The sequence below is a fragment of the Serratia sp. AR11 genome, assembly GCF_056376275.1.
Genome location: NZ_CM150739.1, coordinates 4,138,999 through 4,196,160, shown reverse-complemented (window position 1 = coordinate 4,196,160; position 57,162 = coordinate 4,138,999). Strand labels below are relative to the sequence as shown.

At 54.5% G+C, this 57,162-nt stretch carries 56 protein-coding genes and 1 pseudogene (2 of these 57 cut by a window edge); 48 read left to right on the top strand and 9 right to left on the bottom strand.

Annotated features, from left to right (window positions below):
* Positions 1-372, top strand: partial view of a hypothetical protein gene (locus ACSOSI_RS19730; RefSeq protein WP_476705997.1) — the 3' portion only. The gene continues 300 nt to the left of window position 1, outside the view; only the last 372 of its 672 coding nucleotides appear in the window; the start codon falls outside the window, past its left edge; the stop codon is at positions 370-372.
* A 248-nt stretch (positions 373-620) separates the two neighbouring features.
* On the opposite strand, the gene ACSOSI_RS19725 is transcribed toward ACSOSI_RS19730, so the two are convergent.
* A complete protein-coding gene (locus ACSOSI_RS19725) occupies positions 621-1,421 on the bottom strand; it encodes a DUF3800 domain-containing protein (protein ID WP_476705996.1) in 801 nt (266 codons plus the stop codon).
* 296 nt (positions 1,422-1,717) lie between these two features.
* Between ACSOSI_RS19725 and ACSOSI_RS19720 the strand changes: the two genes are divergently transcribed.
* The 5 genes from ACSOSI_RS19720 (at position 1,718) to ACSOSI_RS19700 (ending at position 4,268) form a co-directional block, all read left to right on the top strand.
* Positions 1,718-2,746, top strand: coding sequence for a DNA-methyltransferase (locus tag ACSOSI_RS19720; protein ID WP_476705995.1), 1,029 nt, complete (start codon positions 1,718-1,720; stop codon positions 2,744-2,746).
* Between the two features lie 80 nt (positions 2,747-2,826).
* Entirely contained in the window at positions 2,827-3,048 is a 222-nt protein-coding gene (locus ACSOSI_RS19715; protein WP_249921499.1) for an HP1 family phage holin, read from the top strand.
* Between the two features lie 4 nt (positions 3,049-3,052).
* Positions 3,053-3,532 carry a lysozyme gene (locus tag ACSOSI_RS19710; RefSeq protein WP_476705994.1) on the top strand — a complete coding sequence of 160 codons (480 nt, stop codon included), beginning with the start codon at positions 3,053-3,055 and terminating at the stop codon, positions 3,530-3,532.
* Positions 3,529-4,059, top strand: coding sequence for a hypothetical protein (locus ACSOSI_RS19705; protein ID WP_476705993.1), 531 nt, complete (start codon positions 3,529-3,531; stop codon positions 4,057-4,059). Before ACSOSI_RS19710 ends, ACSOSI_RS19705 begins: the two co-directional genes overlap by 4 nt.
* Positions 4,056-4,268 (top strand): hypothetical protein, encoded by a 213-nt coding sequence (locus ACSOSI_RS19700; protein WP_476705992.1) that lies wholly within the window; start codon positions 4,056-4,058, stop codon positions 4,266-4,268. The genes ACSOSI_RS19705 and ACSOSI_RS19700 overlap by 4 nt, the downstream gene beginning before the upstream one ends.
* 301 nt (positions 4,269-4,569) lie before the next feature.
* On the opposite strand, the gene ACSOSI_RS19695 is transcribed toward ACSOSI_RS19700, so the two are convergent.
* Complete coding sequence (locus ACSOSI_RS19695) at positions 4,570-5,115, bottom strand: YfbU family protein (RefSeq protein WP_476705991.1); 546 nt, start codon at positions 5,113-5,115, stop codon at positions 4,570-4,572.
* A gap of 226 nt (positions 5,116-5,341) precedes the next feature.
* Between ACSOSI_RS19695 and ACSOSI_RS19690 the strand changes: the two genes are divergently transcribed.
* From ACSOSI_RS19690 to ACSOSI_RS19570, 25 genes and pseudogenes are all read left to right on the top strand, one after another.
* Positions 5,342-5,566 (top strand): hypothetical protein, encoded by a 225-nt coding sequence (locus tag ACSOSI_RS19690; RefSeq protein ID WP_135345029.1) that lies wholly within the window; start codon positions 5,342-5,344, stop codon positions 5,564-5,566.
* The gene (locus ACSOSI_RS19685; protein WP_476705990.1) at positions 5,563-5,901 is read left to right on the top strand and encodes an HNH endonuclease signature motif containing protein; all 339 of its coding nucleotides are present in this window, start codon (positions 5,563-5,565) and stop codon (positions 5,899-5,901) included. Before ACSOSI_RS19690 ends, ACSOSI_RS19685 begins: the two co-directional genes overlap by 4 nt.
* Positions 5,901-6,101, top strand: a complete 201-nt coding sequence (locus ACSOSI_RS19680) for a hypothetical protein (protein WP_476705989.1) — start codon at positions 5,901-5,903, stop codon at positions 6,099-6,101. The genes ACSOSI_RS19685 and ACSOSI_RS19680 overlap by 1 nt, the downstream gene beginning before the upstream one ends.
* Before the next feature lie 218 nt (positions 6,102-6,319).
* On the top strand, positions 6,320-6,784 hold the full coding sequence (locus tag ACSOSI_RS19675) for a phage terminase small subunit P27 family (RefSeq protein WP_476705988.1): 465 nt from the start codon (positions 6,320-6,322) through the stop codon (positions 6,782-6,784).
* Positions 6,738-8,474 (top strand): terminase large subunit, encoded by a 1,737-nt coding sequence (locus ACSOSI_RS19670; RefSeq protein WP_262243964.1) that lies wholly within the window; start codon positions 6,738-6,740, stop codon positions 8,472-8,474. The genes ACSOSI_RS19675 and ACSOSI_RS19670 overlap by 47 nt, the downstream gene beginning before the upstream one ends.
* On the top strand, positions 8,474-9,742 hold the full coding sequence (locus ACSOSI_RS19665; protein ID WP_262243965.1) for a phage portal protein: 1,269 nt from the start codon (positions 8,474-8,476) through the stop codon (positions 9,740-9,742). The genes ACSOSI_RS19670 and ACSOSI_RS19665 overlap by 1 nt, the downstream gene beginning before the upstream one ends.
* A gap of 17 nt (positions 9,743-9,759) precedes the next feature.
* Positions 9,760-10,440: an HK97 family phage prohead protease gene (locus tag ACSOSI_RS19660; RefSeq protein WP_476705987.1), complete on the top strand. Its 681-nt coding sequence runs from the start codon at positions 9,760-9,762 to the stop codon at positions 10,438-10,440.
* 1 nt (position 10,441) lies between these two features.
* Positions 10,442-11,605, top strand: a complete 1,164-nt coding sequence (locus ACSOSI_RS19655; RefSeq protein WP_261139710.1) for a phage major capsid protein — start codon at positions 10,442-10,444, stop codon at positions 11,603-11,605.
* 42 nt (positions 11,606-11,647) lie between these two features.
* A complete protein-coding gene (locus tag ACSOSI_RS19650; protein ID WP_262243967.1) occupies positions 11,648-11,974 on the top strand; it encodes a head-tail connector protein in 327 nt (108 codons plus the stop codon).
* Entirely contained in the window at positions 11,974-12,300 is a 327-nt protein-coding gene (locus ACSOSI_RS19645) for a phage head closure protein (protein WP_262243968.1), read from the top strand. The genes ACSOSI_RS19650 and ACSOSI_RS19645 overlap by 1 nt, the downstream gene beginning before the upstream one ends.
* Complete coding sequence (locus ACSOSI_RS19640) at positions 12,297-12,713, top strand: HK97-gp10 family putative phage morphogenesis protein (protein WP_261162345.1); 417 nt, start codon at positions 12,297-12,299, stop codon at positions 12,711-12,713. Before ACSOSI_RS19645 ends, ACSOSI_RS19640 begins: the two co-directional genes overlap by 4 nt.
* Complete coding sequence (gene gp17 / locus ACSOSI_RS19635; protein WP_262243969.1) at positions 12,710-13,057, top strand: tail completion protein gp17; 348 nt, start codon at positions 12,710-12,712, stop codon at positions 13,055-13,057. The genes ACSOSI_RS19640 and gp17 overlap by 4 nt, the downstream gene beginning before the upstream one ends.
* A 57-nt stretch (positions 13,058-13,114) precedes the next feature.
* Positions 13,115-13,561, top strand: a pseudogene (locus ACSOSI_RS19630) (phage tail tube protein); the annotation flags it as partial.
* Entirely contained in the window at positions 13,562-13,834 is a 273-nt protein-coding gene (locus ACSOSI_RS19625) for an Ig-like domain-containing protein (RefSeq protein WP_262244625.1), read from the top strand. It abuts the pseudogene before it with no gap.
* 17 nt (positions 13,835-13,851) lie between these two features.
* The gene (locus ACSOSI_RS19620; RefSeq protein ID WP_262243970.1) at positions 13,852-14,274 is read left to right on the top strand and encodes a phage tail assembly chaperone; all 423 of its coding nucleotides are present in this window, start codon (positions 13,852-13,854) and stop codon (positions 14,272-14,274) included.
* Entirely contained in the window at positions 14,271-14,561 is a 291-nt protein-coding gene (locus ACSOSI_RS19615; RefSeq protein ID WP_262243971.1) for a DUF4035 domain-containing protein, read from the top strand. The genes ACSOSI_RS19620 and ACSOSI_RS19615 overlap by 4 nt, the downstream gene beginning before the upstream one ends.
* 32 nt (positions 14,562-14,593) lie before the next feature.
* A complete protein-coding gene (locus ACSOSI_RS19610; protein ID WP_262243972.1) occupies positions 14,594-17,956 on the top strand; it encodes a tape measure protein in 3,363 nt (1,120 codons plus the stop codon).
* Entirely contained in the window at positions 17,953-18,306 is a 354-nt protein-coding gene (locus tag ACSOSI_RS19605; protein WP_261162349.1) for a phage tail protein, read from the top strand. Before ACSOSI_RS19610 ends, ACSOSI_RS19605 begins: the two co-directional genes overlap by 4 nt.
* Positions 18,307-18,314: 8 nt before the next feature.
* Positions 18,315-19,064: a phage minor tail protein L gene (locus tag ACSOSI_RS19600; RefSeq protein ID WP_262243973.1), complete on the top strand. Its 750-nt coding sequence runs from the start codon at positions 18,315-18,317 to the stop codon at positions 19,062-19,064.
* 2 nt (positions 19,065-19,066) lie between these two features.
* Positions 19,067-19,768: a C40 family peptidase gene (locus ACSOSI_RS19595; protein WP_476705986.1), complete on the top strand. Its 702-nt coding sequence runs from the start codon at positions 19,067-19,069 to the stop codon at positions 19,766-19,768.
* 43 nt (positions 19,769-19,811) lie between these two features.
* Entirely contained in the window at positions 19,812-20,231 is a 420-nt protein-coding gene (locus ACSOSI_RS19590) for a hypothetical protein (RefSeq protein ID WP_476705985.1), read from the top strand.
* Positions 20,232-20,272: 41 nt separating this feature from the next.
* A complete protein-coding gene (locus ACSOSI_RS19585) occupies positions 20,273-20,881 on the top strand; it encodes a tail assembly protein (RefSeq protein WP_115184520.1) in 609 nt (202 codons plus the stop codon).
* A gap of 60 nt (positions 20,882-20,941) precedes the next feature.
* Positions 20,942-24,331: a TipJ family phage tail tip protein gene (locus ACSOSI_RS19580; protein ID WP_476705984.1), complete on the top strand. Its 3,390-nt coding sequence runs from the start codon at positions 20,942-20,944 to the stop codon at positions 24,329-24,331.
* 44 nt (positions 24,332-24,375) lie between these two features.
* Positions 24,376-26,655 (top strand): prophage tail fiber N-terminal domain-containing protein, encoded by a 2,280-nt coding sequence (locus ACSOSI_RS19575; RefSeq protein ID WP_262243976.1) that lies wholly within the window; start codon positions 24,376-24,378, stop codon positions 26,653-26,655.
* Complete coding sequence (locus ACSOSI_RS19570) at positions 26,648-27,418, top strand: hypothetical protein (RefSeq protein ID WP_476705983.1); 771 nt, start codon at positions 26,648-26,650, stop codon at positions 27,416-27,418. Before ACSOSI_RS19575 ends, ACSOSI_RS19570 begins: the two co-directional genes overlap by 8 nt.
* Positions 27,419-27,445: 27 nt before the next feature.
* Here ACSOSI_RS19570 and ACSOSI_RS19565 read toward each other — a convergent pair whose 3' ends face one another.
* From ACSOSI_RS19565 to ACSOSI_RS19550, 4 genes are all read right to left on the bottom strand, one after another.
* A complete protein-coding gene (locus ACSOSI_RS19565; RefSeq protein ID WP_476705982.1) occupies positions 27,446-27,688 on the bottom strand; it encodes a hypothetical protein in 243 nt (80 codons plus the stop codon).
* Positions 27,688-27,930, bottom strand: a complete 243-nt coding sequence (locus ACSOSI_RS19560) for a DinI family protein (protein ID WP_041417111.1) — start codon at positions 27,928-27,930, stop codon at positions 27,688-27,690. Before ACSOSI_RS19560 ends, ACSOSI_RS19565 begins: the two co-directional genes overlap by 1 nt.
* A 353-nt stretch (positions 27,931-28,283) precedes the next feature.
* On the bottom strand, positions 28,284-29,822 hold the full coding sequence (locus ACSOSI_RS19555; RefSeq protein ID WP_476705981.1) for a phosphoethanolamine transferase family protein: 1,539 nt from the start codon (positions 29,820-29,822) through the stop codon (positions 28,284-28,286).
* A 135-nt stretch (positions 29,823-29,957) separates the two neighbouring features.
* A complete protein-coding gene (locus ACSOSI_RS19550) occupies positions 29,958-30,806 on the bottom strand; it encodes a MurR/RpiR family transcriptional regulator (RefSeq protein WP_476705980.1) in 849 nt (282 codons plus the stop codon).
* A gap of 174 nt (positions 30,807-30,980) precedes the next feature.
* On the opposite strand from ACSOSI_RS19550, the gene murQ reads away from it, so the two are divergent.
* Genes murQ through yfhb form a run of 3 tightly spaced genes read left to right on the top strand, consistent with a single transcriptional unit; the run spans position 30,981 to position 33,921 of the window.
* Complete coding sequence (murQ, locus tag ACSOSI_RS19545; protein ID WP_115184002.1) at positions 30,981-31,874, top strand: N-acetylmuramic acid 6-phosphate etherase; 894 nt, start codon at positions 30,981-30,983, stop codon at positions 31,872-31,874.
* Positions 31,875-31,893: 19 nt separating this feature from the next.
* Positions 31,894-33,261, top strand: a complete 1,368-nt coding sequence (locus tag ACSOSI_RS19540) for a PTS transporter subunit EIIC (RefSeq protein WP_135345062.1) — start codon at positions 31,894-31,896, stop codon at positions 33,259-33,261.
* A gap of 3 nt (positions 33,262-33,264) precedes the next feature.
* Positions 33,265-33,921 (top strand): phosphatidylglycerophosphatase C, encoded by a 657-nt coding sequence (gene yfhb, locus ACSOSI_RS19535; protein WP_115184004.1) that lies wholly within the window; start codon positions 33,265-33,267, stop codon positions 33,919-33,921.
* 187 nt (positions 33,922-34,108) lie between these two features.
* On the opposite strand, the gene yiaY is transcribed toward yfhb, so the two are convergent.
* Complete coding sequence (gene yiaY, locus ACSOSI_RS19530; RefSeq protein WP_476705979.1) at positions 34,109-35,260, bottom strand: L-threonine dehydrogenase; 1,152 nt, start codon at positions 35,258-35,260, stop codon at positions 34,109-34,111.
* 147 nt (positions 35,261-35,407) lie between these two features.
* Entirely contained in the window at positions 35,408-36,460 is a 1,053-nt protein-coding gene (locus tag ACSOSI_RS19525) for a DUF2157 domain-containing protein (protein WP_476705978.1), read from the bottom strand.
* 76 nt (positions 36,461-36,536) lie between these two features.
* Here ACSOSI_RS19525 and tadA point away from each other — a divergent pair, with 76 nt between their 5' ends.
* Complete coding sequence (gene tadA, locus ACSOSI_RS19520) at positions 36,537-37,082, top strand: tRNA adenosine(34) deaminase TadA (RefSeq protein WP_375189166.1); 546 nt, start codon at positions 36,537-36,539, stop codon at positions 37,080-37,082.
* Here tadA and mltF read toward each other — a convergent pair whose 3' ends face one another.
* Complete coding sequence (mltF, locus tag ACSOSI_RS19515) at positions 37,083-38,543, bottom strand: membrane-bound lytic murein transglycosylase MltF (RefSeq protein WP_026142494.1); 1,461 nt, start codon at positions 38,541-38,543, stop codon at positions 37,083-37,085.
* Between the two features lie 279 nt (positions 38,544-38,822).
* Between mltF and purL the strand changes: the two genes are divergently transcribed.
* From purL to patD, 13 genes are all read left to right on the top strand, one after another.
* Positions 38,823-42,713 carry a phosphoribosylformylglycinamidine synthase gene (gene purL / locus ACSOSI_RS19510; RefSeq protein ID WP_476705977.1) on the top strand — a complete coding sequence of 1,297 codons (3,891 nt, stop codon included), beginning with the start codon at positions 38,823-38,825 and terminating at the stop codon, positions 42,711-42,713.
* 799 nt (positions 42,714-43,512) lie between these two features.
* Complete coding sequence (locus ACSOSI_RS19505) at positions 43,513-44,949, top strand: sensor histidine kinase (RefSeq protein WP_012146359.1); 1,437 nt, start codon at positions 43,513-43,515, stop codon at positions 44,947-44,949.
* A 2-nt stretch (positions 44,950-44,951) separates the two neighbouring features.
* The gene (qseG, locus tag ACSOSI_RS19500) at positions 44,952-45,824 is read left to right on the top strand and encodes a two-component system QseEF-associated lipoprotein QseG (protein WP_115184008.1); all 873 of its coding nucleotides are present in this window, start codon (positions 44,952-44,954) and stop codon (positions 45,822-45,824) included.
* A complete protein-coding gene (gene glrR, locus ACSOSI_RS19495; protein ID WP_012146357.1) occupies positions 45,821-47,158 on the top strand; it encodes a two-component system response regulator GlrR in 1,338 nt (445 codons plus the stop codon). Before qseG ends, glrR begins: the two co-directional genes overlap by 4 nt.
* A 129-nt stretch (positions 47,159-47,287) precedes the next feature.
* Entirely contained in the window at positions 47,288-48,910 is a 1,623-nt protein-coding gene (locus ACSOSI_RS19490) for an NAD+ synthase (RefSeq protein WP_012146356.1), read from the top strand.
* A gap of 10 nt (positions 48,911-48,920) precedes the next feature.
* The gene (gene glnB, locus ACSOSI_RS19485) at positions 48,921-49,259 is read left to right on the top strand and encodes a nitrogen regulatory protein P-II (protein ID WP_004847623.1); all 339 of its coding nucleotides are present in this window, start codon (positions 48,921-48,923) and stop codon (positions 49,257-49,259) included.
* Positions 49,260-49,480: 221 nt separating this feature from the next.
* Complete coding sequence (locus ACSOSI_RS19480) at positions 49,481-50,404, top strand: LysR substrate-binding domain-containing protein (RefSeq protein ID WP_012146355.1); 924 nt, start codon at positions 49,481-49,483, stop codon at positions 50,402-50,404.
* Between the two features lie 115 nt (positions 50,405-50,519).
* On the top strand, positions 50,520-51,983 hold the full coding sequence (locus ACSOSI_RS19475; protein ID WP_012146354.1) for a gamma-aminobutyraldehyde dehydrogenase: 1,464 nt from the start codon (positions 50,520-50,522) through the stop codon (positions 51,981-51,983).
* Between the two features lie 199 nt (positions 51,984-52,182).
* Positions 52,183-53,337 (top strand): putative ABC transporter substrate-binding protein YdcS, encoded by a 1,155-nt coding sequence (gene ydcS / locus ACSOSI_RS19470; RefSeq protein ID WP_012146353.1) that lies wholly within the window; start codon positions 52,183-52,185, stop codon positions 53,335-53,337.
* A gap of 54 nt (positions 53,338-53,391) precedes the next feature.
* Positions 53,392-54,420, top strand: coding sequence for an ABC transporter ATP-binding protein (locus ACSOSI_RS19465; RefSeq protein WP_012146352.1), 1,029 nt, complete (start codon positions 53,392-53,394; stop codon positions 54,418-54,420).
* A 7-nt stretch (positions 54,421-54,427) separates the two neighbouring features.
* A complete protein-coding gene (locus ACSOSI_RS19460) occupies positions 54,428-55,366 on the top strand; it encodes an ABC transporter permease (RefSeq protein ID WP_369804750.1) in 939 nt (312 codons plus the stop codon).
* On the top strand, positions 55,356-56,162 hold the full coding sequence (locus ACSOSI_RS19455) for an ABC transporter permease (RefSeq protein WP_012146350.1): 807 nt from the start codon (positions 55,356-55,358) through the stop codon (positions 56,160-56,162). Before ACSOSI_RS19460 ends, ACSOSI_RS19455 begins: the two co-directional genes overlap by 11 nt.
* Before the next feature lie 51 nt (positions 56,163-56,213).
* Positions 56,214-57,162, top strand: the 5' portion of a protein-coding gene (gene patD / locus ACSOSI_RS19450) for an aminobutyraldehyde dehydrogenase (protein ID WP_012146349.1). Its footprint extends 476 nt past the window's final position; only the first 949 of its 1,425 coding nucleotides appear in the window; its start codon is at positions 56,214-56,216; its stop codon lies beyond the right edge, outside the window.

The following is a 57,162-nucleotide window of genomic DNA, read 5'->3' as shown; positions in this document are numbered from 1 at the left end:
GAACAGTTGAAGAAGGCAACCACCATCCTCTGGCCTCAACGCTCTCTGGAATCAATGCTGGTGGCTGCTGATGCAGGGGAGGAATGCGACTTCATGGAAAAAGCGGTGCTGGCCTCGATGAAGCATGACAACCCGGTCTATGTGATAGGCAAACTGTTCTACACGGGCCGCAACAACACCGTGTCGGTACTTGGGCGCTATATGCAAAATCATTACGCCCCATGGCTGACACGCGACCAGGTGGATGACAGGGTGCGCTGGTGCATTGAAATATTCAATTCTTCGGTGTTCTTCGCCGTTCGTGCGGCTATATGCATCGAAAATGAAGAATATTGCAAAAACAACTTGAAAATAGCCAAAGGAAATGCATAATACAGGTATGCTTTCGCGAAGCTGTACCATCAAGCGATGCAACAGAATGACCCGCCATTGAGCGGGTTGTTTGGTAGGTGGTAGGGAAGGCTTTTAGAACCAATGAATTGCAATGCGGTGCTTATTTGGATATCGTGAATACATTAGGTTTTGGGAATGAAGAGGCGGCTCCCAAAAGTAAACCGCCAAGTTGGTAACTTCGTCGCATCGACTGGGACTCCAACCACGTCGGCTGAGAGGTCGACTCCTTACTTCCCAGGTAGGGGGTACAGTAGGGAAATAGGTTGTGTTTCAATATCACGTGGCCCTTTTGTCTTATCGTAGAAGAACCAAATATTAAATTTGCGCTCTTTAGGCCAAGTATCGTGTTTAAGAGAATCCCACCCCAAATGCTTCGCCACAGTGCTAGCTAATGTCTTTTTGACCTCAGATTCTATTTTCCCCTGGTAAGCACTCATAACAGCCCCTAAGAAGAAGTCCGATATCTGGATATGTTCTGAGGATTTAGAATCTTTGGTGACAACTGAAGAAATAATATTTTTGATGCCAAATGATTTGCATATCACATTATTAGCAATGACATGGAAAGCTTCATCAGCTTTCTTGTAGCGGGACGGAAGGGGGTCTACCTCAATTCGGAAAGCGCAATCCCGCTCCGGGTGGGCACGGATAACATTACCTATTTTGGCTGTGATAAGTTTGGTGAAGTGCTTACGCATTGCGAGATCATAATCCCCGCCATGAAAGCTTTTATTGACGATGGATTTCTCGACAATGATGCAATGGAAAGCAAGCCATTGGTGCTTGAAGAAAGTTTCTATCAAATCTAAATGGAAGTTTGCAAACTTTTTGGAGTTTGTTTTAGTCCACTTAATTTCTTCGAAATAACCATGTTTTTCCCTTAGCTCTCGGATTATACGGGCAAAGTCACCTCGTCTTTGGTATTTCATCCAAAGACTACCGAAGCCATAGAATCGTTGTCCATCTATGCCTGATTCGTCACAAGCTACGTGCCAGATTAATTTCCCAGGGTTATCGTTACCAGGCATGCACCAACTCTTAAAAAAGTGAAAGTATGGTATTTAACCACATTATTAAAACTCTGAGAATGATCGTTTTACAATCAAATGAACGCTAAAGCGAAGTGCCATCCAAAATTAACCCGGTACCCCAGCTGAGGGGTTGTGTCGGTATCTGGTGGATGGTGCTTCGCCTTAATGTTTGTGAAGTGGGCGGCGGAAGGGTGAGGTAACACCCTGTCCACCAGTTGCTCATGTCAATGGTCACAAGCGAACCTTTGCCCGTGCTGCGAACAGCAGGACGAGCCTATCAAACAAGGGCGCTTATGATATCCAGCACAAGTCTTGTCAACGCTGACACACTCGAATACATCAAAACCCTGCCTGATGACTGCATCGACCTGATCGCTACTGACCCGCCTTATTTCCGGGTGAAGTCCTGCGACTGGGATAACCAATGGAAAACCGAGGCTGAATATTTAGCCTGGCTGGATTCATTGCTGGTGGAGTTCTGGCGGGTGCTTAAGCCTAACGGCAGTCTTTACATGTTTTGTGGTAGCCGTTTGGCCTCAGATACTGAGCTGTTGGTTCGCCAGCGTTTCGACGTACTGAGCCACATCGTATGGGCTAAACCTTCGGGCGCATGGAAACGACAGCATAAAGAAGGGCTACGCGCATTCTTCCCTGCTACCGAGCGGATCATTTTCGCCGGTCACTATGCTGGGCCCCTACAGCCCAAGATTGACGGCTACGCGGTGAAATGCACCGAGCTTAAGCAAAACGTATTCAAGCCGCTGATCGACTACTTCAAATCTGCCAGGCAGTCTCTTGGTGTCACTACGAAGGACATCAACGCGGCGACCGGTAAGCAGATGGCCAGCCATTGGTTTAGTGAGAGCCAGTGGCAGCTACCGAGTGAAGAGCAGTATCACAAGCTTCAGGCTCTATTTGACCGCATAGCCAATGAGAAGCATCAGGCTGGTGGATTGAATCGCCCCCATCATGAGCTGGTAAGGAAATACAAAACCCTCAACCGCGAATATCTGGAGCTGTGCCAGGAATATAAATCATTGCGGCGTACTTTCACGGTATCTGCTGCGGTGCCTTACACCGACGTTTGGACCTATTCGCCGGTAGCCTTCTATGCCGGTAAGCATCCATGCGAAAAGCCTGCTGAAATGATGGAGCACATCATCAGTGCCAGCAGTCGCCCAGGTGATGTCGTTGCTGACTTCTTCATGGGTTCCGGTTCAACGATTAAGGCGGCTATCAAGCTGGGCCGCATTGGGCTGGGGGTTGAGTTGGAATCAGACCGATTCGAACAAACACAGCGGGAAATATTCCCGAGTAACTAAGTCGCCCTGGCATTTGCCGGGGCTTTTTGTTTCCACCACCCGACGATCGGGCACAGCCCCGGCAGGGGGAGGTTATGAGGATGGATAAATACAGTTCACAGCTTTCGTATTGGGTTGCGTCACTACTGGCAGCGACGGGAGCAATGACCCTGCAGGATTGGGCCGTGCTGGTGGGGATACTGGTTGCTGTGTTTACTGCCGGTGTGAATTGGTACTACAAGCGCAAGCTGGTTAATAAACTGACCGCCGTCGGGTATGACAAAGAGCGTGCAAAAGCTGCATATAAAGCGATGAGTGAGTGAAACCATGAATCCACAGCTAAGAAAGAAAATCATTGGTGCTGTCGGTGGTGGAGCGTTGGCTATTGCTGCGGTGCTTATTCCTTCACTGGAAGGAGTCGAATACAGACCTTACCGCGATGTAGTTGGCGTGCTGACTGTCTGCTATGGCCATACTGGTGTCGATATTATCCCCGGCAAAACTTACACCGAAACTGAATGCAAAGCGCTACTGAATAAAGACCTTGTGCCTTTCGTCCGTTCTGTAGCCCGGTCTGTGAAGGTGCCAGCCAGTGAATATCAGAAAGCGGCACTTATCAGCTTCAGCTACAACGTCGGCGTCAAAGCCTTTGAATCATCCACACTGCTGAAAAAACTCAATGCCGGTGACAGTTCGGGCGCTTGTGATGAAATGCGCCGCTGGAATAAAGCTGGGGGCAAGGTCTGGAAGGGCCTGATTAACCGGCGAGAGGTGGAGCGTGAGATCTGCAACTGGAGCCAGAAATGAACCGGTTAATGGCAGTCCTGGGGGCTGCTTTAGTGATCATCTTCATTGCGCTGGCATGGTTGGTGTTTCACTTCCACGGTAACGCTGTAAAGGCTGGTGGGAAGGTTGAGCAGCTTCAAAGCGATAACAACCTGCAGACAGCTACCATTGCCGCCCAGGCGTTTCTGTTTCAACGCGCCAACGCTATCAGTAACGCAGCGAGCCAGTACGGCATTAATACCGACGTGGCCACTCAGGGGAAAGAAATTGAATACCGGACAATCCTCAAAAATCAGCCTACGTGCGATTTGGCTGTGCCTGCCGCTATTGCTGGTGGGTTGCTCGACTACACGAACCGTCTACGTTCCGGCGCAATGCCAGGCAATACCGCTAACGCTAACACAGCCAGTGCTGGCACCACTGCCGCCAGCACGCTGACCTATTGCCAGGCGGTATTGTGGATTGACCCGTTGCTTGCTGCCATCGATAAGGCGAACAACCAACTGCTGGCTATTCGACAGCTTGATGATGAAAGGAAGAAACCATGAGCAGATATTTCTATGAGCAACGCCGTCGCCGTCAGGAAGAAGAACGCCGTCGTAGGGAGCAGCAGAGTGCTGCTGGAACTGGCAGCGACCTACTGAACCCTCTCAACCCATTAAACCCGGTATTCGTTGGTGCTGATTACAGTAATGATTACAGCACCGGCAGTTCGGACAGTGGCGGCAGCGATTCAGGCTCCTGTAGCTCCGATTAACGTTTTTGGAAGGTTAGCAAATGTTCAAATATGAATTAGGGCAGACAGCCATAACGACCACTGGCGAGACGTGCACTATTCTGGGGCGAGCCGAGTACACCACCGAGCCGAACATGTACCTGATGAGCTGGCCTTCGGATAACGGTTCAACGGCGGAAATTTGGTTCAAAGAGGATGAGCTAACACCTGTTGCCTCAATGCCTGAACCTTCAGTTTAAGCAGCATTTCAGGCTGTAATTACTGAAAACCGTTGGAAGTGATGCCCCTATAGAGGGGCATATTAGAAGTATTACCTTGATATTTAATCGTAAAAATTAGGGCAAAGGGACAAGACTTCATCTAAATGAGGCTTTTCCAGTTTATTAACGTTATGACCAGCATCCTTCAGGACTGTAAGTGCTGAAATTAATTCATCGTAACTATTAACATTCTCTTCATGTGAGTTTTTGTCAATTTCTAGCTGTTCTGTATATAGACCTAACTTACCAAGCATGAAAGCAACACTCATGTAATCTGATTCATTGTTGCCGTCATAGCCTGGAAATTGAATGTGTTTATCGTGTATTTTTAATTTGTGTTTGTCTTTAAGCTCATTGGACTCATCAGGGATAAGTGTTCGAAGTGAATTACTCAAATTACGGTATGCGGTGAGAGCCGAATCAACTTTTTTCTGTACTTCTTTAGGTACTTCTTCAGTAGACAGAAATTGGTATTTACGTTCTATTGCCCAAGTATTACCGCTATCAACTGCTTCGCGAACTATCGAAGAATCAATCTCTCCATCTACACCTAAGTGGTCGAATAGATCGCACATCATTAGCAAGGTTAGTTTTTCAGTAGAGGTCATATCATGTCCTTTTGAGTAAATTACATATATCTAGCTAATTGAATATGAGGTCACCAATAAATAAATCAAGAGTGCTATCAGAAGTATTGGGACTGCATCACAGAGCCGCTGCTTAAGGCTGCTGTGTAATGCAAGATAATCAGCCATCATCCTACTATCTTGCGTTTAGCGCATCGGCAGGCTGGTGGCTTTTTTATTACCACTATTACCACCAAGAGAAACCACTATGTACACACTGAAAATTGTCACTGCTAACCGAAACGAAATCATCTATGCCGTTGATTCCATCGAATGGAAGCGGGTAGAGAAAACAATCTATGGTGATACCAGCACCGGCGAGCCTTTGAAACTTACCCTTCTGCCTGGTGATACAGCCTACCTGGCTAACAGCCATAACCGAACGGTTGCGACGTACACCAACCCGGTAGCGCAAAGCGAGGCTACAGCGTGAAAGAGCCGAGGATATACGGCAGCAAGTGGGACAAGGCACGCCGTGCATTCCTCCAACAAAACCCGCTGTGTGTCATGTGCGCACAGCAGGGACGAACGGTAGTCGCTGTTGTTGTTGACCATATCGAGCCGCACAAGCTGAAGGATGCGATTAAGTCCGGCAACTCTACAGCGCTATCGAAGGCGCAGAAGCTGTTCTGGGACAAAAAGAACTGGCAGGGCCTATGCACCCCTCACCACAGCGGCACAAAACAGCGGATGGAGAAGAGCGGCACAGTCATCGGATGTGATGCCGACGGTATGCCGCTCGATCCTAACTCGCACTGGAGTAAGTGATGACTGATGACCAACAAACGCTACTGATGTTCAAGGGCTTGATTGCTTCGCTATCAGAAGAAAGTCAGGCGAAGGTGAAGGAAGCCGAGGAAAGGTTGCGTGACGTGCTGCGCAGTTACCCTGACGGTGAGGCTATGGTGGCCTTCGGTTCCATCGGTGCCGGGCTTCAAACGGGTGGTATGGAAAGGATTGAAAAGTGAAATGATTGCAAGTGCAATGATAATGATTCGCATCAATAGTCGGGGGAGGGGAAAACTTCAAACCCTTTGCTCCGAATGACCTATCACCGTCCTTTCTGTGCACAACCGCGAAATGAAAAGTTTTTTTCTGGATGATTTTTCAATCATTTTGAAATGGTTTTATATGCAATCATTTGCCGTGCAATCAATAAATTGTCGCCGTCTGATGGGAGGTTTCTATGGCCGGTCGTCGCCCGAAACCGACCAAATTAAAATTGGTGACTGGTAATCCGGGCAAAAGAAAACTTAATGATAATGAGCCGCAGCCCACCCGCGAAATTCCCAGCCCTCCATCTCACCTTACTGATTGGGGGAAGACTGCCTGGGGGCGGATGACCGTTCTTCTCGATGGCATGGGCGTTTTGACTGTTGCAGATACTTTTGCACTTGAGCGCCTGTGCGATATCTATGCTGACATCCTCCAGCTCAGAAACACGATCACCGATGAGGGCCGCACTTATACGGTTCAGACCGAGGGCGGTTTTCTGATTAAGGCTAACCCGGCCGTATCCATGCTGGCAGACGCCGATCGGCGATTTAAAAGTTATTTGGTGGAGTTTGGTCTGACGCCGGCCGCCAGGTCAAAGGTGCAAGTCAATGGTGGAGAAAAAGAAGAAGACCCGCTCAACCAGTTCTTCGGTTGATCCCGCAACGCAATACGCAATGGACGTCACTTCGGGTAAAGAGCTGGCTGGGCCAGATATTCGTAATGCTTGCGCCAGGCACCTGCGTGATCTGGAACATGGCCCGGCACGAGGGCTGGCATGGGATGCAGATTCCGCTCAGCGGGCAATAGATTTCTTTTCGAAAGTGCTCAAGCTGAACGGTGGTGAGCATGAAGGCCAACCCTTTATTCCGTTAGCCTGGCAGTGCTTCGTCATTGGTTCCATTTTTGGATGGAAGAACAGCGACGGATATCGGCGCTTTCGAATGGTTTACGTTGAGTCAGGCAAAGGATCGGGTAAATCCCCGCTTGCGGGTGGTGTCGGGTTGTACTGCCTGGTTGCTGACAAAGAACCACGCGCTGAGGTCTACGCAGCGGCCACCAAGAAAGACCAGGCGATGATCCTTTTCCGTGATGCTGTCGCAATGGTTGACCAATCGCCGGCGCTATCACAACGGATAGATAAGTCAGGCGGTACCGGTAAAGAGTGGAACCTGGCATTTGTTCAGACAGGTTCGTTTTTCCGTCCAATAAGTTCCGACGATGGCCAGTCTGGCCCGCGCCCACACTGTGCACTGATCGATGAGGTTCACGAGCACAAAAGTAACCAGGTTGTTGAAATGATGCGTGCGGGGACGAAAGGCCGCCGGCAAGCGCTCATTTTCATGATAACCAACAGCGGCCACGATAAAACGAGCGTCTGCTACGACTATCACGAATATGGTCGGAAGATTGCGGCTGGCATGGAAGAGGATGACAGCTTCTTCAGTTTCATTTGCTCCCTTGATGAAGGCGATGATCCTTTCAAGGATGAGTCGTGCTGGAAGAAGGCCAACCCGTCATTGGGCCACACCTTCAACGAGCGATATCTGCGTGAACAGGTTACCCAGGCACGCGGCATGCCAGGCAAAGAAAGCATTGTCCGCCGGCTTAACTTTTGCCAGTGGGTTGATGCGGCTAACCCGTGGATGGGTAGCGATGTCTGGATGGGGTGTGAGTCTGATTTTGACCCGGACGAGATGATCGGGGAGGAGTGTTACGGCGGGCTGGACCTGTCAGGAACGCGAGATTTAACCTCGCTGGCGCTTTATTTTCCAAAACGTAAGCGGTTGATTGTCGAATTCTGGACGCCGAAAGAAACGCTGCTTCACCGTGCTAAAACTGACCGTGTTCCGTATGACATGTGGGAAAAGAAAGGTTTTATTTTCTCAACGCCGGGTAATGCGGTGAAGTACGGATTCGTTGCCGAGCGGATCGCCGACTTGGCCCTCCGATTTCACATCAAGGCGATCGCCTTCGACCAATACCGAATCAAATACCTGGAGCCAGAACTGGAAGAGGCCGATGTGAGCGTGCCACTTATTCAGCATGGGCAGGGTTTCTACAAGGCGGCCGATTCTGGGTTGTGGATGCCGCACTCTATCGAGCTGTTTGAAGGGCTACTGGATGACAAGGAGGTTGAGATTTTGACGAACCCTTGTCTGCGCTGGAATGCAGCCTCGGCGGTTATAGAAACGGATCAGAAGAACAACAGAATATTTGCGAAGAAAAAAAGCACCGGTCGAATAGATGGTGTGGTTGCGTCAGCAATGGCCATTGGGGCAGCTGATGGGGAGGTTGAGGACGATTTCAACCTGGATGATTTCCTTTCCAGACCGTTGAGTATGTGATGGCAGAAAATAATTACAGTATTGACCTGCGCACCAATAACGGCTGGTGGGCGCGTGCGGCGTCGTGGTTCGTGGGCGGACGCCTAGTCACCCCTAATCAGGGATCGCAAACTGGTCCGGTGTCCGCTGGCGGCTCTCTCGGTGATTCCATTGTTACCGATGAACGGATATTGCAAATATCCACCGTGTGGCGTTGTGTCAGCCTGATATCGACGCTGACCGCCTGCTTGCCGCTGGACGTGTTCGAAACCAGCAAGGCAGATGACCGAACCAAAGTGGGGCTGGATAACTCGCTGGCACGCCTGCTGCGGTATTCACCTAATCAATATATGACCTCGCAGGAGTTTCGCGAGGCAATGACCATGCAGCTCTGTTTCTACGGTAACGCCTATGCGCTGATCGAGCGTAATGGATTGGGTGACGTAATTAGCCTGATCCCGTTGCAGTCGGCAAATATGGATGTGCTGCTGGAAGGTAAGCAAATTGTCTACAAGTACCAGCGTGATCATGAATTTGCCCGTTTTAAACAGCGTGACATATTTCACCTGAAAGGGTTTGGCTTCAACGGTTTGGTGGGATTGTCTCCTATCGCCCATGCGGCCAAATCTGGCGGTGTTGCTGTCGCGATGGAAGACCAGCAGCGGGATTTTTACGCCAATGGCGCCAAGTCTCCGAAAATCCTCTCGGTCGGTGACCGGGTGATGACGAAAGAACAGCGCGATCAGGTCGAAGAGAACTTTAAGGAAATTGCCGGTGGGCCGGTGAAAAAACGTTTGTGGATATTGGAGGCAAACTTTACGGCTCATGATATCGGCGTCAGTCCGCAAGACGCTGAAACAATGGCCTCCCGAAAGTTCCAGGTCAGTGAGTTAGCTCGCTTCTTTGGCGTTCCACCTCATCTGGTCGGCGATGTTGAAAAATCGACGTCATTCGGAACCGGCCTTGAGCAGCAGAATCTCGGCTTTCTTCAGTACACCCTGCAGCCTTACATCACACGCTGGGAGCAATGCATTCAACGCTGGATTGTGAAGCCGGCAGATTTGGGGCGTTACCACGCTGAGCACAATCTTGATGGGCTGTTGCGTGGCGATTCTGCGTCGCGTGCAACCTTCATGAAAGCAATGGGGGATGCTGGCTTGCGAACCATTAACGAAATGCGGCGCCTGGATAATTATCCTCCGTTACCGGGTGGCGACGTCGCAATGCGGCAATCGCAAAACGTACCACTCACCGATTTAGGCAAAGAACCTCGCGAAAGCGGGGTTTAGTTTTTTAGGGGGCTTTGATGCCAGACATTAAAAAAACGCTGTCCTTTGAAGAGACGGAAATCAAATTTCTTGGGGACGGTACGCAAGGCATTTTCGAAGGCTATGCATCCGTGTTCGGCAATGTCGATTCAGATGGTGACATTATCCTCGCCGGCGCATTCAAAAACACCCTGCAAACCCAAACCCGCAAAGTGGCGATGTTCTTCAATCACCGCGCCTGGGAGCTGCCTGTCGGTAAGTGGGACACGTTGCAGGAAGACACAAAGGGGTTATTTGTCCGTGGGCAACTTACCCCAGGGCATAGCGGCGCCAGTGACCTGAAAGCGGCCATGCAGCATGGCACCGTTGAGGGGATGTCCGTCGGTTTCTCCGTGACCAAAGACGATTACTCGCTGGCAGCAAATGGCGGACGCATTTTCAAAAACATTACGGCGCTGAGAGAGATCAGCGTATGCACCTTCCCGGCAAACGAACAGGCCGGGATATCGGCGATGAAGAGCATCGATGGTATCGAAACTATTCGTGATGTTGAGAACTGGCTGAGGGACTCAGTGGGTTTAAGCAAATCACAGGTAGTGGGGCTTATTGCCCGGTTTAAGTCGGCTGTTCGGAGTGAGTCCGAAATTGACGAAAACAAAACAGATATCTCTGCGCTGATCGAGCGCATTAGTTCATTCCCTCAATCATTAGGAAAATAACATGTCCGAATTAGCCCAAATTCAAAAGGCGATCGAAGATTCGCAGAAAAACATGACCCAGCTTTTCGATGCTCAGAAAAAAGAGATTGAAGAGACGGGCCGTGTGTCCAAACAACTGCAGGACGATCTGGTCAAGGTTCAAGAGGAACTGACCAAATCCGGCACCCGCCTGTTCGACCTTGAGCAAAAAGGCGGCGCAGGCGCTGAAGACCCAGACGCCAAGAAAGACTTTTCCGAACGTGCCGCAGAAGGTCTGATTAAGACCTGGAACGGCAGCACAGGTTCCTTTGAAGCGAAGACCTTCAACAAATCGCTGGGCAGTGATGCCACCTCTGCCGGCTCGCTGATCCAGCCGATGCAGGTACCGGGTATTGTTGCGCCGGGCCTTCGCCGTTTGGTTATCCGTGACCTGCTGGCGCAGGGACGTATTTCCAGTAACTCACTGGAATATGTGCGTGAAAAGCTGTTTACCAACAGCGCCAAGCCGGTGAAAGAGAAGGCGCAGAAGCCAGAGTCTGATCTGACCTTCGAAAAGCAAACGGCGAACGTGAAAACCATTGCCCACTGGGTGCAGGCATCCCGTCAGGTGATGGACGATGCCCCCATGCTGCAATCCTACGTCAATAACCGTTTGATGTACGGTTTGGCGCTGGTGGAAGAAGACCAGTTGCTTAACGGCGACGGTTCCGGGGATAACCTGACCGGCATCAATGCGGTAGCCACCGCGTATGACACTGCGCTGAATGTGGCCGGCGACACCAAAGCGGACATGATCGCCCATGCGATCTTCCAGGTCACCGAGTCAGAATTTAGCGCCTCGGGTATCATCCTGAACCCGCGTGACTGGCATAACATTGCCCTGCTGAAAGACGGTGAAGGCCGCTATATCTTCGGCGGGCCGCAAGCGTTCACCAGTAACATCATGTGGGGCCTGCCGGTTGTTCCTACCCGCGCTCAAACGGCGGGTACCTTCACCGTGGGTGGTTTCGACCTGGCCTCTCAGGTCTGGGATCGCATGGATGCCACCGTTGAAGTGAGCCGCGAAGACCGCGATAACTTCGTGAAAAACATGCTGACCATTCTGTGTGAAGAGCGCCTGGCGCTGGCGCACTACCGCCCATCTGCGCTGATCAAAGGTAGCTTCACCCCACCGGCTGGCGGCTAATAACCCTTGTGGAGAGGGCGGCGTTTGCCGCCCTGATTAATTATGGCGATTGTTGTCACTGATGTAGTCCCGATCGAGGAGCTGCGCCAGCATATCGAATTTGATGGCGACGACCGCGACGCGCTGATCAAGCGTTATGCGCAAGCCGCGTTGAATTATTGTTTGCGTTGGTGCGATGACCCACGATGGAAGGTTGCAGCAGATATTCCGGAGCCAGTTGTATCAGCGATGCTGTTGGTGTTCGGTGATCTGTTTGAGCACCGTACCAGTCAGAGTGAAATTCAGCTTTATGCCAATGCGTCCGCAGAAAATTTGATGTGGTCATGCCGAAATTGGCGCGGGGTAGAGCCGGTTGAAGGGGAACCATAATGGAGCCAGGGCGTTTCAGGCATCGCATCATGATCCAGAACTTCGAAACCGTTGAGTTGCCCTCCGGGCAAGAAAAAGAAGTTTGGGTTGATGTGGCTATCAACAAAATCCCCGCCGAAGTGAAAGCCATCAGCGGGCGTGAATTGATGGCATCCAGCGCGGAGAAGTCAGAGGCAACCGTACGCATCTGGATGCGCTACCGAGACGATGTGTCCAGCGTGTCCCGTGTGGTTTTTCGTGGGTTGGCTTATGAGATTGAGTCTGCCCTGCCGGATGTTCGCCTGACGCGTCTTGAGCTGCTTTGCAAAACGGGAGTGAAGATATGATCGGCGGAAAACTGGATTTCTCCGGCCTGCTGGACTTATCAAAAGAGCTTGAGGTGCTCAGCAAGGCGGAAAGCAACAATGTTTTACGGCAGGCCACCCGTGCTTCTGCGGCTGTTTTCAGGGATGAGGCTCGACGCCTGGCCCCGAAGCGTACCGGCAAGTTAGCTCGGAATATCGTTGTTGTGAGCCAGCGCGGTCATCAGGGTGAGGCTGTAGCCGGCGTGCATGTGCGGAGCAAGGGCAAGGCCAGTAATCGCAATAACGCGTTTTACTGGCGGTTTGTCGAGTTGGGTACATCAGACATGGTGGCGATCCCGTTTATTCGTCCCGCCTATGACGGAAAACAGGAAGAGGCTGCGCGGGCCGCTTTCGACAAAGCCAACGCCGCAATCGACAAGGTGCTATCCAAATGACTGAAGCCGATATCAAGCCATTGCTCAAGCCTCTGGTTGGCGGACAGGCGTACCCTTACGTCGTCAAACTGACAGCCGAGGGGAAGCCGGCAGTGAGTCCCCCGTGGATCGTGTATTCGCTACCCAACGAGAATTCGGCGGACGTGTTTTGCGGCTCGGCGGAAACGGCGTTCATGATTCAGATCGATGTCTATGCCGCAACCGTGGATGAGGCAACGGACATCCGTGCGTTAGCGCAGGAGGCGGTTAAACCGCTGGCACCGGCAGAAATGCGCGCCTTCAAAGACTACGAACCCGCGACAACCCTTTACCGCGCTTCATTCGAATTCAGGGTGTGGCAATAAACTAAATCCCCTCTACCAGCCGCCTCCGGGCGGTTTTTTTATGTCTGGAGAAAACACATGACCAGTAAGTTTGAAAAAACGCAGGGAACGAAAATTTCCATCTCGGCAGCAGAAGCCCTTTCGGTAGATGACCCGAGCATCACCTGGCTTGAAGGCCAATGTGCCACCAAGGAAATCACCTACACCGCCGGGCAGAAAGCGGATATTGATGTAACCACGCTGTGCTCGGAAGAGCAGGAAAACACCAACGGCTTGCCGTCTCCGGGTGAGATGACCATTAACCGTAACTGGGTAGGTGACGAAGAGGCGCAGGAGTCGTTGCAAGTTGCTTACGAAACTGACGAAAAACGCGCAATCAAAGTTATTTTCCCTTCCGGTAATGGTTATCTCTACCTGGCCGAAGTGCGTCAAAACAGTTGGTCTGCAGCGACCTCCGGTGTGGTTTCGGCCTCGTACACGCTGCGCCTCAAGGGTAAACCGAAGCGCATCAAGGCATCTGATAACGTGCCGGTTACCGGGGTAACGCTCACTCCGACCAGCGGCAATCTTGCGGTGGGTGGTACCACGACATTTGCCGTAAACATTGCGCCGGCCAATGCCACGAATAAGGGCTTTACCCTGATCTCATCCGTTCCGGCACGCGCCACCGCAGCAGCCAACGGCCTGACTGTGACAGTCACGGCGCCAGGCTCATCAACTGCCGGCGCAGCAAACATCACTGTTAAAACCAGCGACGGCGACTTTACCGCAACGTTTGCGGCGACCGTAACCGCATAACCGGAGACCAGTAAATCATGGCCGTTAAAAAGAAATTTGACCTCAAGGCGCTGGTCTCAGCGCCGCAGTCTGGGTTCCGCACCAAAATCGTTCCGGTTAAGGAATGGGAAGGGGCAAAAGTTGTATTGCGCGAGCCTTCTCCTGAAGGTTGGGGCCGGTGGCGGGAAGTCATGACCCCACCTGAACCGAAAGAGGGTGAACAGCCCGTTAAGCTGTCCATCTCGGAGGAAACGCAGCGAAATATCCGTGCCGACGCGGTGATGTTCATTGACGTGCTGCTGGATGAAGAGCGGCAACCTGTCTTCACCTTGAGCGAACTGGAAGACGTGATCGCGTTTTATGGGCCGGTGCATGCCCGACTGCTTAAGCAGGCTATGGATCTGACCACCTCGCCAGAGGAAGCCGAAAAAAAGTCCGAGAGCCAGACACCCAATTCATGATGAAACTCGCGCTTCGCCTGGGGAAGACCCTGGGTGAGCTCAAGCAATCCATCAGCATGAGCGAACTGCGCCTGTGGGCCGCCTATGACCGGATCAGCCCGATCGGCGATGTACGCGGTGATTTTCATGCGGCGCAGATAACTGCGGCTGTTTATAACGCACAGCGCGACCCGAAAAGTCAGCCTGTTGACTTCAATGACATTGTGATTCAGTGGGGTGCCAGCGGTGAGGGGCCGGGGGAGAGTTTGACCGGTTTGGAGTCCTGGCTCGATGAAATGGCTGGATAACCCGCTTAGGCGGGTTTTTTTATGGGTGAAATATGGCTTCTTTGCGCGAACTAATTATCAAAATTTCGGCGAATTCCAGCTCGTTTCAGACTGAAATTTCCCGCGCGTCACGCATGGGAGCCGACTATTACAAAACGATGGATCAGGGGAACCGTAAGGCCGAATACGCTACCCGCCAGAGCCAGCGTGCGCTGGCCGATCTCAACGGGCAACTGGCCACCGTTCGGCAAACTGCTATGGGCATGGCGGGCGTATTCGCCGGTGCTTTTGCTACTGGCCATCTGATCAACCTGGCCGACCAATGGAACCAGGTTAACGCCCGCCTGAAACAGGCTTCACAGTCGTCTGATGACTTTTCCAAAAGCCAGCAGACCCTGATGGCAATTAGTCAGCGCACGGGCACCGCCTTTGGGGACAATGCCAGCCTGTTCGCTCGTTCTGCGGCTTCAATGCGTGAATTTGGTTACGCGTCGGACGATGTGCTGAAAGTGACCGAGGCTATTTCTACGGGGCTGAAGCTATCGGGAGCAGGAACCCAAGAGGCCAGCTCCGTCATTACGCAATTCAGCCAAGCGTTGGCGCAGGGGGTATTGCGCGGCGAGGAATTTAACTCGGTCAATGAAAACGGCGACCGCGTGATCCGTGCATTGGCGGCGGGTATGGGCGTCGCCCGCAAAGATTTGAAGGCGATGGCCGATCAGGGGCTGTTGTCCATTGATAAAGTGGTTCCTGCATTGCTCAGCCAACTTGGCACCCTGCAAGGTGAATTCGCGGCTATGCCAAGTACTGTCAGCGGATCTATCACTAAAGTGGAAAATGCCTTCCAGCAATGGGTTGGGGGTATCAATGAAACCAGCGGTGTTACAGCCGCACTTTCAAGCACCCTTGATGGGCTGGCTGGCAATATTGATGATGTGGCAACCGCTCTGGGCGTTCTGGTTTCAATTGGGGCCATGCGTTACTTCGGCGGGTTAGTCACCAGTATGGGGACGGCAACAGCCGGCATGATGTCCGCCTACCGTGCCGAGGTTGCCGTAGCTGCAGCACAGGTAGAAGGGACAAAAACGGCAACAGCCGCCGCCCGTGCAACGTTATACCGTGCGCAGCAGGCGAAAGTCGCTGCGGTAGGGCTTGAACAGCAAATCGTTGCAGAGCGCCAATTAGCCGTTGCGCAGAACCAACTTGCAGCCAGTGTGGGTGCCCGCAGCGCGGCCCAGACCCGGCTTAACTCGGTAACGTCGCTGGGTGCTCGCCTTGGCGGCAGTCTGTTAAGTGTTGTGGGTGGGATACCCGGTATCGTGCTCGGTGTTGGCGCAGCATGGATGTACGTCAACGAGAAGAACGAGCAGGCCCGCAAAGTGGCGCTGGCTTATGGCGATACCGTTGAGCAGGTGAAAAAGCAAATCTCAGGCATGTCGATTGCCGGCCTGCAATCTACCGCTGTCGATGCGAACAATTCAATTACAGCTCAGCGCTCGGAAATAGCAAAAACTGAGCAAGAAATTAGAAAGCTGAACAGTAGCCTGAAAAACATGCAGGACATTGAGGCTTCAGCGAAGAAGAACCCACGGCTCACCGAGCTAAATACCTTTTATTCGTTAGCTGAGGCACAACAGAAAATAGTTGAGATTCAAGGGGCGTTGTCGCAAAAAACTTATGCCCTTGAGCAGCAAACTGAAAATCTGCGTGCTACGGAGGCTTTGCGCACTCAGGCGCTGAACGAGTCAATTAATAAAACGGTGGCGCTATCCGGGGCTGTGGGATCGCTTGCCGGTATGTATGCGCAACTAAATCGGGTTACAGGGCTGGCCACATCAGCCGCTTTGCCAGCGTTCCCTGGCATGCAGTTACCGAAGTTGGACACCAAGCAACAGGACGCCATGACTCGCGCAATGCGCGATCAGCAACTTGCTGGGCTGAAAGGGCTCGATAAAGTTCGCCTGTCGGCCACTTTTGAAGCTGATGATCTGAAACTCCCTCCTGGCCGCTATGAGCAGTATGTCGCGGCCAAGGTCGGTGCTGAGCAGAAAACCGAGGCGCTCACTGCCGCAACAAAAGCCCAGCAAAAAGCCGAGCAAGACGCCGCAAGCGCGTCGAAAAAATCCGCCTCCGTTACCGGCGAATATCAGCAGAAGATCGCCAACCTGAACAAAGAAATTCAGGTTGAGCGGGTGAGGATGAAGGAGGGCGATACCGCCGCGTCTTTATTCTCTGCGTCACTGGAGACTGGCAGTAAATGGACGGGTGCTCAACGGGCCGAGCTGGAGCGACTCAATAAAACGTTAACGGAGGCAAAGCAGCGCTGGGATGACCACAACGCGGCGATCGCCTCTGACCCTTACCGGCAGGCATCGCAAACCCGAAAAGAGTCAGAGGATCAGCTACAGCGCCAGATTGCTGGGAATGAAATTAAGAGCGCTGAAGAGCTGGCGCGACGCAAGCAGGAAATCAATACCACCTACCTCAATGCGATAGCAGAGGCAAAGCAACGCAATGCGGTGACAGGCAATCAGGAGCTGGCCGGTAACGTTGACCCCCTGCAGAACATTGAAAACCAACTGGCTAAGCGGCAAGCCCTGATAGAAACCTACGCCACTGCCGGCGTTATTTCGGAGCAGCGCAAAAACCAGCTGATCCTGGCTTCTGAAAATGAAACCAACGAACAGCGGTACCAGGCTGCTATGGCCCTTTACTCCTCCCAGGGCGACATGCAAAAGCTGGCTGTGGATCTATTCCAGAGCTCGCAGGAGCGCGTTACCAACATGCTGACCGGCATGCTAACCGGAACGCAGACGTTTAAAGAGTCCATGCTCAATCTGTTCTCCACGCTGACGCAATCCATCATCAACAATCTGGTGGATATGGCGGCACAGGCGCTGATTACCAGCACCATTATGCAAACCATTACCGGTATTTTTGGTGGGGTTGCCGGCGGTGCCGCTGGTGGGGCGTCAGCGGCTGCCGGGAGCACCGGCGCTATGGGGATGAGCACTAGCTATATGGCGTATGCAAAGGGCGGTGTTGTTGCCTCCAGCGATCTGAGCCAGTTCAGCGGACAGGTGGTCAGTACCCCTACAACGTTTGCGTTTGCCAAGGGAGCAGGACTCATGGGCGAGGCGGGGCCAGAGGCGATTATGCCACTGACACGCGCTGCAGATGGTTCGCTGGGTGTTCGCGCCATATCGCAAGGTGGGGCTGGTGGAGGTGGCGGCGGTGCACCGCAGGTATACATCACCATCGATAGCAACGGACAAGCGTCTCAGACCACTACGCCGGGATGGGAGCAGTTTGGCAGCGAGATCGGCCAGTTTGTCGATCAGCGTTACCGCGCATTGCGGGATAAGGACTTGGGGCAAAACGGTGTCCTGACTCAACGATTAGGGGGGAGACGATGACGCTGGAAGAATTTGTCTATAGCCCCAGGGTAAACCCGACCGGGGATATTACCCAGCGGGTGCGAGAGGTGCAATTCGGCGATGGTTACAAACAACAGTCCGGCGACGGTATTAACGGCGAGCACCAAAGCTGGCCACTAACGTTCGTCGGCAATTGGCAGTACATCGTCGGTATCCGCAGTTTCCTGAAACGTCACGAAGGCTTCCGGGCTTTCAAATGGCGAAACCCGCTCTTTGAGCTGGGGCTGTACACCTGCAACGGGCATCAGGTTACCGCGATGGGGAAAAACTCTCGCGGTGAACCGATGTACCAGATCGCCGCAACGTTTGAAACAGCAAATCGACCATAGGATTATCCATGAGCATTAACGCAGACCTGCAGCTACTTGCGCCGGGGAAACGGGTGTATCTGTTCCACGTTGACGGCAGCATGTTCGACGGGCCAGAGCTGTTTTTTCATAACTATCCGATCCCGTATACAGAAGCGGAGCTGGTTGCCGCCAGCAGTGATCCGAATTTGCTGCCAGCTAAATCCATCTGGTGGCAAGGGAAGGAGTACAAGCCGTGGCCGGTGGAGGCAACAGGTTTCGAAGTTACCAGCGATGGCAGCGCACCCACACCCACGTTGAGCGTGGCGAACCTCGACGGAACAATCTCAGCCATGTGCCTGGCATATCAAAACATGGCTCAGGCCAGAGTCACTCGGCACTATACCTTTGCGCAATATCTGGATGCGCGAAATTACCCGGACGGCAACCCCGAGGCCGATCCCACCAAAGAAAAATTGGATGTTTACTACATCGAAAACAAAACCAGCGAAGACGACGAAATTATTCAGTTTCAGCTGTCATCGCCGGCAGATTTGCAGGGCATGCAGATCCCCTCACGTCAAATACATAGCCTATGTACCTGGTGTATTCGTGGGCAGTACAGAGGCCCATCATGCGGCTATACCGGCACAAACTATTTTGATCAGGACGGCAACCCGGTTGACGATCCGTCAAAAGACGACTGCGGCGGGCTACTCAGTGATTGCAAAAAACGCTGGGGGGCAACAGAGCAATTGCCGTTTGGTGGTTTCCCCGGCTCCGCATTGCTGAAGAGGTGATAATGCGTAAACAGATAATCAGCGCCGTTCTGGCGCATGCGGCGGCGGAGTATCCGCGCGAGTGTTGTGGGCTGGTGGTGCAAAACGGACGCCGGCAGCGTTACGTTCCTTGCCGAAATTTGGCACCGGAGCCCACTGAACAGTTTAGCCTGGCACCAGAGGATTACGCCGCCGCTGAAGATGCCGGCACAATCATTGCGATTGTTCACAGTCACCCCGACGCTACCACCCAGCCCAGTCAACTCGATATTGCGCAGTGTGACCTGTCACAATTACCGTGGATCATCGCCAGTTGGCCGGAGGGAGATATTCGGGGAGTCATGCCCACGCAGGGCATTAAGCCGCTGCTGGGCCGTCCGTTCTTGCATGGGTTCTGGGATTGCTACGCCATAATCCGGGACTGGTATCAGCTCGAGCGTGGCATTACGCTGCCGAATTTTAAACGGACAGATGGCTGGTGGGATAGGGGGGAAAACCTCTATATGAAACTTTACGCCGAGGCGGGCTTCGTGCCGGCATCGGGCGAGGTGCAGATCGGCGACGTAATCGTTATGCAAGTTCAGGCACCGGAGCCGAATCACGCAGGCGTCTACTTGGGTGATGGGTTGATGGTGCATCACATGTATGGCCAGCTCAGCACGCGTGTTCCTTATGGTGGGTACTGGCAAGAACGAACGATAACGGTTTTGCGTTACAAGGGCTGAACTGCTGCTATGATATTGGGATATTAATTTAAGGGATATCACGATGAAAAGAATAGCGTTTGTTATAGCAATTGCCTTTCTCTCTGGATGTGCGACTCAGGCTGTTTTTCCTGATCAGGCAAGACCAGCCCCTAAAGAGCGGATTTTTAAATATCAATCTCCAATTAAAGATGGTGCAAAACTGATTATTGTTAGAGATAGCGGAATGTTAGGTGTGGGATGTTTTGCTGGTGTATATATTGACGGTGTACGATCTGCGAGCCTCAACCCTGGCGAACGTGTAGATTTATATCTTTCTGCTGGTGAACACAATATTGCGATGAAGGGCGAAGGGAAAGTTTGTTTTGCAGATGATGTGCCAGTTGGTAGGGAATTAAGCCTAAAGCACAACCAAACAAAAGCAGTCAGGTTATTCTCAGACCCGAGTGGTAACCTTGATGTAAAACCCCTTCCATTAAATTGAAAATAAGCCACCAATAGGTGGCTTTTTTATTGGAATATTTTATGCCATTTTTAATCCCTGAAGTTAAGACCATACGTTTATATGGTGTTCTTGGCGCAACATTTGGAAGAGTTCATCGACTAGCGGTAGATAGTCCTCAAGAGGCAATTAAAGCGTTATGTACGGTTATCCCTGGATTCCAAAACTTCTTACTGAAAAGCAAGGAAATCGGTTTAACTTTTGCTGTGTTTGAGGGTAAGAATGGGCTGAGTAGAGATGATCTCATCATGCCTTCAAACGGGCGAGATATACGAATAGCACCAATAATTATCGGAAGTAAAAAAGCAGGTGTTTTCCAAACGATTTTAGGTGCAGTGATGGTTGTTGCGGGTGTTCTTATATCAGTGTTTTCTGCTGGGACAATGTCCGCGTTTGGTGCTCAGTTGGCGTGGGCTGGTGGAGCCATGATGCTTGGTGGCGTCATTCAAATGCTTTCACCTATGCAGGGCGGACTGGCTTCACGCCAAGATCCTGACAATAAGCCGTCATACGCATTCGGTGGGCCAGTTAATACCATTGCCCAGGGTAATCCAGTGCCGATTCTATATGGGAAGCGTCGCATTGGTGGCGCCATTATCTCCGCTGGCATCTATGCAGAAGACCAGCAGTAATTAGAAGCCTCTGATTTACTGAACCCGCTCCGGCGGGTTTTTTTACGCCTGGAGAAAAGTATGCACGTTATTGAAGGCCGGAAAGGTGGAAGCAGTAGCCCCAGCACACCGACAGAATCACCCGATTCTTTGCAGTCCACCTCTTACGCAAAAATACTTCTGGCGCTGGGCGAGGGAGAGTTTGCCGGTGAACTTGATGGCACCCGGATTTTTCTTGATGGCACTCCGCTAACTTCGGCTGATGGCACTGAAAACTTCCCCGGCGTGAAATGGGAATTCCGTTCAGGCACGCCACATCAGGATTACATTCCCGGCATGCCTGATGTTGAAAACGAAATTACGGTCAGCACTGAATTAACAAGCGAACGTGACTGGGTTAGAGCAGTGACCAACATTCAGCTTTCTGCGGTACGACTGCGTTTTTCTTGGGCCCAGTTGCAGCAGCAGCAAGATAACGGGGATGTAGTCGGGTACCGCATTGAATATGCGATCGACGTTGCCACTGATGGCGGAACTTATCAAGAAGCCCTGCGCACTGCCATTGATGGCAAGACCACGACCAAATATGAGCGCAGTCACCGCATCGATCTGCCGGCGGCCACAACGGGGTGGCAAGTGCGTGTCCGTCGCCTGACGCCGAACAGCACCAGTAACCGGGTAGCCGATAAAATGGTGGTTGAAGCCATTACGGAGACGATAGACGCCAAGCTGCGTTATCCGGAAACAGCATTGCTGTTTATCCAGTTCGATGCGAAACAGTTCCCCAATATTCCCCAGGTATCCAGCGAGCCAAAAGGGCGGATAGTCCGCATACCATCGAATTATAACCCTGAGACACGGGAATATACCGGGGTGTGGGACGGGACATTTAAAACAGCATGGACGAATAACCCCGCCTGGATAACCTATGACCTGATGATAAATGACCGGTTCTCTATCGGAACCCGAGTAAAGGCTGAAAACCTCGCGCTGACGAAATGGGACTTGTACCAGATTGGACAGTATTGCGATCAGTTAGTGCCGGATGGCCGGGGCGGTGACGGAAAAGAACCGCGTTTTCTGTGTGATGTTTACATCCAGTCACAAGAGGATGCTTGGAACGTACTACGCGACATCGCGTCTATTTATCGCGGCTCTACGTTCTGGGCAAACAACGGCATGAATGTCCTGGCCGACATGCCCGCCGATGTTAAATACATTTTCACCCGCGCCAACGTTAAAGATGGCAAGTTTACCTATGCCAGCGCCAGCGAGAAAACGCATTACAGCACCTGCATGGTGAGCTGGAGCGACCCGGCAAACGGTTATCAGGACGCGATAGAGCCAGTCGCAGAACAATCACTAATTCGACGTTATGGCATCAAACAAGCTGACCTGACGGCGATCGGGTGTATTCGAAAGTCTGAAGGTATCCGCCGGGGTAAATGGCTGTTACACACCAACGACAAGGATCGCCTTGTATCGTTCACCGTTGGTCTTGATGGCAAAGTACCTCTGCCGGGTTGGATTATTGCTATCGCAGATGAAATGCTGGCAGGCCGCCCGCTCGGTGGCCGTATCAGTTCCGTGGATGGCCGCAATATCAATCTTGATCGCGTTTCTTCAGCCGTTGTTGGTGAGCGATTAATACTGAACCTGCCGAGCGGAAAAGCGGAGGGCCGAACCATTGCGGCGGTAGCGGGTAAAACCGTTACGGTAACAACGGCGTATTCTGAAACACCGGTTGCCGAGGCGGTGTGGGCGGTTGACGCGTCAGATCTCGCGCTGCAGCAGTTCCGTGTGACCGGCATTAAAGAAGGCGATGACGGGGTATCGTTCGATATTACTGCAGTCGAGCATGACCCGAATAAATATCCCAAAATTGATACTGGCGCTCGAATCGAAGACCCGCCGATCAGCGTTATCCCGCCTGGTGTGCAGCCGCCGCCGAAGAATGTTCAGATAGGTGAGTCGTCAGCCATTATTCAAGGGCTGGCCGTGGCCACACTACGTGTTACATGGGATCGGGCTGAAAGTGCGATTGCCTACGAGGCCGAGTGGCGCCGGGACAACGGCAACTGGATACCTGCGCCGCGAACGTCAACGCTCGGGTTTGAGGTTTCCGGCATTTATGCTGGTCGCTATCAGGCCCGCGTGCGTGCCATTAACCCTTCTGAAATTTCCAGCGTATGGGCGAACGCGCCAGAAATGGTGCTGACCGGTAAGCAGGGAGAGCCGCCAGCGCTGGCCAGTTTTACGACGATAGGTCAGGTGTTTGGCATCGTGTTGAACTGGGAGTTTCCGCTCGGGGCAGAGGACACACAGCGTACTGAAATCTGGTATAGCCAGAACTCGGACGGCAGCAACAAAATGCACCTGGGTGATTATGCCTACCCGCAGCGTAGCCACACGATGACGGGGTTGTCCGCTGGTGTGAATTTCTGGTTCCAGGCGCGTCTGGTGGATAAGCTGGGAAATACAGGGCCGTGGACGGGTTGGACGCAAGGAACGTCGAGCGAAGACGCCAGCGAGGTACTGGACTACCTAAAAGGGAAAATCACCGAAACGGAGCTGGGACAGGAACTGCTGGGGCCGGTTGAAGATGCCGGAAAGTTGAAGGATATGTGGTCTGTCAAAGTAGGACAGACTGTTGACGGTAAGCTTTACACCGCCGGGATCGGCGTAGGCGTTGAAAATACACCGGAAGGAATGCAGAGCCAGGTACTGATATTGGCTGACAGGTTCGCCGTGCTGAATACTGCAGACGGGCAGGGTTCGGCTGTATCAGTCCCGTTCGCAATTGAAAATAACCAAGTTTTCATGAACTCGGCTTTCATCAAAGATGCATCGATAACCAATGCCAAAATTGGCGATTGGATTTCATCATCTAATTATGATTGGGTTACCGGTAAAACAGGCTGGTTGATAAATAAAAATGGTTGGGCATCTTTCGCTAATTGTGATGTTCGCGGAACAATAACGGCAACGTCAGGGGAGTTCAATAACGGAACTTTTAGTAATTGCCACATCCTTGAAAACTGCATTATCGACGGTAAGTTATCAGCCGCCAATATTGAAGGTAACCTTGTCCAAGGCAATACTTTCGGTTTCACAATTGCAAATACAAACGGCCAGAGAATAATACGCTATGAAGGCAATCCGCTAATGCCCATGCGGATTTATGGTTATGTTATGGCCGTCATGAATCGCCAGCAGAAAACAAAAGTCTACTTCAACGGTAATGAGGGCTCTGCTGTCGATGGGTTGTATATCGCAAGGAACGGAGATTCTTCAAGTAGCTATTCATATACGACTATGTTCAATTTTTCTCGCGACGTAGCTAAAGGTGAAGGGCTTGATATTAATGTACATGCAGGCGCACTAAACCAAGGCTCTGGAGAGTCGACGCAATACACGATAATGATTTGGGCCACACCGCAAAACAGTGGCTTCTCTGTTGAAAATCCATAATTGAAATAACAACCCGCTTCGGCGGGTTTTTTACTGGAGAAAATATGGCTGTTTTAATCAGCGGTAAACTCATCGGCCCGAATGGCGATCCGCGCCCCGGTGTAACCATTATGCTGACAGCGGTCAAAACGTCATCGGCAGTCGTTCACCTTGCGCCGTCCAGTTCCACCACTGGCCCAGATGGTAGTTATTCACTGTCGGTCGAAGTTGGCACGCATAACGTAATGATTGAGGCGTATGGGCGTCCATTCGAGAAAGTAGGGCAGATCACCGTTTATAGCGACTCGAAGCCAGGGACGCTTAATGATTTTCTGACCAGCCCTGGGCAAGAGGAACTAACGCCAGCGATTGTGGCAATAGTTGATGATATGCGGGCTGCCGCAGCCCTGTATGCGCAGCAAGCCAGAGAAGCGCGGGACGATGCAAAGGCATCAGCTGATGCTGCGCAGGCTGGAATTGACGCATATCCAACGCTTACGAAAGCGCAGGAGGCTGTTAACGGTGGTACAGAAACCCGAGAGTACATCTGGGTTCGCTCTACTGTTGAAGGCCATGTTTCTGACGAATACCACAACGTGAATAAAGTGCTGACACCGACAGGTGTTTTCACTACCAGCGGAAACGCTGTGGAAAAAGTGGCGAACTCACTCAGGGACGATAAGGCCGATCTCGCCGCTGCCATTCGCGATCCGAACGGTTTTTCTGAATTCGAAATCGAAAAAGGCGGTGCTTTTGGCACGACCAGAGTACGCGTTGCGACTGATGCGATAATTAACGAGGCTTTCACGATTAAAACGAACGTCGAAGGGCGTTTTATCATGATGGATCCGCAGTCGTTTGAGTTTCAGCCAGAAGACACTGCCACCGCCGATCCTGAACCACCGAAACCGCCTGAGCCGGGTAATTCCCTACTGGAAAGGGACAACCGGAACAAGTTGGCAGCGATGTTCAGAAAATCGAAGGGCATCACGTACGACATTGCCGGGGCCATCTGGGATTACTGCATCATTTTAGTTTATGGCCAGTCACTCGCGTCGGCTATGGAGGGGTGGCCAGCGTTAACAAAAGTTGCGCGTGAGATTGAAAATCTTCTGATGGTTGGCGATTCGACGCGGGGCAGTTCCCGGAGCGGCACCTATGCACCGTTGGGCGCAAACATATTCCAGCCCCTGCGAGCGGTTGTCCAGGGGACAAACGGCCTGGGGCTTTCTGATGAACAAGTGGCCGTACTGCCTGAGAAGGATACCAGTGAAGGCGAAGACAGCGCGGTCAGTGCCGTTCATCTCTGGCGGGCGTTGCAGCTGCAGCTGAATGGCATGACAGATAACCCCAACCGGAAAATCATCGTGGTCAATTGCGCGGTAGCCGGCCGTTCGGTTGAGCAACTGTCTAAAGGTGCTCCGTCCCGCCACTATGAAAACCGTGTATTGAAGGCGCTGAACAATATCAAGGCTTTGGTAGATGCGAAATCTGCAGAAGTTGGCCGTACGTTAACTTGCGGGATCGCTGGCTGCGTCTACAACGGCAACCAATGGAACTACCTGGGTACCGACGGTACCACCGACAAAAACCAGTTCAAAGCCGAACTCGGTACGCTGTTTGACGATATTGCTTCAGAAAACCCGGCAATATTTGGTGTAACTGAACGGCCATTCTTTATCACTATGCAAACGGGGGATGTTTATACCCGCGACACGACGAATCTGTCGATCGGCATGGCACATATCGAAATGCAAAATGAGCGGGACAATGTGTTTCTTGCAGGGCCGGAAGCACCAGTGCCGTCCAAACCCGGCGGGCATCGCGATCCGAACGGATACCGTTGGTTAGGCCAGCAAATCGGAAAGGTCATGCATCAGGTGGCTGACCGCCGGTTAGATTGGTTTCCTACGCTGCCGATTGGTGCAACTTTTACCGGCCGGGAAGTGCTCGCAGATCACCTAGTCTGGAATCCTCCCCTTCAGTGGCGAGAGACATTCAGCACCATTACCCCAACGATGTTTCAGAACAAAGGGTATCGCATCACGGATGCGCAAGGTGATGCTGCGATCGCGAGTGTGGAAATTGCCGCAGACACAATAACCCGGATCACCGCTCAGCGTGACCTCATAGCGCCGGTTTTTGTCTGGTATGCCGGGCAAGGTACTTATGGGGGGGATGGCAACCTTTTTGACTCCGATACTACGCGGGCGCTATACAACTACGAATATCGGGAAGGAACCGGCCAGTATGCTGCGGCGAACTTGCCAGCCTACGTGAATAAACCCTACCCACTGAACAACGCGAGCTGCGCGTACAGAATACAGGCGGTAAAAAATGACTGATTTAGTCGATCTCGGTATCACTATCGTTTCAAACAACTCCCGAGCGATCTCTCGAGCGAAGAGCGTCACAACACCGATCATGCGCGGGTTGGAATATCTCAATTTTTATTGTGGTGACACGGGAAACCTGACGAGAAATTTAGTGCGGGGTAAGCCGCCTGGGCGGGTGATCGGTAAACCGGTACCGCACGGCACCTATACCACGTTTAACAGCTCAACCAACTACATTGACAGCGGTGTAGCTCAAACTGATTCAATGACCATGATCTGCCTGGCCAGAGCACCTGACCCGAAAGAAGAAAGCGCACTGATGTCGAACTTTAACGGGACGGCACCGGGTGGTGGAACCAGTCAAGGCACGGGCATGATGTTTCGTCCTAACCAGTTTTATTACAACAATGCCGTGGTTAATGCCGACGGTTCAAAATCGTTATTCCAATCGTCATTGCCGTATAACCCAGGAACATGGGCTTTGGCTGAGTGCCGCAGCTCACCGCAACTTAATGGCGGGAATGTCTGGCTAAATCAGGATGGGGCATCGAATGCGGTGGCCTATGGACTGCCTGCCGGCGCTCGGGTGGATATTGGGGGGAATATCATGATCGGCTCGCTGGGTGGGCTTTTAGGCTCGGTCAATGGTAAGCCTTCAGATATCGGGATGGCAGCGATTTTTAGCATTGCATTAACGGCTGATGAGGTAGCGAAGTTTCGTGCGTGGGTTCGCGAAGTGCTGAAGTACCAATTCGACTGGACGCCATTCTAACTGTAATAGCAGCCGGGGGTAACCCGGCTATTTTTTATAGGGTACGGCTATATCGAAAGCGAGCGCGGCGTCTAACGCCAAGTTCTCTGTAGAGTAGGGTATTTCTGAAACCAACTCCCAGCGCCGGTTGTGGTAAGTGTACAACCAGCCCTGGCCCTCTTCATCTTCTCTAATCGCCAGCATGATCGCGCTGTTCTGATCAGGTGCTGGGAATCGTTCATTTTCGGTCAGAAAGAAGATTTGTTTAGCGCCTATTCTGAAACTAGTCATCAGATATCAGTGACCAGCCACTCATCGGCTTCTTCGAACATCTCCTCCAGCATCCTATTTAGCTTTTCTCTGTCGCTTTTGTTTGCGTCGGAGTTAAGCCCATTCGCCTGCATAGGTTTTACCCGCACCACAGCATCGGGAAAAATCCGGTGTACCCGCTTAGTCAATTCTGCTTTGATAATCTCCGCCGCGTCAGGCAAACCGTTAACATTACGTTGGTCAAAAACCAGTTCTACAAACATTTTTCCCACCAATTTTACTGTATGTATAGCCAGTATTATCGGCTTTGGTTTGTCATTAGATCAAGTAGCGGCATAGAAAAAATGGAGGGATTTGTGTTGCTGGTGGAATTTATAGTGAAAAATGAGAAGAAAAAACAGTAGCGCAATTTATAACACATAATTGTAATATGCTGATTATCAATGAAATAATATCAATGCTCGCACATATCGCAGTTGATGCATTTCTTGGTAATCAGCAGTGCCATGTCAGTTATCTTTTAATCGGTGCACACGAACAGGCGCGCAATCTATCATAAAACCCATTTTTCCGGGCGTTTTTTCACCTGTAGCAGCAGATGCGCTTAACCGGGCCGTCATAGTAACTCCGGCGGGTCGTTGGCCAACTGATCAAAATCAACCATTTCCTGACCATTGAAGACATGCCGTGTGCCTTGCGCAGTCACCGCTGCGTGTAATTGTGGTTGGGTGAGGGTAATCCCAGCCTGTTGGGCAAACAGACTGAGAAAGTCAAAGGCACTGTGCGGATCCTCAATAAGGGTCCGCTGCCGGTCGGAATCAGAAAGTACCAACAGCGGCACCTCATAATTCTGTCGATTATTGCCGCCATGGCGTAGATACAGCTTGCCGTCAATATCTCTATGAGAAAGGCCGTGATCAGAGAAATAGAATAATTTAAACGGGGAGTGTGTCGCCTGCAGCATCTGATAAGCATGCTCGATGAAACGATCCGTCTTGCGGTAGGTCGACAGGTAACAACCTAGCTCGGAATTATCGCTGGTGAAAGCCGGTGGCTCACCGCCCAGTCGTTCGCAGAAATCGGCATGCGATCCCATAATATGCAGAACATACAGGTTCCCCACACCATTATGGGCCAGTGCCGTTTGCAACAGCGGCAGCAGTTCATCGTCATCGGTATTGCGTGATTGGTAATCTCCTTTTTTCAGGAACTGATGCTCATCACTAAACATGGCTATTTTGGAGATCGGGGTATCAAATTGGCCAATCAACCCTTGGTTGGAAAACCAATAGGTATGCAGTCCTGCGGCTTTTGCCAGGGTGATAATATTATCCGCAATATGATGTGTTTTTCCGTCGCTCAATGCCAGGGTTCTTGGCAGAGATTCGAAAGTGTTCGGCGCGGTGGAAATATAATTACTGTAAAAGGTCCCGTTCACGTGATCCAGAAAAGGGGTGGTTGGCGTCGGATAACCAAATAATGACATGTAGTCCCTGCGCATGCTTTCGCCAACCACAATGACATAGTTAGCCTTGTTACTATTAGCGCCATTAAGGAGCCAACTGGGTTGGGAATGCGTACCGGCTTCAATTTCGGCCATTTGTTGGTTGTAGCTCTGGTACGAAGAAGTTAGCGATGAAAAGAAATTCACCAAATGAAGATTCCCCACTCCCCCACTGAGTATTCTGGCGAGCAGCACAACGATAAAAATCACCAAAAATGGCAATATTTTTCTAGTCGGGAGTGGCCGCTGCCAGCTATAGCGAGCAAGAATAAACAACGTGAGCAGTGTGGCGCTGGGTAACAGGTAGCAGCCGGCAGGTATGGCGTACAGAAACTCGATGGCTTCCGCCCGGTTGGTTTGAAACAGGGCCGACACCACGGAGACGGAAGGTGGGCCGTAGATCACGCCGACGGGGGCATAAATGGCACAGAATATAATATAGGGTATAACCAGGAAATATCGAGTGAGGGGGATTGCAGATAATAATAACAGGCTAAGTGAAACAAACAGGATATCAATCCCTTTGGTGCCGCCATATCCCATCGCCTTTATTAATATCAACGAAACGACAACGAAGAGCAAAAAGTGACGGGCCACGGGTGATGTTGCGAGTATGTGGGTTTTATTTAAAATTGCTGTATGTGTTTTCATAAAAACTCGATTATCAATATATTGCTGTCCATGCCTGATTAAATTCTGGGCGGAATTTAAACAATAAACGCCACGTACTCTATTTTTAGATGAGTTTTTTATATTCTGGTATTTGTGGCATGGGCATTATACGACTCAGACGAGTTTTTTCACTAACTGTTCGCTGTGTTTTATTCTATCGCGGGCATGATCAAGATCGTGTTGAATTAAGGCCATAAACAGCAGATCGGTGAGGGCATATTGAGCGGTGCTGGAAGAGATGGCCGCGCTGCGGGTGTTGGGTTCTTCGGCGATTGTATATAAGCAGTGGTCGGCACGTTGCTGCAGGCCGTTCGGTGAGAAACTGGTCAGCGCCAGTACTTTAGCACCGGCCAGGCGGGCTTCTTCCGCCGCCAGGTTGATTTCCCGTCGTTCGCCGCTGAACGAAATGGCCAACAGCAAATCCCGCTTGTCCAGCGCCTGAACCGTTGCCAACTGGACGTGCATATCCTGCTCGGCCACTGCCATCACGCCAATTTTAAGCAACTTATAGGAGAAGTCTTTGGCGACCAGGCCGGAAGCGCCAATCCCCAACAAAATAACCCTTCGCGCCTGACGCAACATTTCCAGTGCCTGATGCAGGCGTTCCTCACTATTAATGTCCAGCGTGGCGCGCAACGCTGCCTGCTTTTCTACCAACAGTTTTTCACCAACGGTTTTCAAGGCATCACTGCTGAGGATATGGTTATGTACTGTAACTACGGGGGCTGTCTGCGGTTGGGCCAGGGTCTCGCTTAGCGCCAGTTTTAGTGCCGGGAAGCCTTTGTAGCCCATCTTCTGAGCAAACTTCACCACGCTCGACTGACTGATGCCAGCCAGTTGGGCCAGCTTTTGCGAACTGAGATGGCGAGCCTGCTCGGCGTTATGCAGCAGAAAGTCCGCCAGCTTGCGATCATTTTGAGCCAGCGTTGGATACATCTGGCGAATACGAAGAAGGGTACTCATTGATATTGATATATCCCTGGAAACCAGACGCTATTCTGCCACGGTGATGGCGAAAACGCGCAGTGAAAATTTTTTGTGAGCCAGTCTCTAAAATAGCAAAAAGCGCTCGCTTTGTTGAATAAAATATTCAAATAATGGTTTAAGTTTGTGAATTAAAAATTCAAAGGTGAAAAAATGAACTTGGGCGCTTTAGTCTCTGAAACCCGCAATCCGGCCACCATGGGGCTCGACGAGATGTCGACGCTGGAGATGGTGAGCTGTTTTAACCAGGAAGACCGCAAAGTACCGGAGGCGATTGAAAAAGTATTGCCGGCCATCGCACAAGCGGTGGATCTGGCGGCCGCGGCGTTGAAGGCCGGTGGGCGGTTGATTTATCTGGGGGCCGGCACCAGCGGCCGCCTTGGGGTGTTGGATGCTTCCGAATGTCCGCCGACCTTCGGCGTGCCGCATGGCATGGTGATCGGGCTGATTGCCGGTGGCCCGGGCGCGTTGCTCAAAGCGGTGGAAGGTGCGGAGGATGATGCGGCGCTGGGCGAGGCTGACCTTGTCGCGCTGGATTTGACCGCCACCGATATGGTGGTCGGGCTGGCAGCATCCGGGCGGACACCCTACGTGATTGGTGCACTGCGCTATGCACGCCAATTGGGCTGTCCGACGGCGGCGATTTCCTGTAACCCGGATTCGCCAATCGCCCATGAGGCGCAGGTGGCGATTTCACCGGTGGTGGGGCCGGAAGCCCTGACCGGTTCGACGCGTTTGAAGTCTGGCACTGCGCAGAAACTGGTGCTGAACATGCTGTCGACCGGGGCGATGGTCAAACTGGGTAAAGTCTATGAAAACCTGATGGTAGACGTGAAGGCCACCAACGTAAAACTGGTGGATCGCGCCTGCCGCATCGTGGTGGAAGCCACCGGTGCCGAGCGCAGTCAGGCCGAAGCGGCGCTGACGCAGACCGGTTTTGAAGTCAAACCGGCAATCCTGATGATCCTGGCCGGTATCGACGCACAAGAGGCGCAGCAGCGCTTACAACAGCATGACGGCTATTTGCGCGCGGCATTGACGCGCTAAACCATACCTGGGGCGGGCGATGGACAAGACAACGGCACTGGCGACACAGATTCTGGCGGGCATTGGCGGTGAGGGGAATATCCTCCGGCTGGAGAACTGCATGACACGAGTACGTGTCGAGGTTAGCGATGAGCAACGCCTTGACCTGGCGGCGCTCAAGCAGTTACCGGGTGTTAAGGGCTATATCAAACAGGGCGAACAGCACCAGTTTATTGTTGGGCCGGGTGCCGCTGCCAAGGTGGTCGATGCCATGCGTTCACTGCTCACCGGCGCACCGGTTGCCGTGGCCAGCGGAGATGATGTCGCCCGTAACAAGGCACAAGCCAAGCAAAAGTATGCTGCGCCAATGAGCGGTGCGCTGAAAAAGTTGGCCGATGTCTTTATTCCGTTGATCCCGGCGTTCATCGCCTCCGGTCTGATTACCGGCATCATCAACCTGTTGAAACGGCCGGATATTGCCGGCGAACTGGCGCTAAATTACCCTAACGTGCTGGGACTGCTGGCAATTTTTGGCAGTGCCGTGTTCGCCATCATGAATATTCTGGTCGGGGTTAACGCCGCCAGGGTGTTTGGCGGTTCTCAGGCTATGGGCGGCGTGATGGCCGGTATCCTTTCCAGCCCGGCATTGGCGCAAATCACTTTGTTCGGTGAGGCGTTGCAGCCTGGCCGTGGCGGGGTGATTGCAGTGCTGCTGGTGGTGGCGTTGATGTGCTGGGTTGAAAAGCGGCTGCGTAATTGGCTGCCGGAGTCGATCGAGCTGATCCTCAATCCGCTGATCACCACGCTGGTGACCGCATCGTTGGCGATTGTGATCCTGCAGCCGCTGGGCGGCTATATTTCGGATGCCATCGCCCACGGCGCTAACCTGGCGATCGACAAAGGGGGCCTGCTGGTGGGAGCTGTGCTGTCTGGGCTGTTTCTGCCGTTGGTGCTGTCCGGTTTGCATCAGGGGCTGGTGCCGATCCACGTCGAGCTGGTGCAGGCACATGGTTCCAACCCACTGCTGCCGATTTTGGCGATGGCGGGTGTTGGTCAGGTCGGGGCTGCGCTGGCCGTATTAATGAAAACCCGTAACGCACGGCTGAAAAAGGTGATCAAGGGAGCGTTGCCGGTCGGTATTCTCGGCATTGGTGAGCCCTTGATTTTCGGGGTGACCTTGCCGCTGGGGAGGCCCTTTGTCGCCGCGTGTCTCGGCGGTGCCGTGGGCGGGGCGCTGATCAGCTACTGGAAGGTGGCGACGGTGATCACCTTCGGTATCTCGGGTTTACCTTTGGCGTTAACCATTGTCTCGGGTAAGGTGATGTTGTATCTGACGGGTCTGGTGATTACCATTGCCGCTGGATTTATTTTCACCTGGATAATGGGATTCAACGATCCTGAGGAGTAGCGCTTGAGCGAGAAACAGAGCCAACAGGCCGCGGAAGGCCGCCGTGTGGTGTTCTTTGATCTGGACGGCACGCTGCATCAGGAAGACATGTTTGGTAGTTTCTTGCGTTTCTTGTTGCGCCATCTGCCATTGAATCTGTTGCTGGTGGTACCGTTGTTGCCGGTTGTCGGGCTGACGCTGTTGGTGATGGGCCGTGCTGCCCGCTGGCCGATGAGCGTGCTGCTGTGGTCGATTACCTTTGGTCGCTCGGAGGCCCGCTTAAAGGCGCTGGAACAGCGTTTTGTCAGTTATTTCCGCGATAAGGTGACCGCTTTCCCGGTGGTGCAAATGCGTTTGCGCCAGTACCTCGAAGCGCATGATGCGCAGGTATGGCTGATCACCGGTTCGCCGGAGCGTCTGGTGGAGCAGGTATATCAGGACTCTGCTTTTCTGCCGCAGGTCCATCTGGTGGGCAGCCGTATTTTACGGCGTTACGGTGGTTGGGTGCTGGCTCTGCGTTGCCTGGGGGTACAGAAGGTGACCCAGTTGGAACAGCGTCTCGGCGCGCCGCTCAAGCTGTATAGCGGCTACAGCGACAGCAAGCAGGATAATCCTTTGCTGTATTTCTGCGAGCACCGCTGGCGGGTCAGTAAGCTGGGTGAGCTGCAGCAGTTGGAATAACTAAAGGGCGGATATCCGCCCTTGGTTTAATCATAAAGCTGTTGGTTAGACTGAGATACCCGGGCCTAGCGCACCGAGGGGCGCTCCGGCAGCTAAAGCTGCTACGACCCCTTCGGCACGCTCTCCCTAATAACTGGCTTTAACGAAGTATAAGGGCGGATATCCGCCCTTTTGCTATTTTGGATAATTACATTGCCGCGCGGAAGATGGCGACGATCTGTTCGTGGGTGGCTTGTATCGGGTTGGTGAAACCGCAGGCATCTTTCAGCGCGGTGGTCGCCAGCGTATCGAAATCCTGTTCTTTCACTTTTAAATCGAGCAGCCCAGCCGGGATGCCGACGTCTTTTGCCAGCAAACGAATGGCGGCGATACAGGCAGCAGCGCCCTGTGGGTCGTTAAGATGTTTCACATCCAGCCCCATGGCGACGGCGACGTCTTTCAACCGTGGCGCGCAAACGCGGGCGTTGAACTCCTGCACGTGCGGCAGCAGCACCGCGTTACATACCCCATGCGGCAGATCGTAGAAACCGCCGAGTTGGTGCGCCATGGCGTGCACATAACCGAGAGAAGCGTTGTTGAAGGCCATTCCGGCCAGGAACTGGGCGTAAGCCATGTTTTCACGTGCCTGCATATTGCTGCCGTCGGCGACCGCGTCGCGCAGCGATTCGGCAATCATGGTGACGGCTTTCAGCGCACAGGCATCGGTAATCGGGTTGGCGGCGCTGGAAACATAGGCCTCAATCGCGTGGGTTAATGCATCCATCCCGGTGGCGGCGGTCAGGCCTTTCGGCATACCGGCCATCAGGTGCGGGTCGTTGACCGACAGGATTGGGGTGACGTGCTTGTCGACAATCGCCATTTTGATGTGGCGTGCTTCATCGGTGATGATGCAAAAACGGGTCATTTCAGAGGCGGTGCCGGCGGTGGTGTTGATGGCAATCATCGGCAACTGCGGTTTGGCGGAGCGATCGACACCTTCATAATCCTTGATCTCTCCGCCGTTGGTCGCAACCAGCGCGATGCCTTTGGCGCAGTCGTGCGGTGAGCCGCCGCCAAGAGAAACTACGCAGTCACAGTGGTGTTCTTGCAGCAGGGCCAGGCCCTGTTTCACGTTAAGGGTAGTTGGGTTAGGGTGAGTACCGTCATAAACGCAGCTTTCGATCTGTTGTACGGCGAGTAACTGTTGAACCTGGGCGACCACGCCGATGTTATTCAACACTTTGTCGGTCACGATCAATGCGTGGCGCAATCCCTGTTGTTTCATGGTCTTTGCCGCTTCGTCCAGACAGCCGGAACCAATCATATTGACGGAAGGGATAAAGAAAGTTGAGGCAGCCATAAGTCACTCCTTGATAAAAGCTTTATTGCTTGCCTCAAACATTACTACGCTAATTATTAAGCGTTTATGATCTATCGCAATTTCGCGGTATACCCGTTGTCTTTTAAACCACCCTGTTGTTAGCTGCGCTGCAGACGTGGCCTGATGTTAATCATCGGTCAGGTCGTGCGGTTTGCGGCCCAGTTGCCATATTTTTTCAGCGTAGTGGCCTAATGCCCACAGGCTCAGACCGAGCAGCACAAAGAAAATCGCCTTTGGCATCGCACCCCAGAAAAACTCGAAAAAGCGGGTATAGAGGTTAATGCCAAGGAAAGTCAGGCCGAACCCGCGCAGCATGCCGTCGTCACGTTTTAGCCCCAGCCAAATGCAGCCGACGGCGACCAGGCCGAACAACAGGCTCCAGTGCAACAGTTCTATTTGACGAGCGTTGTACCAATTGTCGAGGTCACCATAGTTGCCAAAGATTGACAGCAGCCACAGGGCAATAAACAGATACAACAAGCCCATCGCCAGGGAAACTCGTTCCAGCCCGCGACTGGCGAGCAGCGGTCGTAACAGCAAAGCCGCGGCGATCAGGACCAACCCGAAGGCAATAAAGCGCATCGGGAAACTCATGCCCAGCCAATAAGCTCCCCAGCCGGACATATAACCGGTTTCGGCACCGAAGGCGTTGCCGAGTGACAGCAGGGCAAACCACCACACCAGCCCGGAGCGGCTGAACCAGCCGATCACGCCATACAATAGGGCGGCGAATATCAGCAGCAGTGAAACCCGGCCGCTGCCGTTATCCAGCCAGACGCCCATCTGCCACAGGGCACAGGCGGTAAACAGCACGGCAACGAACAGCGCCGCCTCATTACCGTAGCGTTTTTCCGGATGGCGACGACGACGGCGTAGCGCCCAGATATAGCAAAGTGCGGCTACTACGGTAGCGATAGTCATGCGCACCGGGGCATCGAAGCGGAACAATTCGCTCAAGCGGTAAAGCAGCTCGCTGTCGGCGAACAGGCTGCTGATGGCTATCACCAGCGAAGCCAGCGCCGCGAGAAATGCATAACGCGCCAGTCGTCGCCAGTCGAAGGGCTGCACTTCTACATGCTGCAGCAGCTGTTGCTGTTGTTGCGGGGTCAGCGCGCCTTCACCCACCCAACCGTCCAACGCCTTGCGCACCACGGCGGCATTTTTTTTGCTGAATTTCATGTTTCCTGTCCCTGAAAAGCACCGTTATTCGGCCAGTATAGTCGAGTGGCTGCGACAAAAGGGGCTACTGTGTATAATGCCCGCCGCAAAGTGCACGAGGAATGATGCAATGACTGAATATAACGATGAATACTGGATGCGTCAGGCATTGCGGTTGGCCCTGCGTGCGCAGGAAGAGGGTGAAGTGCCGGTAGGGGCATTGCTGGTGCTGGATAATCAGGTGATTGGCGAAGGCTGGAACCGGCCGATTGGCCGCCACGATCCGACGGCGCATGCGGAAATCATGGCTTTGCGGCAGGGCGGGGCGGTGCTACAGAACTACCGTCTGCTGAATGCTACCCTATACGTGACTCTGGAACCCTGCGTGATGTGTGCAGGCGCTATGGTGCACAGCCGTATTCGTCGGTTGGTGTACGGCGCGGCCGATGTTAAAACCGGTGCGGCAGGGTCGCTGGTGGATATTTTGCGCCACCCCGGCATGAATCATCAGGTGGAGATCCTGTCCGGCGTGCTGGCCGAGGAGTGCGCCGCTACGCTGAGCAACTTTTTCCGCATGCGTCGTGAGCAGCAAAAGGCGTTGAAACAAGCGCAGCGTACCGATGTAGATAACAAGCCGGAATAATCAGAAATTCAGTGCCAGTTCCGGCGTAACGGCCGGATAACCTTTCCCCAGGTCAGCCTGTTCGGCCGCTTCCTGTGCCGCCTTTCTCTCTTTTTCCTGCAAATAACCCACCAGGCTGACCTGATAGCGGCGAATGTTTTCCACGTAGTTATAGGCTTCGCGCCCACGCGCATAGCCGTAGGTTAATTGCGGGTAATAGCGTTTCTGGCTGAGCATTGGCAGACGCTGTTTGACGTCGACCCAGCTGTCCGGATTGCCTTTTTGCATTTTGGTCAGTTTGCGGGCATCGAGCATATGGCCCCAGCCCATATTATAGGCTGCCAGTGAGAACCAGATACGTTCATCTTCCGGCACGCTGTCGGGCACCTTGGCCATTAGCCTTTGCAGGTAGAGGGCACCGCCCTGAATACTTTCCTCGGGATCGAGACGATCGTTAACCCCCAGACCGTCGGCGGTGGCTCGTGTCAGCATCATCAGGCCACGCACGCCGGTCGGTGAGGTTGCCTGCGGGTTCCAGTGCGATTCCTGATAGGCAATGGCCGCCAGCAGTTTCCAGTCGATCTCGCTGGCGTACTTTTCAAATAGCGAACGGAAAGTCGGCAGCACCGAATCGATGGCGGACAGGAAGGTTTTGGTATCGACGTAATCGAAACTGCCTACGTGGCCGAGGTACTTCTCTTCCAGCCGCGCCAGCGTGCCGTCATCCACCATCTGGCTGTAGAAGTCCAGCATTGCCGCATACAGACTGTCGTCGGTGCCACGTTTCAGATACCAGGTGACCGGTTCTTCATCGGTGACGTCGAACGCCACTGCCAATTGCGGGTGGATGCGTTGCAACAGCGCGATGGTGACGGAATCGCCGAGGGTGTAATCCAGCTTGCCGTCGGCCACCTGCTCGAGCAGCTCTTTGGAGGTGAGATCGCTGGAGGCTTCCCAACTGAGATCCGGGAATTTACTTTGCTTGAGCTGTTTCAGGGTGCTGACGTGTGCCGAACCGGAGGCCACCGCCAGTTTGCCTTTAATATCAGCAAAGGTTTTCGGTCTAGCCGTACCCAGGCGATAAACCAACTGTTGGGAAACGGAATAATAAGCCGGGCCAGTGCGCGCGCGGCTGAGGCGATCCTGATTGTAGATCAGACCGGCGGCCAACAGGTCGGCATCGTCATCGTCCAAATCGTCAAACAGGTCATTAATGTTCTTGTGCGGGATCACCACCAGTTTCACGCCCAGGTAGTTGGCGAAGCGTTTTGCCAACTCGTAGTCGAGACCACTCGGCCCCTGCTTGGTGGTGAAATAGGTCAACGGCGAGTTTAGCGTACTGATACGCAACTCTCCGCGCGATTTGATCTCTTCGAGTTGCCCGCCCTGACCGCCGCGCCAGGTAATATTGGGCCACAGGGCGAGCGCCAGAAGCAAGGTAACAACACCGATTAGAATGTAGTTTATTTTAAGGCGTTTCAAATAGTTATCCAGTGGTGGCACACATGCACTGCCGACGGCTGACCAGTCTTTTCTTATGGTTAAATCAACAGTGCCGGGGCATTTTGCGCAACAAAACGCCAGCGCGCAACTTTATTGACACGTTATGACAATTCGAGGGGGCGGAGAGCTTTTATCAATAATAGCTACGCAAACGGTTTCGTCGGCGGCGTAGATTCTCTATAATGGCGCGCGTTTTCCCCCTGTTGCGCCCAATGAAGTGCTGAAGTCAGTTGCTTCGAAGACGAGAGAACTTTGATTATGGAAATACTGCGTGGTTCGCCCGCTTTGTCGGCTTTTCGTGTTACCAAACTGCTGTCCCGCTGCCAGGACGCTCAACTTCCGGTCAGTGATATCTACGCCGAGTACGTCCACTTTGCTGATGTTAGCGCACCGTTAAATACCGAAGAGCACGCCAAGCTCGCGCGCCTGCTCAAGTACGGCCCCTCTCTCGCCGAACATGCCCCTGAAGGCCGCCTGCTGTTGGTGACGCCGCGTCCGGGTACCCTTTCTCCGTGGTCTTCCAAAGCCAGCGATATCGCCCATAACTGCGGTTTGAAGCAGGTGCTGCGGCTGGAGCGCGGTCTGGCGTTCTACGTCAAGGCAGAGGCGCTGACCGAAGTCCAATGGCAGCAGCTTGCCACCTTGTTGCACGACCGCATGATGGAAACCGTCTTCAGCAGCCTGCAACAGGCGGAGCAACTGTTCGCTCAGCATCAGCCGGCACCTTACCAGAGGGTCGATATGCTGGGGGAAGGGCGCAGCGCGCTGGAGCAGGCTAACCTCAAGCTGGGCCTGGCTCTGGCCGAAGACGAAATCGACTATCTGCTGAATGCCTTTACCGGTCTGGGGCGCAACCCGACGGATATCGAACTCTACATGTTCGCGCAGGCCAACTCCGAGCACTGCCGCCATAAAATTTTCAATGCCGATTGGATCATCGACGGCGAACAGCAACCGAAGTCGCTGTTCAAAATGATCAAAAATACCTTCGAACAGACGCCGGATTACGTGTTGTCGGCATATAAAGACAACGCGGCCGTGATGGAAGGCTCGCAGGTCGGTCGGTTCTTCGCCGCACCGGAAAGCGGCCAGTATGACTACCATCAGGAAGCCGCTCATATCCTGATGAAGGTGGAAACTCATAACCACCCAACGGCGATCTCCCCATGGCCGGGTGCGGCTACCGGCTCCGGCGGCGAGATCCGTGACGAAGGCGCGACTGGCCGCGGTGCCAAACCCAAGGCCGGTCTGGTGGGCTTCTCGGTTTCCAACCTGCGTATTCCCGGTTTTGAACAGCCATGGGAGCAGGATTTCGGCAAGCCAGACCGCATTGTGGCGGCACTGGACATCATGACCGACGGCCCATTGGGCGGTGCGGCGTTCAATAACGAATTCGGCCGTCCGGCGCTGGTGGGGTATTTCCGTACCTATGAAGAGCAGGTCAACAGCCATAACGGCGTGGAACTGCGTGGCTACCACAAGCCGATCATGCTGGCGGGCGGTATCGGTAACATCCGTGCCGACCACGTACAAAAAGCTGAAATCACCGTCGGTGCCAAACTGGTGGTGCTGGGTGGCCCGGCAATGAATATCGGCCTGGGCGGCGGCGCGGCATCATCCATGGCCTCTGGCCAGTCTGATGCCGATCTGGATTTCGCTTCGGTACAGCGCGACAACCCGGAAATGGAACGTCGTTGCCAGGAAGTGATCGACCGCTGCTGGCAGTTGGGCGAACAAAACCCGATTCTGTTTATCCACGATGTCGGTGCCGGTGGCTTGTCCAACGCCATGCCTGAACTGGTCAGCGACGGTGGCCGCGGTGGTCGTTTCGAACTGCGTGATATTCTGAACGATGAGCCGGGCATGAGTCCGCTGGAAGTCTGGTGTAACGAATCGCAGGAACGCTATGTGATGGCGATTGCACCGGCGCAGATGGCGCAGTTTGACGAGATTTGCCGCCGTGAGCGTGCGCCTTATGCGGTGATCGGTGAAGCCACCGAAGAACAACATTTGACGCTGAACGACAGCCATTTCGACAACCAACCAATCGACATGCCGCTGGACGTGCTGTTGGGCAAAACGCCGAAGATGACGCGTGACGTGACTCGTCTGCAGGCCAAAGGCCAGCCGCTGCAGCGTGACGAGATCACCCTGAATGATGCGGTCAACCGCGTACTGCATCTGCCGGCGGTTGCAGAGAAAACCTTCCTGATCACCATTGGCGACCGTACCGTGACCGGTATGGTGGCACGCGATCAGATGGTCGGCCCGTGGCAGATCCCGGTGGCCGACTGTGCGGTTACCACCGCCAGCCTGGACAGCTATTACGGTGAAGCGATGTCGATCGGCGAACGTGCGCCGGTAGCCCTGCTGGACTTCGCTGCCTCTGGCCGCCTGGCGGTCGGGGAAGCGCTGACCAACCTGGCCGCGACCGAAATCGGTTCGCTCAAGCGCGTGAAGCTTTCCGCTAACTGGATGGCGGCAGCCGGTCACCCGGGTGAAGACGCCGGTCTTTATGAAGCGGTGAAAGCGGTGGGCGAAGAACTTTGTCCGGCGCTGGGTATCACTATTCCAGTGGGCAAAGACTCGATGTCGATGAAAACCCGCTGGCAGGAAGGCAACGAACAGCGCGAAATGACCTCGCCGCTGTCACTGGTGATCACCGGTTTTGCTCGTGTAGAAGATGTCCGCCACACCGTGACGCCACAACTGCGTACCGATAAGGGTGACAGCGCACTGCTGCTGATCGACCTGGGTAACGGCCATAACGCGCTGGGTGCCACTGCGCTGGCGCAGGTTTATCGTCAACTGGGCGACAAACCGGCCGACGTGCGCAACGTTGAGCAGTTGGCGGGCTTCTTTAACGCCATGCAGCAGTTGGTGGCCGATCGCGCGCTGCTGGCTTACCACGACCGTTCCGACGGCGGCCTGTTGGTCACGTTGGCGGAAATGGCGTTTGCCGGCCACTGCGGCGTGCAGGTGGATATCAAAGCGCTGGGCGACGATGCGCTGGCTGCGCTGTTCAACGAAGAGTTGGGCGCGGTGATCCAGGTTACGGCTGACCAGCTTGCAGCGGTACAGCAGGTATTTGCTCAGCACGGCCTGACGGACAATGTTCATCACATCGGCAACGTGCAGGCCGGCGATCGCTTTGTGATCACACAGGGCGATAAAACGGTATACAGCGAAAGCCGCGCCACGCTGCGCACCTGGTGGGCGGAAACTACCTGGCAGATGCAGCGCCTGCGTGATAACCCGGAATGTGCCGATCAGGAACACCAGGCCAAACAGGATGAGCGCGATCCTGGTCTGAACGTCAAACTGAGCTTTGCTCCGGAAGAAGACATTGCTGCGCCGTACATCGCCAAGGGCGCACGTCCTAAAGTGGCGGTACTGCGCGAGCAGGGGGTTAACTCTCACGTTGAGATGGCGGCAGCATTCCATCGCGCCGGTTTTGATGCGGTAGACGTGCATATGAGCGATTTGCTGGAAGGCCGTCGCGACCTGCAGGACTTCCATACGCTGGTGGCCTGCGGCGGTTTCTCGTACGGTGACGTACTGGGCGCCGGTGAAGGCTGGGCGAAGTCGATTCTGTTCAACGATCGCGTCCGTGACGAGTTCGAATCCTTCTTCCACCGTCCGCAGACCCTGGCGTTGGGCGTGTGTAACGGTTGCCAGATGATGTCGAACCTGCGCGACCTGATCCCAGGGGCTGAACATTGGCCGCGTTTCGTACGCAATTTGTCAGACCGTTTTGAAGCGCGTTTTAGCCTGGTGGAAGTGGCGGCCAGTCCGTCGCTGTTCATGCAGGGTATGGCGGGTTCACGCATGCCGATCGCTGTCTCGCACGGTGAAGGGTACGTCGAGGTGCGCGATGCTGCACATCTGGCGGCTCTGGAGCACCATAACCTGGTGGCGTTGCGCTTTGTCGATAATGCCGGTCAGGTCACGGAAACCTACCCAGCCAACCCGAACGGTTCACCGAACGGGATCACCGCAGTGACCAGCAGCAATGGCCGCGCGACGGTGATGATGCCGCATCCGGAGCGGGTATTCCGCACCGTCAGCAACTCGTGGCATCCGGAAGAGTGGGGCGAAGACAGCCCGTGGATGCGTATGTTCCGCAACGCCCGTAAGCAACTGGGTTAAGCGAGCATTTAGCGGTAGCCTGAGGGGCGCAAGAGATTGCGCCCCTTTTTATTGCGCTGCCTGCTGAGGGTTGTCGGTATTTTGCGACAGGGGCTATTTTAACTGTCTCTAAAAAGAGACACATAACTCATTGATTTGTAATGGTGTAAAATTAATTGGCTTAAGTTGTCGGTTTTTGGCGACAGGGTGGCGTTTTTTTCTTCGCCGGATACGCGGTTAATTTGTGTATTTTGACAGTTAATTAATTTTTTATTCATAAATATCAATTGATTAAAAATAACTTGAAAAGTTGGCACGCTAAGTGCATTATTCTGCCCAGTTGCTCATTCAACTATTTATGACGGCCCCGTATTTAGACGGAATTGTTGCCTCATAAGCCTCCGAATGATGCCAAAGAAATGGTGCCTATCGTCCAACCAAACCGATAACAGACGCGCAAGCGCTTTATCAAGCATCGGGCGACACGTGGAGTGAGGCACCGCCTGTATCCAACTGTGATGAGTGTTCATCAATCCCGGATACGTACGGATGCTATTCGTCCTGTTCGATGCCAGCCATGTGCTACATCACCCTGGGGACGAGATTCAAGGGCATCCACACATTCTTGCGATGGGGCAGCTCTGCCCCAGCGTCAAACCTCAACGTTATGCCTACCTCTATCTTCATCCGTTATCGATAGTTTCAAACACAAACTCCTACTTATGGCTCGCTGACCTGTATTTTCCTGACGCTCCGCTGAACGCCGGGCTTTCCTCTCATCGGCGACTCGGTTAGCATCGGAGCAACTAGAGACAGTGAGATGATTTCATTGAAAAGATGGCGTTTATTTCCCCGATCGCTGCGCCAACTGGTGCTGATGGCGTTCCTGCTGGTGCTGCTGCCACTGCTGGTGCTGGCCTATCAGGCTTACCAGAGCCTGGATCACCTCAGCGCGCAGGCGGCAGACATCAACCGCACCACGCTGGTGGATGCGCGACGCAGTGAGGCAATGACCAGCGTGGCGCTGGAAATGGAACGCAGTTACCGCCAGTATTGCGTACTGGTCGATCCCACTCTGGCGCGGTTGTACCAAAACCAGCGCAAACAGTATTCACAGATGCTCGATGCCCACGCGCCGATCCTGCCGGATGAACGCTATTATCAAACCTTGCGCGATCTGCTGACCCAGCTTGCGGCGATTAAATGCCAAAGCAGCGGCCCGGACGCACAGGCTTCGACGTTGCTGGAGTCATTCTCGCGTTCCAATGCCGAAATGGTGCAGGCCACGCGCGCCGTGGTGTTCTCTCGCGGCCAGCAGTTACAGCAGGCGATTGCCGAGCGCGGTCAGTTCTTCGGCTGGCAGGCATTGATGCTGTTCCTGGTCAGCGTGATGCTGGTGGTGTTATTCACCCGGATGATTATCGGCCCGGTAAAAGCGGTAGAGCGAATGATCAACCGCCTGGGGGAAGGTCGGGCGTTGGGCAGTACCGACTCTTTCAAAGGGCCGCGTGAACTGCGTTCTCTGGCTCAGCGCATTATTTGGCTGAGTGAACGTCTGGCGTGGCTGGAGTCGCAGCGCCATGAGTTCCTGCGCCATATCTCGCATGAGCTGAAGACGCCGTTGGCCAGCATGCGTGAGGGCACCGAATTGCTGGCGGACGAAGTGGCCGGTCCGCTGACCTCCGATCAGAAAGAGGTGGTAACCATTCTCGACGGCAGCAGCCGTCACCTGCAGCAACTGATTGAACAACTGCTGGATTACAACCGCAAACTGGCCGATGGCCCGGCAGAGCATGAGAATGTCGAGCTGAAAGAGATGGTCGAAATGGTGGTGGCGGCACACAGTTTGCCGGCCCGGGCAAAATTGATCCGCACCGAGATCCAATTGGATGCGGAAATATGCTGGGCAGAGCCTACGCTATTAATGCGCGTGCTGGATAATCTCTACTCCAATGCGGTGCACTACGGCAAGGAATCCGGTAACATTTGGATCCGCAGCCGTCAGGTTGGGCAACGGGTGCAGATTGATGTCGCTAACAGCGGCACGCCGATCCCCGAAGCCGAGAGAACCATGATTTTTGAGCCTTTTTTCCAGGGTAGTCACCAGCGAAAAGGGGCGGTAAAAGGAAGCGGTCTGGGGCTGAGCATTGCGCAGGATTGTATCCGCCGCATGCGTGGCGAACTGCAGTTGGTTGAAGTCGCCGGCACCGACGTCTGCTTCCGTATTGAATTGCCATTAACCGCCGAGAATGAATAATAATGTACACATGGTCTAAACGCCTTCGTCTCTCGCAGACCGAACGTTCACCGCGTGCCACACAGGGCACGCCGCTCGGCAAGCGTCGATTTTCCTTTTTAGGCAGCGTTCTTTTTATGCCGTTTCTGTTGGCGGGTTGCGTCGATCGTGCGGTTAGCGGTGGCCTGAATCAGCCGCAGCAAGAAGCGATCCCGGACACCAAAGTGGTGGATTATCGCATCGCAGCCTGCGACAGCCTGTGGCCGCTCGACGAAAAAGACGCGTTGAATAACTCACTTTACTGGCTGCGAGCCATGGACTGTGCCGATCGTATCGGTTCAACCCAGGCGCGTGCGCTGGCGAAAACCCTGCCTGGCAACAGCTGGGACGGTATTTTCAAGCAAAGTATCCTGTTGGCCAGTGCCGAGCCGACCTCGGGCGAACGTCGCCAGATGATCGACCGTCTGAACAGTTACCGCATGGAGTTCCCAAGCTCACTGCGCCCGCTGTTGCAGCTGTGGCGTCAACAGCAGGTCCTGCAGATCACCCTGTTTGACGAAAAGGCGCGCTATCAGCACCTGCAGGAAAGCTCCGACAGCCAGATAGATACGCTGCGTCAGAGCCAGATACGTTTACAGGCGCAGTTGCAGGATACCTCGCGCAAGCTGGAAAACCTGACCGATATCGAACGCCAGCTCTCTTCGCGCAAGCAGATGCAGAGTGACATCCCGGACAACGGTGGAACGCAGCAAAAAACTGACGCCACGGGCAAGAAAGTTGCGCCGGCCAAGGCAGCAGAATCGGATGCTGAACCTGAGAAGGGTACCGCTTTGCCGGTGGAGCCGGAAGATACCTACGCGCCGCCCCCCGCTAACAAGGAGTCTCACGCGCAATGACCGCACGCAAACCGGCCAATTTGTTATTGGTTGACGACGATCCCAGCCTGCTTAAGCTGCTGGGGATGCGCCTGACCAGCGAAGGTTTTCATGTCACCACCGCCGAAAGCGGCCAGGAAGCGCTGCGCCTGTTAGGGCGTGAGAAGATTGATCTGGTGATCAGCGACCTGCGGATGGATGAAATGGACGGCATGGCGCTGTTTGCCGAAATCCAAAAGCATCAGCCCGGCATGCCGGTGATCATTCTTACCGCCCATGGTTCAATCCCGGACGCGGTGGCGGCTACTCAGCAAGGGGTGTTCAGCTTCCTGACCAAACCGGTGGATCGTGATGCGCTGTATAAAGCCATCGACGATGCGCTATCGCTGTCACTGCCGGCCGGTGATGACAGTTGGCGTGAAGACATCGTCACCCGCAGCCCGATTATGCTGCGCCTGCTGGAGCAGGCAAAAATGGTGGCGCAGTCGGACGTCAGCGTATTGATTAACGGCCACAGCGGCACCGGTAAAGAGGTGTTGGCACAGGCTATCCACGGTGCCAGTCCTCGCGGTAAAAAGGCGTTTATCGCCATTAACTGCGGGGCGTTGCCGGAGCAACTGCTGGAGTCCGAGCTGTTTGGCCATGCCAAAGGAGCCTTTACCGGCGCGGTTAGCAGCCGCGAAGGGCTGTTCCAGGCGGCAGCCGGCGGCACGCTGTTCCTCGACGAGATCGGCGATATGCCGCTTTCGCTGCAGGTTAAGCTGTTGCGCGTATTGCAGGAGCGCAAGGTGCGCCCGCTGGGCAGCAACCGCGATCTGGACATTGACGTCCGCATTATTTCCGCCACTCACCGCGATCTGCAAAAGGCGATGGCGAAAAACGAATTCCGCGAGGACTTGTACTACCGGCTGAACGTGGTGAACCTGAAGATCCCGGCGTTGAATGAGCGTGCCGAGGATATCCCGCTGCTGGCCAATCATCTGCTGCGCGAATCGGCCAAGCGCCATAAACCCTTCGTTCGCAGCTTCTCAACGGACGCCATGAAACGCCTGATGACCGCCACCTGGCCGGGCAACGTGCGCCAACTGGTGAACGTCATCGAGCAGTGTGTGGCCCTGACCTCTGCGCCGGTGATCAGCGAAGCGCTGGTTGAGCAGGCGTTGGAAGGGGAAAATACCGCCTTGCCGACCTTTGTCGAGGCCCGCAATCAGTTTGAATTGCACTATCTGCGCAAGCTGTTGCAGATCACCAAGGGTAACGTGACCCAGGCCGCGCGCATGGCAGGCCGCAACCGTACCGAGTTTTATAAATTGCTGTCGCGTCATGAACTGGACGCCAACGATTTTAAAGAATGATGTTTTCCGCCGCAGCCTGCGCACGCAGGTTCTCAACAAACGCGGCGGAATGATTTACACTCCGTTCTCTTGTTTGTGGCGTGGCCCAACACAGAGCACCATGGAACGTATTAAGCGGGATCCTAAACAATGAGCAGATCACTTTCCATCGCACTGGCCCAGCTGAATCTGCTGGTCGGTGACATTGAAGGCAACACCGAACGCATGTTGCAAACCGTGCAAGAGCAGCAGAAGGCGGGAGCCGATCTGGTCATGTTCACCGAGTTGGCGCTCTCCGGCTATCCGCCGGAAGACCTGCTGTACCGCAACGATTTTTACCAGCGCTGTGACGCGCAGCTGCAGCGTCTGCAGCAGGCATCTGCCGAGGTCGCCATTCTGGTTGGCCATCCGTGGCGCGAAGGCGACAAGCTGTATAATGCGCTGTCGCTGTTCTCCGAAGGGCAGTTGCTGGCGCGTTACTTCAAGCAGCAGTTGCCGAACTACGGCGTTTTCGATGAGAAACGCTACTTCCAGGCCGGTAGTGAAACCTGCGTGGTTGAGCTGAAAGGCTATCAATTGGGCCTGCTGATTTGCGAAGATTTGTGGTTCCCAGGGCCGGTCGATGCCGCCAAGGCGGCCGGTGCCGAAATGATTTTGTCGATCAACGCCTCGCCGTACAACCGCGAAAAACCGTATATCCGCAAGACGTTAATGGCCGGCCATTGCCAACGTACCCATCTGCCGCTGGTGTATCTGAACCAGATTGGCGGGCAGGATGAACTGATTTTCGACGGTTGTTCGAAGGTGTTCGATGCGGCCGGCAATATGACCCATCGCCTGACCGCATTTGCCGAGCAGGTGACCCTGCTTGAGCTCAATGAGCTGGAGGTGGTGCCAATGACCGCTCCGGCCGCCGAGCTGCCGCAGTTGGCGCAGGTGTACGAAGCCCTGGTGCTGGCGGTGCGCGATTACGTCACTAAAAACGGCTTTAAGGGCGCGGTACTGGGGTTGTCTGGCGGTATCGATTCGGCGCTGACGCTGGCGATTGCCGTCGATGCCTTGGGCAAAGATAAAGTGCAGGCGCTGATGATGCCGTTCCGCTACACCGCGGATATCAGTATCGCTGACGCCAAAGAAGAAGCTGAAATCCTCGGCATTGAATTCGACATCGTCTCTATTGAACCTATGTTCGACGCCTTTATGGGCCAGTTGACGCCAATGTTTGCTGGTACCGAACGCGACACCACTGAAGAAAACCTGCAGGCACGCTGCCGCGGCGTGGTGTTGATGGCGCTGTCCAACAAGCGCCGCAGCATCGTGTTGACCACCGGCAACAAAAGCGAGATGGCCGTAGGTTACGCCACGCTGTATGGTGATATGGCGGGTGGCTTCGACGTGCTGAAAGACGTACCGAAAACGCTGGTGTTTAAGCTTTCCGAATACCGTAACACCGTCTCATACGTGATCCCGCAGCGGGTTATCGATCGTCCACCGTCCGCAGAGCTGGCGCCGGATCAGCTCGATCAGGACAGCCTGCCGCCGTACGACATTCTGGATGCAATTCTGGAAGGTTACGTCGAGCGCGATAAGTCGGTTGCCGATCTGGTGGCCGAAGGCTTCGACGAGGCGATCGTGCGCAAGGTTATCCGTCTGGTGGATATCAACGAATACAAACGGCGTCAGGCCGCCGTCGGGCCACGCATCACCGCCCGCAATTTCGGCAAAGACCGCCGCTACCCAATCACATCCGGCTTTGGCCGCAAAAATTGGTAAAGGAAACAAGATGAAAAAGATCGACGCTATTATCAAGCCGTTCAAACTGGATGATGTCCGTGAAGCGCTGGCTGAGGTTGGCATTACCGGGATGACCGTCACCGAAGTGAAAGGCTTCGGCCGCCAGAAGGGCCACACCGAGCTGTACCGTGGCGCGGAGTACATGGTCGATTTTCTGCCGAAGGTGAAAATTGAGATCGTGGTGGCCGACGATATCGTCGATACCTGCGTCGAGACCATCATGCAGACTGCGCAAACCGGCAAAATCGGCGATGGCAAAATCTTTGTCTTCGACGTGGCACGCGTAGTGCGCATCCGTACCGGCGAGCAGGACGAAGAAGCGATTTAATGTGACGTTTCTGGTCTGAAACCCCTGAGGGCGCAGCATGCTGCGCCCTTGTCATATCTGCAGTCTGTTATCTCCTCCCACCGATTGATTCCTCCTTCTCTGTCATTGTTGCCGTTAGCATTCTAAAAAAGCGAAGGCTGTCGCGTTTTTAATAGTTTTCCCGATCGCTTTGCGAACGGCATCTACACTCAATCCAACTGTTTTGATTGAGGTTGTGACCTATGATGACGCTACGCCAAATTCGCCACTTCATTGCGGTGGCGGAAACCGGGTCGATCTCCGCCGCCGCCCAGGCGGTGTTCGTTTCCCAATCCTCGCTGACGCTGGCCATCCAGCAACTGGAGACCGACATTGGCGTGCGGCTGTTTGATCGCCACGCCAAGGGCATGAACCTGACGCATCAGGGCCATCAGTTTCTGCGCCAGTCTTACCTGATCCTCGCCACGGTGGATAACGCCAAGCGCAGCCTGCAACTGGGTACCGAAAGCCTGACCGGCAAGCTGACCATTGGCGTGACCAGCCTGGTGGCCGGGTACTTTTTGGTCGAACTGCTCAAGCGGTTTAAATCGGCCTATCCCAATGTCACCATTCAGATGATCGAAGATGAGCGTCCTTATATTGAGCACCTGCTGGTGAGCGGGGAGATCGATATCGGTGTACTGATACTGTCGAATATTGAGGATCGTGATGCGTTACAGACCGAAGTGCTGATGCACTCGCCTTATCGTCTGTGGTTACCGCCGCTGCATCCGTTGCTGGATCATGAAAGTATCGGGTTGGCGGATGTGGCGAAGCTGCCGCTGATCCAGCTGAATGCCGACGAAATGGACGTGCATGCGCGGCGTATCTGGGCGCGTGCCGGAGTGAAACCGGAGATCGCCATGAAAACCGGTTCGACGGAAGCGGTGCGCAGCCTGGTAGCGGCGGGGATGGGGGTCTCAATCCTGCCGGACATGGCCTATCGCGCCTGGTCGCTGGAGGGCAACATGATTGAGGCCCGCAAGCTGGTGGATCTGCTGGAGCCGCTCGACATCGGCCTGGCCTGGCGACGCGGCAGTGCGCGGCCGGAACTGGTCACGCCTTTCCTCACCATTGCCCGTGAGAATGGCAATATGCACGCTGCCGGGCTGAAGCATTCGATTTAATCGAACGCGGCGTTCAGTATTTAGAATTTGTTGGCTGCCTGATGCTCGCTTAGTCTGATTGAAACTAACTTATTCACATTTAGTTAACGTTTTGGTCACTTAGGGGCAATAAACCATGGCAGATGTGCACCTCCTTTCAGGTTTATCCTGTCAGCAATTCATTAACGGTCAGTCGGTCGAAGGCGAAGGCCAGCAGGAGTGCATCGTTAATCCGGCCAATGGCGAAACGTTGGTTTCTATCACCGAAGCCTCTTCGGCGCAGGTCGGCAGTGCGGTTAAGGCTGCGCAGCAGGCTTTCGGCCACTGGTCGCGCACCACACCGGCCTATCGTGCTTCCATTCTGCTACGTATTGCCGACGCCATCGAACGGCAGGCCCCGCGCCTGGCCGGTCTGGAGGCGCTCAACTGCGGAAAACCACTGCATCAGGCGCTCAATGACGACCTGCCGGCCGCCGTCGACGTGTTTCGTTTCTTTGCCGGCGCGGTGCGCACCCAGCAGGGGCAACTGGCCGGTGAATATATTGAAGGGCACACCTCGATGATCCGCCGTGACCCCGTCGGCGTGGTGGCCTCGATTGCGCCATGGAACTACCCGTTGATGATGGCGGCCTGGAAGATCGCACCGGCGCTGGCGGCGGGCAACACCGTAGTATTCAAACCTTCCGAACATACCCCGCTGACCATTCTTGCGCTGGTGCCTGCACTGCAGGACATCCTGCCGCCGGGCGTGCTGAATATCATCTATGGCGGTGGCGAAGGGGTTGGTAGCCATCTGGTCGGGCATCCGCAGGTGCGTTTGGTCTCGGTGACCGGCGATATTGTCACCGGGCAAAAAATTCTGCAGGCCGCGGCGAAAAGCGTTAAACGCACGCATCTCGAACTGGGCGGTAAGGCCCCGGTGATTGTCTGTGACGACGCCGATCTGGATGAAGTGGTTAACAGCATCCGTACCTACGGCTATTACAACGCCGGGCAAGACTGCACCGCCGCCTGTCGCATCTACGCGCAGGCGGGGATCTATCCGAAGCTGGTGGAAGCGCTGGGCGAGGCGGTTGCCAGCCTGCGCTTTGCCCGCAAGCGCGATGAAGATAACGAAATCGGCCCGCTGATCAGCAGCCGCCAGCGCGATCGCGTGGCCAGCTTTGTCGAGCGGGCGCTCAGCCAGCCGCATATTGAATTGATTACCGGCGCCGCCGCGCACTCCGGTCCGGGTTTCTATTACCAACCCACGCTGCTGGCCGGCTGCCTGCAAAGCGACGAAATCGTCCAGCGCGAGGTATTCGGCCCGGTGGTGAGCGTCACCCGCTTCGAACATCTGGAGCAGGCGGTCAACTGGGCCAACGATTCCGAATACGGTCTGGCCTCGTCGGTCTGGACGCAGAATATCGATCGGGCGCTGCATATCGCCGCACATCTGCAATACGGCAGCACCTGGATCAACACCCATTTCACCCTGGCGAGTGAGATGCCACACGGCGGTCTGAAACGCTCCGGCTACGGCAAAGATCTTTCCAGTGATTCACTGCAAGACTACAGCGTAGTCAGGCATGTAATGGCGAAGTTTAAAGCCAGCTTCTAGTGGCAGCATACCCGTCGCCTTTCAAGCTGCAGCGTTGTTACCTGCACTCACTCACCCCAGTTACTTACTCAAGTAAGCGCCTGGGGATGAGTGAGCTGGTCGCCTAGCTGCAACTTGAAATTCATAGGGTAAATAAAATCATACGACAGCGGCAGCCGTTCCCTGCCGCACATAGATACGCAACACAGGGGTTATTACGATGGGAAAAACTACCGCAGTCACCACCACAGTTTCCGCACTCTGTTTCACCGTGCTTTGCGGCCTGGCCCAGGCGGCAGACTTGCCGCAGGCGCTGGGCAAGGGCGAAGGGCGCCTGGATATCATCGCCTGGCCGGGCTATATCGAACGCGGCCAGTCCGATAAAAACTATGACTGGGTCAGCCAGTTTGAAAAGCAAACCAGCTGCGCGGTGAATGTGAAAACTGCCGCCACCTCCGATGAAATGGTCAGCCTGATGGCCAAGGGCGGCTATGACCTGGTCACCGCTTCCGGCGACGCCTCGCTGCGATTGATCTTCGGTAAACGGGTGCAGCCAATCAACACTGCGCTGATCCCCAACTGGAAAAACATCGACCCGCGCCTGCTGAACGGTGCCTGGTACACCGTTGACGGCAAAACCTACGGCACGCCTTATCAGTGGGGGCCAAACCTGCTGATGTACAACACCAAAACCTTCCCAACGCCGCCAGACAGCTGGGCGGTAGTGTTCCAGCAGCAGAACCTGCCGGACGGCAAGACCAATCAGGGCCGGGTGCAGGCCTACGACGGGCCGATTTACATCGCCGATGCGGCGCTGTTCCTGAAAGCCACGCAGCCGCAGCTTGGCATCAGCGATCCGTACCAACTGAACGAAGAGCAGTATCAGGCCGCCTTGAAGCTATTGCGCACCCAGCATGCCTTGATCCACCGCTACTGGCATGACACCTCGGTGCAGATGAGCGATTTCAAAAACGAAGGCGTGGTGGCCTCCAGCGCCTGGCCCTATCAGGCCAATGCTCTGAAAGGAGAAGGCCAGCCGATTGGCACCGTGTTCCCGAAAGAGGGAGTTACCGGCTGGGCGGACACCACCATGCTGCACAGCGATGCCAAGCATCCGAACTGTGCTTACCTGTGGATGAACTGGTCGCTGGAGCCGAAAGTGCAGGGCGACGTTGCCGCCTGGTTTGGTTCGGTACCGGCATCACCGGCGGGCTGCAAGGCCAGTACGCTACTGGGCGACAAAGGTTGTGAAACCAACGGCTTCAACCAGTTCGACAAGATTGCCTTCTGGAAAACACCGCAGGCACAGGGCGGCAAATTCGTGCCATACAGCCGCTGGACTCAGGACTATATCGCCATCATGGGCGGTCGCTAACCCGCGGGGGCGTAGCCTGCTACGCCCGATTAATGCCTTTCAGGAGCGCAGATCATGACCATTGCCGTGCAATTTATCGATGTTTCGCGGAGCTTCGGCGAGGTTCGCGCCGTGGATCGGGTTTCTATCGAGATACAAGACGGGGAATTCTTCTCCATGCTCGGGCCTTCCGGCTCGGGCAAAACCACCTGCCTGCGACTGATCGCCGGCTTTGAACAACTCAGCGCCGGTTCGATCCGCATTCACGGGCAGGAGGCGGCCAACCTGCCGCCGTACCAGCGCGACGTGAATACCGTATTCCAGGATTACGCCCTGTTCCCGCACATGTCGGTACTGGAAAACGTCGCCTATGGATTGATGGTGAAGGGCGTCGCCAAACGTGAACGGCTGGCCCGGGCACAGGAAGCGCTGGACAGCGTGGCGCTGGGTTTCGTGGCCGAGCGTAAGCCGGCTCATCTTTCCGGTGGCCAGCGTCAACGGGTCGCACTGGCCCGCGCGTTGGTGAACCGACCGCGGGTGCTGTTGCTGGACGAACCGCTGGGCGCGCTGGACCTCAAGCTGCGTGAACAGATGCAGGGCGAACTGAAAAAGCTGCAGCGCCAACTGGGGATCACCTTTATTTTCGTCACCCACGATCAGAGCGAAGCGCTGTCGATGTCTGACCGGGTGGCGGTGTTCAACAACGGGCGAATCGAGCAGGTGGATGCGCCGCGTGAGCTGTACATGCGGCCGAAGACGCCGTTTGTTGCCGAGTTTGTCGGCACCTCTAACGTGGTGCGCAGCGAACTGGCTCAGCGTTTACTCGGCCAGACCGCCACTTTCTCGATCCGCCCCGAGCATATTCGCTTAATGGATCAGGCCGGTGCCGCGCAGGGTGAAATCCAGGTGCAGGGATTGCTGCAAGAGATCCATTATCAGGGGGCGGCCACGCGCTACGAAATTGCGTTGAGCAGCGGTGAGAAACTGCTGGTCAGCGAGGCGAATCCTCAGTGGCATGCCGCCGGACAGCAGCATCTGATCGGTCAGCCGGTCACCGCCTGCTGGTCACGTGAGGCGATGGTACCCCTGCTGGAGGAGAGGTGAGATGGAGATGAGCATCGACTATCCCGCGCCGCGCCGCGGTACCTTGCGCGCCCTGTCGACCTTTCTCTATCGTCGGCCGACGCTGTACCTGTTGCTGTTATTGGTTCCACCGCTGTTGTGGTTCGGCGCGGTGTACCTTGGCTCATTACTGACGCTGCTGTGGCAGGGATTTTATACCTTCGACGACTTCACCATGACGGTGACGCCGGATCTGACCTTCGATAACCTGCGGGCGCTGTTCAACCCGGCCAACTACGACATTATTCTGCGCACATTGACCATGGCGGTGCTGGTGTCGCTGGCCAGTGCGGTGTTGGCGTTCCCGATTGCTTACTATATGGCGCGTTACACCAGTGGCCGCGTCAAAGCGTTCTTTTATATCGCGGTGATGATGCCGATGTGGGCCAGCTATATCGTCAAGGCCTACGCCTGGACGCTGCTGCTGGCAAAGGATGGTGTGGCGCAGTGGTTCCTGCAACATCTGGGGCTGGAGCCAGTGTTGGCGGCAATCCTCACCGTGCCGGGCGTTGGAGGCAATACCCTGTCGACCTCGGGGCTGGGGCGTTTTCTGGTGTTTGTTTATATCTGGCTGCCGTTCATGATCCTGCCGATCCAGGCGGCGCTGGAACGCCTGCCGCCTTCGTTGCTGCATGCCTCGGCAGATTTGGGTGCGCGTCCGTCGCAGACTTTCCGTTACGTGATCCTGCCGTTGGCGGTGCCGGGCATTGCCGCCGGGTCGATCTTCACCTTCTCGCTGACGCTGGGGGACTTTATTGTGCCGCAGCTGGTGGGGCCGCCGGGCTATTTCATCGGCAGCATGGTGTACGCCCAGCAAGGGGCGATCGGCAATATGCCGATGGCAGCGGCCTTTACCCTGGTGCCGATTGTGTTGATCGCGATTTATCTTTCCATTGTGAAACGTCTGGGGGCCTTCGATGCACTCTGAGCGCGCACCATTAGGGCTGAAACTGGCCGCCTGGGGCGGTCTGATCTTCCTGCATTTCCCGTTGGCGATTATCGCCATCTACGCCTTCAATACCGAGGACGCGGCGTTCAGCTTCCCGCCGAAGGGCTTTACGCTGCATTGGTTTAGCGTCGCTGCCGGTCGGCAGGACATTATCGATGCGATGCTGCTTTCCGCGCAGATTGCTGCGCTGGCGACGGCGGTGGCGCTGGTGCTGGGCACCCTGGCGGCGGCGGCGCTGTACCGGCGTGATTTCTTCGGTAAGGACAGCATTTCACTGTTGCTGCTGTTACCTATCGCGCTGCCGGGCATTGTTACCGGTCTGGCGCTGCTGGCGGCGTTCAAGGCGCTGAATATCGAGCCGGGAGTACTTACCATCGTGATCGGTCATGCCACCTTCTGCGTGGTGATCGTATTCAACAATGTCATCGCTCGTTTCCGCCGGACTTCCCATAGCCTGATCGAGGCTTCCATGGATCTCGGTGCCGACGGTTGGCAAACCTTCCGTTACGTGATGCTGCCCAACCTGGGTTCAGCATTGCTGGCCGGTGGCATGCTGGCGTTCGCACTGTCGTTTGATGAAATTATTGTCACCACCTTTACCGCCGGGCATGAGCGCACGCTGCCGCTGTGGCTGCTCAATCAGCTCGGTCGTCCGCGCGATGTGCCGATCACCAACGTGGTGGCGCTGTCGGTGATGTTGCTGACCATGATCCCGATTTTGGGGGCCTATTACCTGACCAAGGGCGGCGAAAGCGTCGCCGGCAGCGGCAAATAAATAGCCTCTTGGTCCTAATGCGTACCAGACATCTTATAAAAGGATAATCCTATGCAAAGCCAACTGTTGATTAACGGCCAACTGGTTACCGGCCAGGGCGCGTTGTTGCCGGTGTATAACCCGGCAACCGGAGAGGTAGTGGTACAGGTGGCTGAAGCCAGTGCAGAGCAGGTCGATCAGGCGGTGCTGGCGGCCGACGCCGCCTTTGAACACTGGGGGCAGACCACGCCGAAGGAGCGGGCTGAACATCTGCTGAAGCTGGCGGATTTAATCGACAGCCATGCGGAAACCTTCGCTCGCCTGGAATCGATTAACTGCGGCAAACCCTATCACTGCGTGCTGAATGATGAGCTGCCGGGTGTGGCCGACGTCTTTCGCTTTTTCGCCGGGGCCAGCCGTTGTTTGAGCGGGCTGGCGGCCGGTGAATATCTGGCTGGACACACCTCGATGATCCGCCGTGATCCCCTGGGCGTCGTCGCCTCGATCGCCCCCTGGAACTACCCGTTGATGATGGCGGCGTGGAAGCTGGCTCCGGCCCTGGCGGCGGGCAATTGCGTGGTGCTTAAGCCGTCGGAACAAACTCCACTGACCACCTTCAAACTGGCTGAACTGGCCGCCGGACTGTTCCCGCCGGGCGTGCTCAACGTCCTGTTTGGTCGTGGCGCCAGCGTCGGTGACAGACTGACCGGCCATAACAAAGTGCGCATGGTATCCCTGACCGGCTCAATCGCCACCGGAGAACATATCATTGGTCATACCGCATCCGGCATTAAACGCACCCATATGGAGCTGGGGGGCAAGGCGCCGGTGCTGGTGTTTGACGACGCCGACCTGCAACAGGTGGTGGAAGGGATCCGCAGCTTTGGTTTCTACAACGCCGGTCAGGACTGCACTGCCGCCTGTCGCATTTACGCGCAGAAAGGCATCTATCCGCAGTTGGTGAAGGCGTTGGGCGAGGCTATCGGCAGCCTGAAGATCGGCCCGCCGATCGATGCCAGCA

Excerpts from the sequence above, each read along its gene's own strand:
- ACSOSI_RS19540 (WP_135345062.1), top strand. The coding sequence starts at position 31,894 with ATGGACAAGACAACGGCACTGGCGACACAGATTCTGGCGGGCATTGGC.
- ACSOSI_RS19525 (WP_476705978.1), bottom strand. The coding sequence starts at position 36,460 with ATGAAATTCAGCAAAAAAAATGCCGCCGTGGTGCGCAAGGCGTTGGAC.
- qseG (WP_115184008.1), top strand. The coding sequence starts at position 44,952 with ATGTACACATGGTCTAAACGCCTTCGTCTCTCGCAGACCGAACGTTCA.
- ACSOSI_RS19620 (WP_262243970.1), top strand. The coding sequence starts at position 13,852 with ATGGCCGTTAAAAAGAAATTTGACCTCAAGGCGCTGGTCTCAGCGCCG.
- ACSOSI_RS19505 (WP_012146359.1), top strand. The coding sequence starts at position 43,513 with ATGATTTCATTGAAAAGATGGCGTTTATTTCCCCGATCGCTGCGCCAA.
- yiaY (WP_476705979.1), bottom strand. The coding sequence starts at position 35,260 with ATGGCTGCCTCAACTTTCTTTATCCCTTCCGTCAATATGATTGGTTCC.
- ACSOSI_RS19460 (WP_369804750.1), top strand. The coding sequence starts at position 54,428 with ATGAGCATCGACTATCCCGCGCCGCGCCGCGGTACCTTGCGCGCCCTG.
- glnB (WP_004847623.1), top strand. The coding sequence starts at position 48,921 with ATGAAAAAGATCGACGCTATTATCAAGCCGTTCAAACTGGATGATGTC.
- ACSOSI_RS19550 (WP_476705980.1), bottom strand. The coding sequence starts at position 30,806 with ATGAGTACCCTTCTTCGTATTCGCCAGATGTATCCAACGCTGGCTCAA.
- ACSOSI_RS19475 (WP_012146354.1), top strand. The coding sequence starts at position 50,520 with ATGGCAGATGTGCACCTCCTTTCAGGTTTATCCTGTCAGCAATTCATT.
- ACSOSI_RS19490 (WP_012146356.1), top strand. The coding sequence starts at position 47,288 with ATGAGCAGATCACTTTCCATCGCACTGGCCCAGCTGAATCTGCTGGTC.
- ACSOSI_RS19465 (WP_012146352.1), top strand. The coding sequence starts at position 53,392 with ATGACCATTGCCGTGCAATTTATCGATGTTTCGCGGAGCTTCGGCGAG.
- ACSOSI_RS19605 (WP_261162349.1), top strand. The coding sequence starts at position 17,953 with ATGACGCTGGAAGAATTTGTCTATAGCCCCAGGGTAAACCCGACCGGG.
- ACSOSI_RS19655 (WP_261139710.1), top strand. The coding sequence starts at position 10,442 with ATGTCCGAATTAGCCCAAATTCAAAAGGCGATCGAAGATTCGCAGAAA.
- ACSOSI_RS19650 (WP_262243967.1), top strand. The coding sequence starts at position 11,648 with ATGGCGATTGTTGTCACTGATGTAGTCCCGATCGAGGAGCTGCGCCAG.
- ACSOSI_RS19680 (WP_476705989.1), top strand. The coding sequence starts at position 5,901 with ATGACTGATGACCAACAAACGCTACTGATGTTCAAGGGCTTGATTGCT.
- ACSOSI_RS19675 (WP_476705988.1), top strand. The coding sequence starts at position 6,320 with ATGGCCGGTCGTCGCCCGAAACCGACCAAATTAAAATTGGTGACTGGT.
- gp17 (WP_262243969.1), top strand. The coding sequence starts at position 12,710 with ATGACTGAAGCCGATATCAAGCCATTGCTCAAGCCTCTGGTTGGCGGA.
- ACSOSI_RS19725 (WP_476705996.1), bottom strand. The coding sequence starts at position 1,421 with ATGCCTGGTAACGATAACCCTGGGAAATTAATCTGGCACGTAGCTTGT.
- ACSOSI_RS19710 (WP_476705994.1), top strand. The coding sequence starts at position 3,053 with ATGAATCCACAGCTAAGAAAGAAAATCATTGGTGCTGTCGGTGGTGGA.
- ACSOSI_RS19715 (WP_249921499.1), top strand. The coding sequence starts at position 2,827 with ATGGATAAATACAGTTCACAGCTTTCGTATTGGGTTGCGTCACTACTG.
- ACSOSI_RS19705 (WP_476705993.1), top strand. The coding sequence starts at position 3,529 with ATGAACCGGTTAATGGCAGTCCTGGGGGCTGCTTTAGTGATCATCTTC.
- ACSOSI_RS19660 (WP_476705987.1), top strand. The coding sequence starts at position 9,760 with ATGCCAGACATTAAAAAAACGCTGTCCTTTGAAGAGACGGAAATCAAA.
- ACSOSI_RS19590 (WP_476705985.1), top strand. The coding sequence starts at position 19,812 with ATGAAAAGAATAGCGTTTGTTATAGCAATTGCCTTTCTCTCTGGATGT.
- ACSOSI_RS19610 (WP_262243972.1), top strand. The coding sequence starts at position 14,594 with ATGGCTTCTTTGCGCGAACTAATTATCAAAATTTCGGCGAATTCCAGC.
- ACSOSI_RS19565 (WP_476705982.1), bottom strand. The coding sequence starts at position 27,688 with ATGACTAGTTTCAGAATAGGCGCTAAACAAATCTTCTTTCTGACCGAA.
- ACSOSI_RS19580 (WP_476705984.1), top strand. The coding sequence starts at position 20,942 with ATGCACGTTATTGAAGGCCGGAAAGGTGGAAGCAGTAGCCCCAGCACA.
- ACSOSI_RS19645 (WP_262243968.1), top strand. The coding sequence starts at position 11,974 with ATGGAGCCAGGGCGTTTCAGGCATCGCATCATGATCCAGAACTTCGAA.
- ACSOSI_RS19670 (WP_262243964.1), top strand. The coding sequence starts at position 6,738 with ATGGTGGAGAAAAAGAAGAAGACCCGCTCAACCAGTTCTTCGGTTGAT.
- murQ (WP_115184002.1), top strand. The coding sequence starts at position 30,981 with ATGAACTTGGGCGCTTTAGTCTCTGAAACCCGCAATCCGGCCACCATG.
- tadA (WP_375189166.1), top strand. The coding sequence starts at position 36,537 with ATGCCCGCCGCAAAGTGCACGAGGAATGATGCAATGACTGAATATAAC.
- glrR (WP_012146357.1), top strand. The coding sequence starts at position 45,821 with ATGACCGCACGCAAACCGGCCAATTTGTTATTGGTTGACGACGATCCC.
- ACSOSI_RS19720 (WP_476705995.1), top strand. The coding sequence starts at position 1,718 with ATGATATCCAGCACAAGTCTTGTCAACGCTGACACACTCGAATACATC.
- ACSOSI_RS19665 (WP_262243965.1), top strand. The coding sequence starts at position 8,474 with ATGGCAGAAAATAATTACAGTATTGACCTGCGCACCAATAACGGCTGG.
- ACSOSI_RS19480 (WP_012146355.1), top strand. The coding sequence starts at position 49,481 with ATGATGACGCTACGCCAAATTCGCCACTTCATTGCGGTGGCGGAAACC.
- ACSOSI_RS19595 (WP_476705986.1), top strand. The coding sequence starts at position 19,067 with ATGCGTAAACAGATAATCAGCGCCGTTCTGGCGCATGCGGCGGCGGAG.
- ACSOSI_RS19700 (WP_476705992.1), top strand. The coding sequence starts at position 4,056 with ATGAGCAGATATTTCTATGAGCAACGCCGTCGCCGTCAGGAAGAAGAA.
- ACSOSI_RS19555 (WP_476705981.1), bottom strand. The coding sequence starts at position 29,822 with ATGAAAACACATACAGCAATTTTAAATAAAACCCACATACTCGCAACA.
- ACSOSI_RS19690 (WP_135345029.1), top strand. The coding sequence starts at position 5,342 with ATGTACACACTGAAAATTGTCACTGCTAACCGAAACGAAATCATCTAT.
- ydcS (WP_012146353.1), top strand. The coding sequence starts at position 52,183 with ATGGGAAAAACTACCGCAGTCACCACCACAGTTTCCGCACTCTGTTTC.
- ACSOSI_RS19600 (WP_262243973.1), top strand. The coding sequence starts at position 18,315 with ATGAGCATTAACGCAGACCTGCAGCTACTTGCGCCGGGGAAACGGGTG.
- ACSOSI_RS19585 (WP_115184520.1), top strand. The coding sequence starts at position 20,273 with ATGCCATTTTTAATCCCTGAAGTTAAGACCATACGTTTATATGGTGTT.
- ACSOSI_RS19560 (WP_041417111.1), bottom strand. The coding sequence starts at position 27,930 with ATGTTTGTAGAACTGGTTTTTGACCAACGTAATGTTAACGGTTTGCCT.
- purL (WP_476705977.1), top strand. The coding sequence starts at position 38,823 with ATGGAAATACTGCGTGGTTCGCCCGCTTTGTCGGCTTTTCGTGTTACC.
- ACSOSI_RS19695 (WP_476705991.1), bottom strand. The coding sequence starts at position 5,115 with ATGACCTCTACTGAAAAACTAACCTTGCTAATGATGTGCGATCTATTC.
- ACSOSI_RS19570 (WP_476705983.1), top strand. The coding sequence starts at position 26,648 with ATGACTGATTTAGTCGATCTCGGTATCACTATCGTTTCAAACAACTCC.
- ACSOSI_RS19640 (WP_261162345.1), top strand. The coding sequence starts at position 12,297 with ATGATCGGCGGAAAACTGGATTTCTCCGGCCTGCTGGACTTATCAAAA.
- ACSOSI_RS19575 (WP_262243976.1), top strand. The coding sequence starts at position 24,376 with ATGGCTGTTTTAATCAGCGGTAAACTCATCGGCCCGAATGGCGATCCG.
- ACSOSI_RS19615 (WP_262243971.1), top strand. The coding sequence starts at position 14,271 with ATGATGAAACTCGCGCTTCGCCTGGGGAAGACCCTGGGTGAGCTCAAG.
- ACSOSI_RS19455 (WP_012146350.1), top strand. The coding sequence starts at position 55,356 with ATGCACTCTGAGCGCGCACCATTAGGGCTGAAACTGGCCGCCTGGGGC.